Origin of the sequence: uncultured Neglectibacter sp., assembly GCA_937958185.1 — a bacterium.
Taxonomy (GTDB): Bacteria; Bacillota; Clostridia; order Oscillospirales; family Acutalibacteraceae; genus Acutalibacter.
The window spans coordinates 57,672-115,342 of record CALFFN010000009.1 but is presented as its reverse complement, the minus strand read 5'-3'; the positions used below and the strand labels follow the sequence as shown (position 1 = coordinate 115,342).

Below are 57,671 nucleotides of genomic sequence, written 5' to 3'. Positions count from 1 at the left end.
GATAAAGCTGTTGTCATAGGTGACGTAGGGGTCGTCCATATCCGCCCAGAAGCCGACGGATTTGGAAAAATCCTCCCACATGCCCTTGTATTCCCACACGCTTTCCTTGCATTTCTCGATGAACGGGGCAATGCCGTAGCTTTCTATCTGTTCCTTGCCGTTGATGCCCAAAAGCTTTTCCACGCCCAGCTCCACCGGGAGCCCGTGGGTATCCCAGCCGGCTTTGCGGGGCACCAGGTTCCCCTTCATGGTCTGGAACCGGGGGAACAAATCCTTGAACGCCCTGGTTTGCAGATGACCGATGTGGGGTCTGCCGTTGGCGGTGGGAGGACCGTCATAGAACACATAGGAGGAATCTCCCTTACGGTTCTCCATGCTCTTTTCAAAGATGTGATTTTCCTGCCAGAATTTTTCCGTTTCCCGCTCCCGCTCCACAAAATTCAAGTTGGTGGAGACCTCTTTGTACTTGCTCATATGCTGCCGCCTTTCTCAAATTTTCCGAAATCGGACAAAAGAAAAAGCCCTGCCCCGCCGGGACAAAGCTCCGCTTTGCTGTACCACCCATTTCGGTTCATCACCCGGGGCGAAACGCGCCCACTGAATGCCGCCCCGATAACGGCGGGGCGCCGGCTTCCCCTACTGAGCGGTCAAAAGACCGCCTTTCAGCTTGCAACTTGGGAGGGATAACGGGAAAAGCAAATTCTTTTCGCCCTTTTTTCGCAGCTACTCGCACCGGCTCGCACCACGGCGAATCTCTCCGCCCGCCGGCTCTCTGAAGCTTTCCTGCGCCCCGTCCTGTCTCCGTCACAGTCTTTCCCTATTGGTTCTGCTCCCTATTATATAGCCCGAAAACAGCGGTGTCAAGGGGAAAACGGAATAGCCGGGAGAAAATTTGATCCCCTGCGCTATTTGAGAAATTTTATTTTGGCTCTTGACAAACCGCAAAACAGGGTTTATGATTTAATTGTCTTAATTAAGTATCCTAAATAACAGAGAGGGTGACGCAGTGGAGTCCATCAACCGACCGGAGCTTGTCAAGGAACACAACCTGAATCTGGTGCGGCAGCACCTGTTTCAAATGCGGACCGCCACCAGGCAGCAGCTCAGTGCCGCTACCGGGATCAGCAACGTCACCATGGGAAGTTTGCTCTCCCAGCTGCTGGAAAACGGCGAAGCGCTGGAAACGAAAAAGGTGCAGCCCGCCACCGGGAGGCCTGCCGGGGTCTACAGCTACAATGCCTGCCGGCAGTACGGTCTGCTGCTCTCCGTGGGTTTTGTGAAAACAGAATACCGCTTCCGGGCGGAGCTTGTGGACCTGTACGGCAATTCTCACTGGCAGGAGGAGCGCCCCATTGCCTGTCTCAACGAGAAAGAAACGCTGGAATATCTCCACCGGCTCACGGAAATCAAGCAGCCGGTGGGCGCTGTGGGGATCGGTCTGCCGGGCGTGGGTTTTGGCGAATACCTGTACAAAAACAGGGGCAAGCAGGCAGAATACCTCTCCCTTGCCGCGCTGGAGGATTTTCAGCAGCAGGAGGGCATTCCCATTCAGGTGGAAAATGATGTGAACCTCGCCGCCGTGGGCTACGCGAAACGCCACGGGATCGGAAAAGGCGAATGCCTTGTCTATCTGTATCTGATGCAGGGAAGCTTCGGCGGGTCCGCCGTTTTTCTGGACGGTCGGCTCCATTTGGGAAAAGGGCGGTTTGCCGGAGAACTGCTGCCGCTTCCCTATGGCTCTGCATGGTTCCGCATGAAGCCGGAGGAGCCTGAGGTGCTGATAAACGCGCTGTTTACCACCATTCTTCCCTATCTCACCATTTTAGCCCCGCACCATCTGGTGGTCGCCAGCGATTACATTCAGGAGGAGCACCTGCGGGCGGCGGAAAAACGGCTCTCCGAGCTGCTGGAGGAACACTGCCCCGAATTTTCCCTGACAACGGATTTCTGGTCGGATTACCAAAAAGGCTTGGAGCAGATCGCGCTGGAACAGCTTCCTTTCCCGGTAGGACATGGAACGCCGGAGGGACAGGAGCTCTGACAGGAAAACACATTTTGAATTTCTATTTGGTTCAGGAGGAATTTTTTATGAGCAGAAATGGCACTGTAAAGCAGAAAAACATTGACATGACCCAGGGCAACCCCACCAGGCTGCTGGTGCTGTTCGCCATTCCCATGTGGATCGGCGGCATTTTCCAGCTGCTGTACAACATGGTGGACACCTGGGTGGTGGGCAGGTACGTCAGTCTGGACGCGCTGGCTGCGATAGGCGCTTCCGCTTCCACCACCTTTTTCCTGATGATGATGGGTCAGGGCGTGACCAACGCGGTATCTGTTCTCATTTCTCAGGCAGAGGGCGCCCATCAGGAGGGCGTCATTAAAAAGGCGGTTGCCCACGCCTTCTATTTGACGGCTGCCGCCGGCACGATCCTGGGGCTGGTTTCCCTGTTTGGCGCAAGGCTTCTCATGCAGCTGTTACAGGCGCCGCCGGAGATCATCGACCAGTCCGTGCTGTACATTCAGATCGTGGGCGGGCTTTGCATTGGACAGACCGCCTATAACTGCGTCACCTCGATCCTGCGGGCGATCGGCGATTCCAAAACGCCCCTGTATTTCCTGATCTTCTCCTCTCTTTTGAACGTGGTGCTGGACCTGGCGTTTGTGCTGGGGTTGAATGCCGGGGTCGCGGGCGTTGCCTGGGCGACGGTGATCTCCCAGACCCTTTCCGCCCTGCTCAGCGGCATTTATATGCTGAAAAAGTATCCCAAGCTCTGCCCCGACCGGGAGGCGTGGAAATTTGACATGGCAATTATCAAGGAATACCTGCGCCTCGGTCTGCCCATGTGCGTACAGAGCGCTGTTCTCTGTGTAGGCGATATGATCATTACCGCCGTTATCAATTCCCACGGCGCGGACATTGTAGCCGCCTACACCATCGGCAGCAAGGTGCAGCAGCTTGCCACGGTTTCCTTCTCCAATCTGGCTTTCTCCTTCTCTGTGTACTCCGGGCAGAATTTCGGCGCAAAGCTGTATGACCGCATCAAAGAAGGCTTGAAAAAGGGCTTGCAGCTGATCTGCGGGCTGGCGATCATTTCCACCGTTATCATGCTGATTTTTGCGCCCTACCTTGCCCGCTTCTTCATGGAGGAGGAAAACAGCTATGTACTGAACGCCGCTGTTTCCCTGATCCGCATTCAGGCTGTTTTATTTATGGCCCTGGGCTCCATCTGGGCGGTCAATTCCACCCTGCGCGGCGTGGGGCAGGTGAAGATCACGCTGGTTTCCAGCATTGTGGAGCTGGCGTCAAAAATCGGGCTTTCCGTGCTGCTGCCGCTTTTCATGGGCTATATCGGCATTTGGCTGGCGGCGCCCATCGGCTGGGTGCTGGGACTGGTCCCCTCTGCCATCTACCTGCTCCACTGGTTCAAAAATCCCGAAAAAACCGCAAAGGAACAGCCGGAATCATCTCTTGAGTAAAAGGGAAACTCCCAACAAATAAAAAAGGGAACGGACTGTCTGACCGAGCTTCGGCAGGCAGTCCGTTCCTGTTTGAACGCGGAATTGTTGTTTTCAGGCAACCTTTTCGCAATATCTCTGAATCATAGCGGCGGCTTCCGCTCTGGTGCAGCGCCCTTTGGGGTCTAAGGTCCCGTTTCCTTTCCCGGACAGCACCCCTGTCTCCGCAGCCCAGCACAAAGCCCGCTCTGCATATCCGCTTGCCTGCTCCCTATCTGAAAATTCGGAAAGGCTCCCATCAGTTTCCGGGCTTCCGGCATAACGGTACAGGATCGTCGCCAGATCCTGACGGGTGATCGGGTCGTCCGGCGCAAAGGTCGTTTCCGAATATCCGAGCACGACCTCCTGCTCCGCCGCCCAGCGCACCGCTTCATAGCAGTAAGCGCCCTGCTTCACATCGGCAAATGTCATTTCCGCAATGCCCTCCGGCTTTTTCTCCTGCCGCCAGAGGATCGTTACGATCATTCCCCGGGTAGTGCTGTCCCACGGGGAGAACAGCGTTTCTGAGGTGCCCATCATCAGCCCGTTGAAATAGACATGGCGCACCGCGTCTTCATACCACGCCCGCTCCTGCACATCGGTGAATGGCAGCTTTTCCGGCACGGACGGAGAAGGGTCGGCAGGTCCGGGCGGCGTTACGGGAGAAGTTTCCCAGGGGATCGGCTCCGTTTTCAGTACGCTTTGGCAAACTGTGCACTTCTTTTGCTTCAAGCCCTCTTCCGTCTCAGTAGCGGGCTTTATGATCTGCCAATTGCCCGGCGTGTGGGGCAGCTTTTCCAGAACTACCTGAGTAAGGGTGGTTTCTACCGTTCCCTCCCCGTCTGCGAAAATGCTTTCACATTTTGAACAGGTCCAGTATGCCCTGTTTCCTTCCTCGGTACAGGAAGCGGGCTTTGCTTCCGTTTTGGTCAGATCGTGAATGTGCGGCGGGGGTTCCATAGTAATGGTGATTGGGAACTCCGTCTGCACGAAATTCTTTGTATCCCAATACACTACCGTGACTGTGTTCTCGCCTTCAGCGAGCTCTCCGTCCGGCGCTTTCCAGGACCAGCCGACCGGCAGCGGAACGGAGAGCAGCTCTGTTCCGTTTGATACGCTGACATTTTCCGGCTGCTTTTCCGGGCGAGCCGCTTTCGCGATCGTCACTGTCAGAGGCGCCGGAGATAAGTCTGTGTGCATTTCATCTCCCTGTACCTTATACCACACCGTGTGAGGACCGGCGTCGGTGTCCGCGGGAAGCTGCGTGCTGTATTCCCCGGTCTCGCTCAGGCTGTACAGAAGCGTACCGCCCTCCGCTTCCCCGGGCTCTATCAGTATTTGCGCTTTTCCAGTATAGGTAAGCCCCGGTTTCGCCTTTGGCGCTTTTGTGAGGACCGCAGGAGTGGGATTTCCGGCATAACCCGGATTTTCTCTGATCGTGACCCCCTTGTACATGCCATTATAAGAGTAATTGGGCCAATCAGGGTAACTGCTGGGGGAACGCACGGAATTGACAAGCTTGGAGGTAGCGAGCACGATCACGCTGCCAGGCATTTTCCCGGTGACCACACCGTTTTCATCGATTTCAGCGCATTCGGACCTGATCAAGCTGCTGGGCTGCATCTTGCGCCAGAAGAACCCTGTGTTCGCATTGGCAGGGGTTATTTCCGCAGTCATCTGTCCCTCTTCCCCAACCAATACCGTACCGGGTCCCGAAACCTTGATGCTTTCTATGGGAATCAGATCGTCCTCGTCATAGTAGTAGCTGATATCCGCTATCTTGAAGCCGTAGACGGGATCCGTCCCTTCGGGCCAATAGGCGCCGCAGTTGATCTGGAAGGTATTTCCCTCTATGTAAATTGTCTGCCCTGCCAGCTCCGTCCCATAGAAAATGGTGGGATCATAGCCCAAAAAGCCCTCCACATCAGGGAAGACCTCCAGCTCCAGCGCATAGGGAGAGCCTTCTTCGCCCAAAAAGGTCTTTTCGTCAAAAGTGATCGCGATGTACTTCACGTTCGGCGGGGCTTCCCAAACCCAGTTGTCGATGAAATAATACTCTCTCTTCACACTATGCAGGCTTTCCGGGTACTTGGAGGAATAGTAGGTCTCCGATACCGCCGCGCTTTCCGTATATCCGCTCTTAAACGCCTTTGCCCGTATCCTTTTCGGTTCGTCCAAAAGGATAGGGCCGGTATACTTCAAAGAATCCCGGGTGGGGATGGAGCCGTCCAGCGTATAGTAAATATCGGCGCCCTCCGCGCTGCGCAGTGTGACGGTCTTGTTCTCCTTGTAGTCAAGCTCAGAGGGACCCATGATCATAACGTCATCAAATTCATTCCAGGGCCAATAGGAATTCCCGCTGGGAGTCACAAATTCCGGCGGGGAGAGCTGCTCTTCATACAGCGGCTCTACGCTTTTGATCTTAAATCCATAATCACTGCTGGTCAGGGGAAAATTCAATTTTACGGAAAAACTGTTTCCGGGAATGATAACGCTTTTCCCCCGCAGTTCATCGTGAATAAAATGGGTCCGGTCGACATCGGCAAACTCGTTGTAAACCGGCTGCTTCTCCTCATCGTACAAATACAAGCCGTATTTCCAGAGCCGGGCGTCAAAATAAGGGCCGGAACGAAGCTTGCTTTCCGGCGGAGCCGGAAACGGCAGGTAGGTTTCCTCGTCAAATGTGACCTTCAGGCATTTCGCGTTTTCATCGGGATATGTATAGGTCCAGGTATCGTAATAAGTATGATCCTTGTAATGAAAGCTCTCTGGATACTGGGAAACATAATAGATTTCCTCCGCTTTGTAGCTGTCCATACACCCGGGCTTAAACGCCTGCATCCTGATCCAGGCAGAACCCTGCAAAAGCAGCGGACCCGTATAAACGATCCCCGTGTCAGCCGGGTCGGAGCCGTCCAAGGTATAGCGGATCACAGCGTCCGGGGTGGCGCAGGTGAGCGACAGGGTCAATTCCTCCTGATACTGTCCGCCCGCCTGGCTGGCAACAGGAGTTTCTACTGCCTCTGTGATCATATCTTTTTCCAGAGCGCACAGGGAAGCCGCGGACAACACCCTGGAGGTCCCGTCGTGATATGGTTCCCCGATGTCCCGCTCTACGGCATATTCCTTCAGAATGCCTTCTACCTGCCGTGGGACAAGGGTCTTGTCATAGGTTTTCAGCATTGCGGCGACCGCGGCAACATGGGGCGCCGCCATGGAGGTACCGCTCTTTTCCGTATACTTGTTTCCCGGAACGCTGCTGAGGATATTGCTGCCGGGCGCCCAAATATCGACGATCTCGCCATAATTGGAATAGTTCGCATAAAGCCCCTTCTTATCCAGCGCGCCCACAGTGATCGCTTCCGAAAGCCGTGCAGGCGACGTCAAGCCTGCGTCCATGCTCTCATTTCCCGCCGCTACCACTACGGAAATATCCTGTGAGACCGCCTCCTTCACCGCCTCCTGTTCCAGTTCACGCTTTCCATATCCGCCCAAACTCATATTGATGACGTCGCAGTCCTGCTCTATGGCAAAAAGCAAGCCGTTATAAACCGAAAGCTCCGTGCCATAGCCATTCATATCCAGCACCTTGACCGGCAGGATCTTTACGTTAGATGGGGTACAGTCCACAATGATGCCGGAAACATGGGTGCCATGACCGTGCAGATCGTTGGAGGTGGGCCAGCCCTCGATAAAGCTTTTATCCGTCGGAATGAGCCTGTCCTGCAAAAACTCATGCTTCGAGTTTGCTCCTGTATCCACCACTGCCACGACCACTTCGTCCAGAGCCGTGTTCGCCTGCAGATGGTCGCAGTAAGCGTCTGCCCCGATATAGTCCGCTCCCCATGATTTGTGCTCTGCTACGGAAACCACCGTATCCGGCTCCGCATACCGCACGCCTTCCGTAAGCAGCAGCTTTTCCTGCGCCGCTCTTGCCTGCGCCTCCGTTTCATACTGCAATATATGCAGGTCTCTAAAGCCGGATATTTCCTTCACCGCACCGTAAGTTTCCAGCTTCTCCTCCCCGCTTTTCACGATCAGGCGCTTTGTCTGATAGGGTTTTGTCAGCAGCACCTTATTTTCCTCGATGGCAGCCTCATATCCCAAAAAGCCCGCCACAGTATCCAGCGGAACATACATGGTGCCGTCGATCAGCTCCGGCTCAGTGCTCATCGCGCAAAGAGCTTCCTCCTCCCCATCGCTGACCACCGCTTCCGCTTCCCCTGGGGTAAAGGCGATCTCCCCTTCCTCAGTCTGCACGGTAGCTGTGTTTGTATGGGGGTCAAAGAACACCTCCGCGCCTTCCTGCTCCGCCAAGGAACGCACCGGCAGCAGGATCTCTTCGTCCTTTGTGACCGGCGCGACCTCACGGTCCCCCACTACCGGCTGAACCTCGCCGTTCACCGTCATTTCCGGCTTATTTACCTCCATGCTGATCCCGGCAATATAATCGTCCTCCATGGTATCTTCCAGCAGTTCGCTTACCGCTGCGGAAAATTCCTCAAATCCCGACCACGTATCATCGGCAGACGCCGAAACCGTTTTAGCGTCTGCGTTTTCCTCTTTTGCAAAAGCAGATACCGGCACAATCAGCAAAAGAAGCGTTGCTACTAGAGTAATACTTAAAATTCGCTTTTTCATTCCGTTGCCTCTCCCTTTGTAAAATCGTTTCAAAAGAGCTTTCGCCCACTCCCCCGGAGCTCTTCCCAAAAGCCCCTTTGAGGGCGCCAGCTACACTGAGTAATATATAATAAACCACTGAAAATGTCAAAAGGTTTTCCGCGTGGGTTTTCCAGGGCAGGAGCAGCGCGCACAATGCGTTTCCCGCCCGGGAAACGGGGACAGCGATCTTCCTGAACCGGCAAAAACAAATTTTTTCAAAAAAAGACTTGCAAAATGCAAGCTCCTGTGCTATCATTGATAAGCACCTGAGAGGTGCGCGCCACATCTGGGGGTGTAGCTCAGCTGGGAGAGCGCCTGAATGGCATTCAGGAGGTCAACGGTTCGATCCCGTCCATCTCCACCAACAGAAAAAGGACTACCTTTCGGTAGTCCTTTTTCTGTTGGTTAAGTGGGCGGCGCGAGAAACGTTGCGGTTCACACACAAGGCGCAGACGCTTTGCGGCTGCTTCTGCGAAAAATGGCAGCATTGATTAAAAGATAAATTGAAAGTAATTGATTTGTGTGGTATAATTCATCTTGCAGACAATTTCAATTTGTACTAATTCGGAAGAGAGCTATAATGATGAAAAAGAACAATGAAAAAACCAATGTTATGCGGATTTTGGAGCAGAACAAAGTAGATTATCTCAGCCATTATTACTATGATACAGTTGCAATCAGCGGCACGGAGGTTGCTGATGTGTTAAATCAAAATCCGGGGCAGGTTTTTAAGACATTGGTCACAATAGGAAACAGTAACGATCATTATGTATTTTTAGTTCCAGTCAATAAAAACTTAAATCTGAAGAAAGCAGCAAAAGCAGTCAATGAAAAAAGTATAGAAATGATTAAGTCAAAAGATTTATTGCCATTGACCGGTTATATTCACGGAGGGTGTTCGCCGATTGGAATGAAAAAACAATTCAAAACGGTAATTGACAGCTCTGCACAAGATTTTGACACGATTATTTTCAGCGGCGGTAAAATCGGTTATCAAGTAGAAATCACAATAAATGAATTAAAAAAGGTACTACTATTCGAGATGGACGATATCAGCGATTAGCTTGATAAATTTCAAAGTGCCGCAGTTCGCGCCGAAGTGTTTTGTTTTAGGCAGGGTTATAATAAAAACTCCAGAAGTCATGCGGCTTTCTGGAGTTTTTATTTTTCGTAAGGGTAGTAATTTTGATAGGTGTAGGACAGATTGTTATTCTCACACATAAAATAGCACTACCATGTAACCGGAAAGTATGGTAAAATATATCTATTGACAGATTAGCTTTCCGGAGGTAATGGCATGAAAGCAAAAAAGTCAATCGTTATAACAGTCATGTGTATTGCGATTCTGATTTTGATTTGCCTTGTTGCGGCATTTTTCGTTCAATTCAACGGCAATCACCTTGACAGCCTGATAAGCACAGATACCCTGGGTGAAGCGCTTTTCGACGGCGGCGCAGTCAGCCGTAAAATAGATTGTGATGTCGTAGAGAAAAATGGGATCATGGTATCCAGGGTATGTCAAAATGAAATGCCAGGCTTGGAAACACAGCTCCGCTTTCGCCTTATGAGCACCGCTTTCTTTGACCGCAGTCGTGTCAGCAAATTGAAGCTGACAAACACAGACGGGAAGGATATGACCCATTATATCACCACATTCTCCAATGAGATAATGAGCATGGATTGTATGGAGATCGTCATTTCGATCCCGCACAATGAGATCAATGAATTTGCAAACGGCTTGCTATTTGAGGCGTCTTTGAAAAACACAGACGATAAAACCGATAGGAATTGTAAGTTAGCGATTCCAGTTGAGATACGCCGCCATGATTCTACAAACGAATGAGTTCCATTCTTCTTCCAATCAGAAGAATCCGGCTAAAAATAAAAACTCCAGAAGTCATGCGGCTTTCTGGAGTTTTATTTTTTGTCTATCGAAAATTAAAATTGGGCTTTGCCTACTCCCTGCGGTTTCGAGTCAGCAGGGCGCGGACCTCCGGCTCGGTTCTGAGAGTGAGCGCCTGCTCTGCCAAACTGACCGCGTCCGGCAGGGACCAGAGGGAAAGATTCTTCCGCACAGGCAGGAGAAAAGAGGGCTGCACGTTCAGCTCTTCCGCCCCCAAGCCCAGCAGCAGCGGCAGGTACAGCGGGTCGGCGGCAGCCTGCCCGCAAATGCTGACCGGGATATCCGCCGCCTTTCCCTGACGGAGCACGTGGGAAACAAAGCGGAGCAGGGACGGGTCATAATAGGAATACAGGTGGGAGACCGTGGCGTTGTCCCTGTCCACGGCAAGGGTATACTGGGTCAGGTCGTTCAGCCCGATACTGAAAAAGTCAGCTTCCTCCGCCAGCAGGTCGGAAACCAGCGCCGCCGCGGCGGTCTCCACCATGACGCCCAGGGGCATTTTCTCCCGGTATGGCTCTCCCCTGCTCTGAAGCTCCTCTTCACATTCCCTGACCACCGATTTCACCCAGCGCAGCTCCTCCACGCCGGTGACCATGGGCAGCAGCAGGCGCACGTCCCCGAAGCTCCCTGCACGGAGGACCGCCCGGACCTGCGTGCGGAACAGCCCCTCTTTTTCCCGGTACAGCCGGACGCCCCGGCAGCCCAGATAAGGGTTCTGCTCCTGTTCCCAGGACAGACCGGGCAGGAGCTTGTCTCCGCCGATGTCCAGCGTGCGAATGATCAGGGGCTTTTCCGAGCGCTGCGCCATGCCGCGGTACGCCTGGAATTGCTCCTCCTCCCCCGGCAGGGTGGGACGGTTCAAATACAAAAATTCGGAGCGCAGCAGACCGATACCGTCACAGCCATACTTTTCCGCCGCCCGGGCTTCCTGCTCGCTGCCAACTCCGGCAGTGAGGCGAATGATCTTGTCGTCCGCTGTTTTGGCGGGGCGGTGCATGTAGATATTTAAGGCTTCTCTCTCCTGCCGGTACTGCGCTTGTTTTGTCTTCCCGGCAGTGAGCTGTTCCTTTGACGGAGTAAACAGCACCGTGCCCTCTGTGCCGTCCACCACTACCCATTCGCCGTCGCAGATCCACGCGGCGGCGTTTTTCGCGCCTACCACGGTGGGAATTTCCATGGCGCGGGCCAAGATCACGCTGTGGGAGGCTTTTCCCTCCTTGCAGAGGACGATGCCCGACACCGGGTGGGCAGCCAGCGCCGTCATGACGGAAGGCGGCAGGGAATCCGCCACCAGAACCGTTTCCGGCGACAGGTTGGAAAGGTCCGCTTCCGGCAAGCCAAGCAAAATGCGGAGCAGCCTGTCCCGCAGGTCCTGCAGGTCGATCGCCCGCTGCCGGAGCATTTCGCTCTGTGACGCGGAAAAGCCGCGGATAAAAGCGGCGCACACGGTATCCACCGCAGCCTCCGCTGACTGGAACGCGGCAATGCACTGCTTGATCTGCTCCTCAAAATAGACGTCCTGCACCATGGCAGCCTGGCTCAGCAGGATATCTGCCTGCTCCTGCCCTGCCACCGGGGCAATATGCTCCGCCTTTTCCCGAAGCTGGGCGCAGAAGCGCTGGGCGGCGCTGTAGTAGCGGGAAAGCTCACTGGGTCTGTCCTGCGTTTCGCGCTTCGCGGCGCTGATCTTTGTCATCTGGTACAGCTTTGCCCTGCCCACGCCGATTCCCGGCGAGGCGGCAATGCCATGCAGCAGCTTTTCCACGGAGCTTCCCTCCTCTCTTCGCAAGAACGTGTAAAAAATCAGAATGTTTCAGACTGAGACGGGTCAATAAATATCGTCTTATAGTTCACATAGATCACCATGCCGGGTTTCGCGCCCTGGGGCTTGCTGACATTCCGCACCTGGGTGTAGTCCACAGGCACCTGGGCGGAACCCTTTGCCCTGCTGTGGGCTGCCGCCAGCGCCGCCGCTTCCTCCATGGCTTTGGGGGTGGGCTCCCTGCCGTCTGTCACCAGAATGGTGTGGGAGCCGGGAATGTTCTTCACATGGAACCAGATATCGCGATTGCTGGCAAGCTTCATGGTGAGCCTGTCATTCTGCCGGTTGTTCCTGCCCACCAGCACGGTAAAGCCGTCTGCAACGGTAAATTTCATGGGCTCGCTCACCCCGGCGGGCTTGTGCTTTTTATCCCGGAGGACGCGGACGTATCCCTGTTCTCCCAGCTCCGCGCGGATCTCGGACAAATCCCGTTCCGTTTCCGCACGGCTCAGGGCATCCAGCACGGTGTCCAGATATTCCAGCTCCCTTCCGGCAAGCTCTATCTGCTCGGTGAGTTTTTCCTCCGCGGTTTTGGATTTTCGGTATTCCTTATAATATTTCTGGGCGTTTTGGGACGGGGTCAGCGCCGGGTCCAGCTTGATGTGGACAAGGGGCTGGTCCTCCTCGTAATAATTGGGCAGGTCCGCGCTTTCCGCACCTTTTGGCAGGGCGTATAAATTGGCGCTGATCAAATCCCCCGCAATGCGCAGGGCGTCCCGCTGGGCGCACTGCTCCAGCTCCGCCCGCTGGGCGTTGATTTTCCGGGAAAGCCGCTCGGAATGGGTGGACAGCAGCCGGAGCAGGTCCTGCTCCCGCACCCGCATACGCTCCTGCCTGTCCCGTTCCCGGTAGAAATTATCCAGCAGCCCGGAGAAGGTCTCCTCCTGCCGGACCACCGCCCCCGTGCCATACTGGTGGATATCCAGAAAGGAAAAATCCATGGGCTTGCGCTGGGCGTTCACGGCTGAAAACGGCTTGCCGGATACAGTCTCCGCCGTATCCTTCAATTGCTGGAAAAAGAAACCTGTCCGAAAATACTGCTCGTCCGTCATGGTTTTTACGGTCAGCTCTGCCCCCCTGCCCACCTGGAAAGCAAGCTCCCGGCACACGATGGGAGAAACTCCCTGCAGCACGGAAAGCAGGGCTTTGGAAAGCTCCGCGTCTCCCGGCAGGGCTTTCAGGGCGGAAACGACGTCCTGCGAGGTCGCGTCCAGCACGCTTTTCTTCTCCTGGGGCGGCGGCAGATGGTAGGTTAGCCCAGGCAGCACCAGCCGCTGGGAGGACATTTCCGCGTCTACCCGTTTCAGGGCGTCAATGATCTTTCCATCGCCGTCTGTCAGGATCACGTTGCTGTACCGCCCCATGATCTCCATGGTCAGGGTCAGGGTGATGTGGTCGCCCAGCTCGCTGATGGCGTCAAAATCAAAATGCAGCAGGCGCTCCAGCCCCGGCTGGCGAATGGCGACAAGCTTTGCCCCCAGCAGCTTTTTCCGCAGCAGCATACACAGCATGGGCGGCTGCTGGGGATTTTCCAGAGGAATGGAGGTCAGATGTACTCTGGCGCTGTTTGCCCGGGCGGAAAACAGCACCTTATAGGCAGCCTCCCTTGTGCGGAACGCCACCAGAAGCTCCTCCCGGTTGGGCTGGTGGATTTTGTCCACCCTGCCCCCCAAAAGGGCGTTTTCCAATTCCTGTTTGATATGTCGCAAAAAGATGCCGTCCAGTGCCATGGTCTTTCCTCTCTATGTTCGTAAAATGTTACAGTATCTGCAGGGGCGCGGTCTCCCGCTGGGACAGCAGGAACGATGTGTCGGGGATCCGCTTTTTCAGATAGGAGGCGAGAAATTCCCCAAAGGGCTTTTCCGTTTCATAATGCCCCGCCGCCACACAGGTAAGACCTGTGCGGGCAGCCTCCAGCGCCTCGTGATGGTGCATTTCCCCGGTCAGGTACGCGTCCGCGCCGCGGCAGGCGGCAAAATGGACGTACTCTCCCCCCGCGCCGCTGCACAGGAACACCTTCTTCACCGGGTGTTCCCCGGGAATGATTCCCACCGCCCCGGCGTGCAGGCTGCTTTTGACGTGAGCCGCAAATTCCTGGGGGGACATGGGCTGCTCCAGCTCTCCGGCAAACAGCACGCATTCCTCGCCGAACACGTCCTCCGCGTGAATGCTCCGCAGCCCCAGCCTGCCTGCCAGCGCCACATTGACCCCGCAGACCGGGGAAGCGTCCAGATTGGTGTGGCAGCACAGCGCGTGAATGCCGTGCTTTGCCAGCAGGTAGGGAATATCCCGCCCGCCCAGCGATTTTACCGGGTGGAAGATCACCGGGTGGTGGCTGATGATAAGGTTCGCGTTCATAGACGCCGCTTCTTCCACCACGGCTTCCGTGATGTCCAGCGCGATCAGCGCCCGGGTGACCTCCGCGTTGCCCTCGCCCACCAGAATGCCCACATTGTCAAAGCTCATGGCGGCGTCAAAGGGCGCGACGGCGTTGATGATATCATAAATATCCTGTACTCGTGCCATAAAAATCCCTTTCTGTGCGGATATTTCCAGCTCTATAAATATTTGTCCTCTATTTTTGCAATGATGCTGCGCAGCTCCTCCGGGGGCTGCTCCGCTCTGCCCCGCTCTGCGCCCTTCAGGCGGCTGTACAGCTCCCGCAGAACCTTTTCCGCGTAGGGCTTCACAGCGGGCTCGCCCGGTTGGAGCATGCCCAAATAGGGGTACAGCTCCTCTGCGGCAGGCGTTTTTCCTATGTATTGGGCGGAAAAGGCGGAATCGACCTTTCCCGCGTCTTCCACCGCCTGTTCGGTCAAAACGGCAAATTGCAGCTCCCGCAAGCCGATCCGCAGCTCCTGCACGGAGCTCATGGGCTGCAGGATCAGGCGCTTTCCCGGCTGCCGCAGCCAGGGCGTTTCCGCGATGATACGGAGCATCAACTCCCCGCCCATGCCGGCAATGACGACATCGTCCGCCTCCTCCGGGCGGATATTCCGCAGCCCGTCGGACAGACGGAGGGTCAGGCGCTCTGCTTCCCCGTATTTTTCCGCGTTGCTTTTCGCCGCCGCCAGGGGTCCTTCGTTGATATCCGCCGCCAAAGCGCGGGAAATTTTCCCGCTTTTCAAAAGCCAGATAGGCAGATAGGCATGGTCCGTCCCAATATCGCAGAGCGCGGCGCCTTCCCGCACAAGCTGGGCGCACAGCGCCAATCTTGGACTGAGCTGAAACAGAGGTCTTGCCATCGTACCACACCGCCTTTCCGTTCCCCAAAAAACTGACTGCCGCCCGGCAAACGTCGGCGGCAGCAGAAATGTGACTTCTTCTTACTTGCTCTGGAGGTGCTTATTCAGCTTCTCCACCAGTTCGTCTGCGCTTACGCCGTGCACTGCACACGCCTGCTCCAACGTCTCTCCACGAGAGGAAGGGCAGCCCAGACAATGCATTCCCATTTCCAGGAAGAAAGGAGCGGTCGTGCCGTCCAGGTCCAAAATATCGCCGATGATAGTATCTTTGGTGATGGTTGCCATAGTTTTCAGTTTCCCTCCTTTTTTCAACGTTACACCCATTATAATACCCTTTTCGCCGCTCTGCAATACCGCAGGCAAAAAAGATATTTTTTCACAATGCTTTTACTTTGCTGCGCACCCGGAACATGGCGTTATCGTATGTGCGCAGGGGCATGCCGGAACGCTCCTCGATCTCCGAGCGCTTGCAGCCGCTGAGATAGAGGGTCAGCGCTTTCCGCTCCAGCGGCGTCAGCGCCATCTCCAGCTTATGGAGCAGCCCCTGGAACTGCTCCCGCAGCTCCACCGTATCCTCCGGCGTGGTTTCCGTGGAAAGGGTATGCGCCGCTTCGCTGTCCAGAGACAGGGATTCGTTCAGCAGCCTGTTTTTCTCGCTGCCATGTCGCCGGGCGGCGTCCACCATGCGCCGGGAAATGCACAGCCCCGCGTAGGTGCGGAAAGAGGTTCCCTTCGTTTCGTCAAAGGAGACCGCCGCCGCGTAAAGCCCCACAAAGCCCTCCTGCAGCAGGTCCTCCCGCTCGGGGGCGTCCGCGCCCTGAAATTCTGCGGCTCTCACACGGATCAGCCACAGGTAGCGGGCGCTCAGCTCGCCAAACGCGTCAGGTCTGTTTTCCCGCACCAGTGCCGCCAGCTCGTTGTCGCCGTATACGCTGTAGTCCTCCGCCATGCTGCCGCCTCCTCCCGGTGAAAAGTCTGCCTGAACATATAAAACCCGAAAACCACTCTACTATAGAAAATCGGGTCCTGTCAGGGGATCCTTTTGCTTCAAATGTCCTTCTGCCAATATTTTCGGTCCAGCGTGCGGTACTGCACCGCTTCCGCCACATGGGCAGCGCCGATGGCTTCGCTGCCGTCCATATCGGCAATGGTCCTTGCCACCTTCAGCACACGGCGGTACGCGCGCCCGGAAAGACCGAATTTCTCAAAGGTGCGCTTCAGCATTCTGGTGGCTTCCTCGGTGGGCTGGCAGAAATCCTGGAACACGGAATCCGGGATATGGGCGTTGCAGGAAAAGCCCAGCCCCGCGTAACGCTTCGCCTGCAGCGCTCTCACAGCGGAAACGCGCCTGCGAATGACCGCGGAGGGTTCCCCGTCGCCGCTGCCGGAAAGCTGGTCGAACTCCACCGGCGGCACTTCGATATGCAGGTCTATCCTGTCCAGCAGAGGACCTGAAATTTTTTCCAGATACCTGTCCACCGCGTGGGGCGGGCAGGTGCAGGGACGGGTGGGGTGACCGAAATAGCCGCAGGGACAGGGATTCATAGCGGCGACCAGCATAAACCTGCTGGGGAAGCTGGCGGAACCGATGGCGCGCACCACCTCTACCGTGCCGTTTTCCAAAGGCTGGCGCAATGCTTCCAGCGCCGCGTGGGGAAATTCCGGCAGCTCGTCCAGGAACAGCACGCCGTTGTGGGCAAGGGAAATCTCCCCGGGACGGGGCACTGTGCCGCCGCCTGTCAGTCCCGTAGTGGACGTGGTGTGATGGGGCGCCCGGAAAGGACGCTCCCGCAAAAGGGAAACTCCCTCCGGCAGCCCGCCGGAGATGGAGTAAATTTTCGTAGTTTCCAGTGCTTCCTCAAAGGACATTTCCGGCAGAATGGTGGGCAGCCGCTTTGCCAGCATACTTTTGCCGGAGCCGGGAGACCCTAAAAGCAGAATGTTGTGACCGCCGCTGGCGGCGATCTCCATGGCGCGCTTGACCTCCGGCTGTCCCTTCACATCGGAAAAATCCAAGGGCGGAGCCAGCTCCGGCGGCGTGGCTGCGGGACGGGCAGGGACGATCAGCTCCTCGCCCCGCAAATGCGCCAGCAGCTGGGGCACGTCCCGGACAGGATAGACGGACAGCCCCTCCACCACGGCGGCTTCCGCGGCGCAGCGCTCCGGCACGAAAAGCCGGGAAAAGCCCGCGTCTCTGGCGGCGCATGCCATGACCAGCACACCGTGCACCGGGCGCACCTCGCCCGAAAGGGAAAGCTCGCCCAAAAATACGGCGTCGTCGGTTTGGCAGGCGATCTGCCGGGAAGCGGTAAGCAGGGACACCAGCAGGGGCAGGTCGTACAGCGGACCCGCCTTTTTGCGGTCAGCCGGGGCAAGGTTCATGGTGATCCTTCCCACAGGGAACTGGTAGCCGCAGTTTTTGATCGCCGACCGCACCCTGTCCTTGGATTCCTTGACCGCGGCGTCCGGCAGCCCCACCAACTCAAATGCCGGAAGCCCGGTGGAAAGGTCTGTCTCTACCTCCACTGAAAAAGCTTCCATGCCGAATATTCCCATGCTGTGTGTTTTCGCTACCATACCTTTACTCCCTGCCCTGCCGATCATTTTATGGAATTTCTTAAAATACAGTGAAAAAAACCGTGCGACCCGACCCCAGCAATTCTTCTGCCCTTACGCCCTTTCTAGCATCCAGAATCTAACATCCAGTATCTAGTATATCATAAAAGCTCGAAAAAAGGAATAAAATTTGAAGCGCCCGGGAATTTTCAAAAAGACGCAAAAAGAACCGGCTCTTTTCGAGCCGGTTCTTTTGAAACACTCAATTGTTTTCGTACCGCTTACAGCAATCCGGGAACACAAAGCCGTAAGTATTTTTTTCGTAATTGGGGCTGGGGGAATACTGCATTCCCTCGCCGAAGTCCACATAATTGTGGAACGCGTCCAAATAATTCCCGAAGAAGAACACCTTGCATTCCGCCAGACGGCGGGTCAGCAGACCGTACACGCAGCCGCCGGATTTGTGCCACTGCATGAAATTATCGGACAGAGTGCCGGCGTCTGCATAGGCAAGGTCACGGGTCAGCCCGGTGGCGCTGAGGGTCACTTTTCCGGCAGGCATCCAGCCGGTGTAGTTTCCATATTTCACTTTGTACCATACCTGGTGGCTGCTGGAAATGCCTTTAGCGCCGGTCACACTGACGGTAGAACCGTCCTTCACGGTGGTCAGAACGCCGCTCGTACGGCTGGCTTCCTTATAAATGGGCGAGGAACCTACCCGCAGCGTGCCGCTGTAGGGTCTGCTTTCCGACAGGTCGGAGGGCGGCACCACGGCGTTCAGCATGACCTTGGGGGTGTCGTATTCGCTGGCGTCCAGCGTTCCCGTGCCGCAGTTCCAGACGAAGCTCAGAAGCGCGTCAAACTGCGCCTGGCTCATTTTTACGTTGTTATTCTGCCGGAAGCGGTTCACCCCGGCGGAGTAGCCGCCGTTATTCGCCTTGTCCACCAGCATGGCAAAGGCTTCCGCTTTGGTCAGATTGTTGTAGAAGGAGGTGTTCACCGGCACCACGTAACCATAGCCCACGGTGGGGTTGCCGGATGCGATCACATCGTCCTCAATTTCCTCTACCAGACCCTCAAAATTGGCGATCAGGCACAGCCCCTGGGTAGTCGCACGGCGTTCCCCGGCGGCAGTTGTATTGGCGCTTTCCTCATTGGCGCGGACGAACACGGTAAAATCCTTATAATCGGAAGCGCCGTTCGCCACCGCCCGGACCGTATAGGTGCCCGCCGTCGAAAATGCCACGGATTTTTTGAACACCCGCACCGTGTTGGTGGGCAGACCGTATTCAGACTTTCTGGATTCTGTCGTAGAGCTGGTGGTGCTGTAGGTCCCCTTGGCAGGACCGGCTGTGATCGTAAAGGTCACGGAGGTGCGTCCGGCGTCTGTTACGGCGACCAGGTCAAAGTTCTTGCCGCGGATCGCGGAATTTTCTCCAGCATAGGCATACCGCACCGATTCCGGCGCAGCGACCGTCACCTTGCAGGTGACCTTGTTCTTTCCTGCCGCATCGGAGAAGGTCAGGGTGGTGGTGCCGGGCTTCTTGCCGTACACCATTGCCCCCTGCTTCCTGCTGCCATAGCTGACGCTGTAGCCCACCACCGCCACAGAGGGATCGGAGCTCGTCCAGCTCATGGAAGCCATACCGGAATCGACAGAAGCGTCCAGACGGGCGGTCTGATACTGCCGCAGGGACAGGGTCGTGGCGGAGAGCTTCGCGCCGGAAGCCGCGCCGGGAGTATAGTGCTCTACATACTCGGCAGAGACATATCCCGCAGTGCCGTTAGAGGTCTTCACACCCAGCCAGCCCTCGGAAGGAACGCCGGTGACCGTAAGGATCGTTCCCGTTCCCAAAACCGTAAGAACCGCGCAATCCGTATTGGGCTGCTCCCGCAGGTTCAGCCCGCCGTTTGCCGTGACCCGCACAAGCTGCCCCGCCTTATATTCCCCGTCCACGGGGTCGTCTATCGGGGGATCGGGAACATATGGCTCAATGGGCTGCGCCGCTTCCGCGATTTCCAGATACGCCCAATGGCTCTTGGGAACATCGCGGAATTTCTGGGTACCGCTGTCCTTGGCAAAATTCTCGTCCTTTCGGTTCAATGCCGTATTCACTACCTTTACCGCTTCGCACCGCTGAATGCCGCGGTTGGGCTGGAACTGCCCGGTGTTTCCCACACCGTTGACCCAGCCTGCCGTAGCGGCGGCGGAAATGGCGTCATACGCCCAATAATTTTCAGACACATCGGAGAAGGTCGCCGTGCCCTCCGGCATATGGAAGCACCGGGTCATCACCGTGACAAATTCCGCGCGGGAAATGGCTTTGTTCGGCGCAAACGTACCGTCGGTATAGCCGGTCAGCACCTTTGCCTTTGCCAGGGTATTGACCGCGACGCCGTACCAGCTGGTGAGGTTCACATCGCTGAACTGGGACTCCGTGACAGCGGGCTTTTCCACCAGCAGCGCATAGAGCATCTGCGCCACCTCCGCCCGTGTCATGGCGTTGCCGGGCTTGAACATCGCATTGTCGCAGCCCTTCATATAGGTTTCGTGCCCGCCCAGGACCAGCAGGGAATCAGCGGCGAAGGTGGTCTCCTTATTTTCCTGAGCGCCTGTTCCCTCGCTCTCCTGTTCGCTTTCCACAGGAGCTTCCGCGGGAGCGGAGGACGCTTCGTCCTCCGGGCTGGGGTCGGATCCCTCCGGCTCCTCTTCCGGCAGCGCGGAAGCCGTTTCCCCCGGCTCGACAGTATCGCTTTCCGGCACGGAAGAAGACACTTCCCCAGACACGTCCTCCTCCGCCAAAACGCCCATCGGCGCGGCGAAGCAGAGCAGAGCCATCAGCAGCAGAGCCAGCGCTCGTTTTCCCAATTTTTTCAGCAAGTGTCTCACGTTGTAACCTCCAAAAAATCTCTGGTGTTTACATAAAACATACTTATTATACAGGAAAGGTTTCAAAATTGCAATCTTTTCTGAGAATTTCACAGAAAAAGGAAAAGCTCCGCTTATCGGATAAACGCCGATCGCCGGAGCTTTTTCAAAATCAAAGGAAGTCTTTTTTCGCTTTACTGGTTTTCGACCAGCGCCTTGGTATCCCGGGCGATGACCAGCTCCTCGTTGGTGGGGATCACATAGACCTCAATGGAGGAATCGGGAGTGGATATCTTTCCTTCTTTCCCGTGGATCATCTCCTCGTTCAGCTTTTCGTCGATCTTCACGCCCAAAAAGCCCAGCGCCTTGCCGACTGCAGCGCGGTGGCGGGGCTGGTTCTCGCCAATGCCCGCGGTAAACACGATAGCGTCGCAACCGCCCAAGGTGACCATATAGCCGCCCACGAATTTGGAGATCTGATATTCCAGGATATCCTGCGCAAGCTTCGCGCGCTCGTTGCCCTCATCGGCAGCGGCGGTGACGTCGCGGTCATCACTGGAAACGCCGGAAATACCCAGCAGACCGGATTTTTTGTTGAGCACCTGATCCATCTCCACAGGGCTGAGATGCTCCTTGTCCATCAGGAAGGTGACCACGGAGGGGTCCAGCGTGCCGGTGCGGGTGCCCATCATGAAGCCGTCCAGCGGGGTAAGACCCATGCTGGTGTCCACGCATTTGCCGTGATCCACAGCGGAAATGGAGGAGCCGTTGCCCAAATGGCAGGTGATAAGCTTCAAGTCCTCCGGCTTCTTTCCCATCAGCTCCGCGCAGCGGGCAGTGACATAGCGGTGGGAGGTGCCGTGAGCGCCATAGCGGCGCACGGCGTATTTCTCGTAATACTCATAAGGAATGGGGAACATATATGCCTTGGGGGGCATGGTGGAATGGAAGGAGGTATCGAACACCACGGCTTCCGGCACCTTGTCACCGAACAGATTGCGGCAGGCGCGAATGCCCTGCACGTGCGCCTTGTTGTGCAGCGGCGCCAGCGGGATCAGGCTTTCGATGCCCTCGATCACCTTGTCGTCCACCAGCACGGATTTGCTGAACAGCGAGCCGCCCTGCACCACGCGGTGACCGATGGCGGACACCTCGTCCAGGCTTTTCAGCACGCCGTACTCAGGGTCGATCAAAGCGTCCTTGACCTGGGTAAAGGCAGCGGTGTGGTCAGCCATGGCGACGTCCTTGTGCAGCTCTCTGCCGTCTGCCGTCTTGTGGGTAAAAACGCCCATCTCCATACCGATCCGTTCACAGTTGCCCTTGCACAGCATTTCCTCCGTGTCCATGTCGATCAGCTGGTACTTCAGGGACGAGCTGCCTGCATTGATAACGAGAATTTTCATGTTCTGTTTCTTCCTTTCCAAATTTGTGACCGAACGGAGCCCGCTCGGGAAAATCTACTTTTACGCCCGGTCGCGCTTGCCATTTGCGACCGATTGCGGTAAGATAAAGTTGGGTTCCGACGGCGCCGCCGGGACATATCGTTTTTATTTTAGTACATTTTGCAGCCAAATTCAAGGAGTTTTGGGGAAAAATGCCGGAGAAAGTGACACAAAATAAAAAAAACGCGGCGATCATCTGCGAACTGAACCCCCTGCACAAAGGGCATGAAGCGCTGTTCCGGCAGGTAAAGCAGCGGGCGGAGGGGCTTGTCTGCGTGATGAGCGGGAATTTTGTCCAGCGGGGCGAGCCTGCCATTCTGGACAAATGGGCGCGCTGCCGCCTTGCGCTGGAAGCCGGAGCGGACCTGGTGCTGGAGCTGCCCCTCCCCTGGGCGTGCGCGGGGGCAGAGCGCTTTGCCGCCGGGGGCGTGCATCTGCTGTCCGCTTTGGGAACTGTGGACTATCTGGCGTTCGGCAGCGAATTTCCCTGGCAGGAACAGCTTTCGCGCATTGCCCAAGCCCTGCTGTCTGAGGACTTTTCCCGCGCCCTTGCCGCCCTGCCCGACCACGGCGAGCCCTTTGCCCAGCGGCGGGAGCAGGCGCTTATCGCTCTGCTGGGAGAAGATATCCTGCCGCTGCTGCGCTCTCCAAACGCCATTCTTGGCATTGAATATGAAAAAGCGCTGCTGCGGGAACAGAGCAGTATCCAGCCGCTGGTATTCCCCCGGGTAGGCGCGGGACATGACAAAGCGGCAGCGGACGATGAGAACCGCTCCGCCGGAGAGCTGCGGGAGCTGCTGCGGGCTGGAAAGGCTTTGGACGGTCTCGTGCCGGACTATACCGTCGGGCCCCTGGCGGAAGAAATAAAGGCGGGGCGCTGCCCCGCAGACACCGCCTTGCTGGAGCGTGCAATATTATGTAAACTTCGCACCATGACCCTGCCGGAGTTTGCCGCTTTGCCGGACGTCAGCGAGGGGCTGGAGCACCGGCTGCTGGCGGCTGCCGGAAAATCGGGAACGCTGGAAGAATTTCTGGCGCTTGTGAAATCCAAGCGGTATTCTCACGCCCGGCTCCGGCGGCTGGTGCTCTACGCCTTTTTGGGCGTGACAAAGGACCTGCCCGCTCTCCCGCCCTATCTCCGGGTACTGGGCATGACGGACAGCGGAGAAAGGCTGCTGAAAAAAGCCTCCCCTGCCCTGCCCATTGCCGCCCGGGCGGCGGATTTTCAAAGGCTGGGCGGCGACGCGCTCCGCCTGTTCCAGCTGGAAGCAGCAGCCGACGACCTGTACGCCTTGATGACCCCTGTCCCTGTTCCCTGCGGGCGGGATTATACGGAAAAACTGATAAAAGAGCATTTGTCAAGAGGGGCTTCACCCAAGTGAATCCCCCCCGACTAGCTGAAAGCTGTTACTTTTTCCTGATCAGTTTCAATTCTATATTTCTTCTGCCGGCAATCCTTTGAAACACCTCTACCACATACGAAGACCGTTCCTTGAATGACAGTGAGGGCAATTCGTCATTGGACTGTATTTCCTTTATCGCCTCCTGTATCTCTGAAAGCTCTAACAGATTGACTGCCACACAAAAGAAATTCTTCCTGCGCCCGTCATTATAGTTAGACAGTAAGCAGGAAAGAATCTGTGCTTTTTCCTGCTGTTCAAGATTATATTGCGCAATGCCTATGCGTTGCGCTTTTTCTAAATCTGCCCTTCGCCGCCTGTGTGTAATAAAAGAATCATATTCATCAATATTTTCATATTTTTCGCATGGATATTGTTTGCACTCATAGCAATATCCTATTTTTTCATGTTCAAGACTGCATTTCGCAATCCTGCAGGATTGATTGCCATTGCCGCAACCGCCACAGTAATTTCCCAAAAGCATAGGGCACAGTCCGCAATTTAACCCACAAAGAGAAAAGTATTGATTATCCCGCTCAAACCCTTTCATGATATCAGCCTCACAAATACAGCCAGTAATTTTTCCATCTACCCGAAATTCCGCAGGCCCTTGGGGTAGCGGTTCTTCAGGCGGCCGCCGGAAGCCTTGCCAAAGCCGGTGACCACGCCGTTTACACAGACGGCGGTATAGCCCGCGGTACCGCTGTCGATCTCCTCTCCCCGCAGAAAAGCCGCAAGCGCCGGGCTGTCGGGGGAAAAGTCCAGGCTATTGCGGCACTGGACTTTTTTCCTGCTCATGAACAGACCGTGAGCCGGCTCAATACGATTGCCCCGCTGCTCGCCCAGCTCTACCCCTGCCCGCAGAACGCCCAGTCCGGACAGCTGGGGCAGCTTCTCCGGCAGCAAAAGGACTTTATCGCCAAATTGCGCGATGGGGGCGGTCAGAGGGTCGAAAAACAGGCTGTCAAACAGCTCCCGCGCCATGCGGGCGGTTTCCTTCCGCGCCTGCCCGGAAAGGGTCAAGATACGGCAGGGGTTTTCCCCGGTTCGCAGAAGCTTAGCCACAAAATGCCCCTCGCCGCCGTCCATGGGAAAAATGCGGCGGGCGGCGGGCAGATCGAAAGCCGGTCTGCCAAAGCTTTCCTCAATGGGCAGCAGAGTAAATTCCGGGTGGCGTTGCAAAAAGGACTTTACCGTACCCTCGTTTTCCTCCACGGAAAAGGTGCAGGTGGAATACACCAGCACGCCGCCCTCCCTGACTGCCAGCGCGGCGGAATCCAAAATGGACTGCTGGCGCTGGGCGCAGGCGGCAGGGCTTTCCGGCGTCCACTCCCGGACGGCGGTCTCGTCCCGCCGGAACATTCCCTCGCCGGAGCAGGGAGCGTCCACCAGCACCCGGTCAAAATACCCCCGCAGGCTTTCGCAGAGCTTTTGGGGGTGGCAGGAAGACACCACGGCATTTTCAGCACCCATGCGTTCCAGATTGGACAGCAGCGCAGCAGCCCGGCTGCGAACGATCTCATTTGCCCAGAGAAGCCCCCTGCCCTGCAGCAGCCCGGCGATCTGGGTGGACTTCCCGCCGGGGGCGGCGCAGAGGTCGAGGATATTTTCTCCGGGCTGAGGGGCAAGGACGGTCACGGCGGAGGACGCGGAGGGCTCCTGAGAATAGAACATTCCCGCGTGATGGGCAGGCAGCAGACCGGGCTTGTCCAAATGCTCCGCAGTGCGGCACAGCGGGGAAAAAGGCGTGGGAGAAAGGGCAAAGGGAACGCTTTTTTCCAAAGTTTCCCAATCACATTTCAGCGGATTGAGCCGCACGCCCTTTTTCGGCGGCTGCTCCATACAGGCAAGGTAATCTGAAAATTCCCCGCCCAGCAAAGCTTTCATTCTATCCAGGAAAACCTTTGGCAGCTCCATAATGGCGACCTCTTCCCTTTCCCTGCCCGGCAGAATGCCCCTTGCTTTTTTCCGATCCCGACCCATGGTCAAAAAGCAGCTTTCTGCCCGGCAAATTTTTTTGCATAATCCCATTCATTCCGCCCACACTAAAGAACGGAAAGGAGCGATATGCTTATGTGTAACAATCAGAACAACCAGAACAACAACCAGCAGAATCAGAACCAGAACCAGAATTCCAAGAATTCTCAGAACAAGAAGAACCAGAATTCTCAGAATTCCAAGAACAACAAGAACCAGCAGCAGGAGCAGTTCTAAGGTTCTCGCTGGCAGAAAAAGACGTTCGGAAACCCCGGAGGCTTATTTCGTAAGCTTTCGGGGTTTCGCTTTTCAGGAATCCTTTTTGCTTTTTAAGCTTTGCAGAATTTCTTTCAAGGGCTTGTCGTCGGAGCGCACCGGGCGGAAGCCCTCGCCGGTGATCTCCCCGGCGTCGCCGACGATCACAAAGGCATCCCGGTCCTCTTCCCGGATGATCATTTGAATGTGGTACACCTCGAACCGGCGGACAGCACAGATCATGGTCTCCCCCGGCTCCCTGGTATAGCCGCCGTGGGAATCCAGATAAGTCACGGTGCGGTCCAGCTCCTTGATGATGCGGTCGCCCATGGCGCGAACCTTCGGCGACATGACGAAAAACAGCTTGCCCGTGCCGGAATCCGTGCCGTAAAGAATGGAATCGATCAGCTTTGTGGACACAAAAATGACGATGCAGGCGTACATGGCGTTCTCAATGCTGCCGTACACAAAGGCAGAGATCACCACGATCACGCCGTCAATGGCAAGCATCAGCTTACCCATGGACATATGGGGCAGCCTGCGCCCCAGAAGGCGCGCCAGCATATCCGTGCCGCCGGTGGTCGCGCCGCGAATGAAGGTCAGGGACAGCCCAACGCCCTCGCAGAGCCCGGCGAACAGCGCCACCAGGATCATATCCCCCCGGTACGCCGGAATGAAATAGGAAAACACGTCTATCATCGTGGAAGACAGCACAATAGCTATCATGGTCCTCAGCACCAGCTTGTAGCCGATCTCAACGATCGCCCAGATGATGATGGGGATATTGATAAGAAACGCCATGAGACCAATGGGCGTGCCGAACACATAGTTGATCAGGGTGGAAAGACCCGTCACGCCGCCGGGCGCAATGTGGTTGGGCGAGGTAAAGGCATTGACGGAAAGCCCGTAGATCATGGAACCCACCAGAATAAACAGCATATCCAGCAGGAAATTTTTTACTTTCTTCCGCTTCTCCAAAGAATCACCCTATCCCTTCCAGAACTGCGGTGAACAGCTCCCGCAGGCGTTCCGTTTCTCCCTTTAAGTACAGATAACCAAACAGCGTTTCCAAAGCCGTTGCGCCGTGGTAATCCGCCACCTGGGCGTTTTTCGGCACATGGCCCACGTGGGCGTTGCGCCCCCGGAGAGTCACCGCCCGCTCCTCCTCGGTAAGCATTTCCCAGAGGGTTTCGGTCAGCGCTTTGCTTTGCGCTTCACAGCGCACCAGCTCCACTGCCCGGCTGTGCAGTTTTTTCACAGGGCAGCTGCCCTTATCCACCAGATATTCCCGGACAAACAGCTCGTAAACGCCGTCTCCCAGAAACGCCAGCGTCAGGGGGCTCATTTCGTTCAGCGGCGGAGCGCCGCCGTCCAATAGCTTTTCCAAAGCCGCCCCTCCTTACTCGATAAAGTCAAATTCCAGATCGTACATATCTACTGTATCCCCCTCTTTCACTCCGGCTTCCCGGAGCGCGTCGATGACCCCTGTCTGGATCAGCACCCGCTGAAAATACTGGAGAGAGTCGGTCTCGTCGAAATTCACGTTGTTCATGATCTTCAAGAGCCACGGCGCGCGGACGAAATACACGCCGTCCTCACAGGTGATATCCACCTTGCCGCGCTGCAGCGCTTCCACAGGCTGAAGCTCCGGCTGCTCCGCTTCATACCGCAAAATAGGCGGAAGCTGGGAAAGCCGGGCAAGCACCGCGTTCATCAGTTCGTCTACGCCCTGCCGGATCGGCGCCATGATGGGAAAGAAGGCATAGCCCTGCTCCTCTACGAATTGGCGGAAGTCTTCGATCTGCCCGTCTGTGGCAAGGTCGCATTTATTGCCGGCAACCAGCATGGGGCGCTCCGCCAGCTCGGCGTTGAATTTCCGCAGCTCCTCGTTGATGACCCGGAAATCCTCTTTCGGATTTCTCCCCTCGCTGCCCGCTATATCCACAATATGCACCAGCAGCCGGCAGCGCTCCACGTGGCGCAAGAACTGGTGCCCCAGCCCAACGCCCTGCCACGCGCCCTCGATGAGACCCGGGATATCCGCCATGACAAAGGATTTCCCGTCCTGCATATGCACCACGCCCAGCACCGGGGTCAGGGTGGTGAAATGGTAATTGGCAATATTGGGCTTTGCTTCGCTGACCACCGACACCAGCGTGGATTTTCCCACATTGGGAAAGCCCACCAGCCCCACGTCTGCCAGAAGCTTTAATTCCAGCTGGATCTCCAGCTCCTCCCCGGGAGTTCCGGGCTTGGCAAAACGGGGGGTCTGCCGGGTGGGGGTGGCAAAATGGGAATTGCCCCAGCCGCCCCTGCCGCCCCTGGCGATGACCTGGGGCTCGTCCCCCGACATATCCGCCAGCACGCGCCCTGTCTCGGCGTCTTTGATCAGCGTCCCCCTGGGGACCTTTACCACCAGGTCGGGCGCGCTTTTTCCGAAGCAGCGGTTCCCCCTGCCGTTTTCGCCCCGCTGCGCCACATATTTGCGCTTGTAGCGGAAATCCGCCAAAGTGGACAGATTGTCGTCCACCTGGAAGACCACGTTGCCGCCTCTGCCGCCGTCACCGCCGTCAGGACCGCCGGACGCCACATATTTTTCCCGGTGGAACGCCACCGCTCCGTCGCCGCCGTCGCCGGCTTTGATCTTAATTTTCGCAATGTCAATGAACATAGCGTCACTTCCTTTTTACTCAAAAGAAAAAACTTCCTCAGGCATGACCCGAAGAAGTTTTCGTTTCGCTTTCTATTTCGGGACAGCGGGGAGAACAACTGCCGCAATAGGCAGCGTTTCCTTAAAGTATCCCCATTTTTTGAAAAATTACTGCTCGATGGCGTACACGCTGACCTTCTTGCGGTCGGCGCCCATGCGCTCAAACTTTACGTGACCGTCCACCAGAGCGAACAGGGTATCGTCAGAGCCGCGCCCCACATTGGTGCCGGGGTGGATCTTGGTGCCGCGCTGCTTGACCAGGATATTGCCAGCCAGCACGAACTGACCGTCCGCACGCTTTACGCCCAGACGCTTGGACTCGGAATCACGACCGTTCTTGGTGGAGCCCATTCCTTTTTTGTGAGCGAAAAGCTGGATATTTACTTTCAGCATGAAAATCTCTCCCTTTCAGTAAATGTGAATCAAATTTCCAGATATTCCACCTTCAGGTAGCCGGAATACTGTTCTTCCAGCTGCACCAGGTGGAGCTTGAGCCCTGCCAGTAAATCCCGGCAGGCGGGTTCGTCCTTCTGCTCGATTCGGAAAAACATTTCCCCATCGCCCACCCGCAGAGAAAGGGGCGTGACGTGGAGGACGTCGGTGACGGTGTTCACCGTCAGGTAGGCGGCGGAAGAAACAGCCGCGCAGACGATATCGGTATTTTCCTCGCCGTAGCCGGAATGCCCCTGCATGGAAAAGCCCATGAGAGCGCCGGAGGGCGTCGTGAGAAAGGCGGTGTGAATCATGCGCTCAGCCCTTGATGGCTTCTATCCGCACCTTGGTGTAGGGCTGACGGTGCCCCAGCTTGCGCTTGGAATTTTTCTTGGGCTTGTAGGTAAACACGGTGATCTTCTTGCCCTTGCCGGACTTCACTACCTTGCCGGTAACGGTCGCGCCCTTTACATAAGGGTCGCCCACCTTGGTCTCCCCCTCGTCGAAGAGAGCGACCACCGGGAACTCCACGGTCTCATCGTCGGCGGCGTTCAGCTTTTCCACGTAAATTTCGTCGTTAAACTGAACCTTGTACTGCTTTCCGCCTGTTTCAATGACTGCAAACATTTCTTTTCCTGCCTTTTCTTTAGTCTCGCTACGCTCAGGTGAAGCGGACCCTCCGGGAAATCTCCCGAAAACCCCGCCTGCTTTCTGCAAAATGGGCATACTGCCCCGCAACCTGCCATATGCGGCTTGTATACTATAGCACAGGGGCGGGAGGAAAGTCAAGAAAAATTTCAGTTTTCCGGCTTTCTTGCCACCAGCACCACGGTGGAATCCTCCTGCCAGACCTGCTCCACCTGGGAAAACCCGGCGTTTCGGAGCATTTTCTTCTGGTTCTCCACGGTACAGGGCGTGTCGTAATGGTATTCCTTTCCCTGCTCCAAGCCCTGCTCCCGCTTTAAGCGCTCATACTCGGCGAAGAAGAAATCCTCCGTTGCCTGGGGGTCCTCCGTCGCGCCCTCTGGGATCATATAATCGCTTTCGATATAGACGCCGCCGGGCTTGAGGGCTTTCAGGATACGGCGGTACAGGTCTGTTTTCACCTCGTGGGTATAGTGGTGCAGGGTCATCACGGTGAGGGCGGCGTCGAAGCGCCCCTCCCCCATGTCGTAATCAAAATAGCTCATCTGGTGCAGGTCCAGTGCCTTGCCGGGATACTTTTTCCGCAGCAGCCGGAGCATCTCCCCGGATAAGTCAACGCCTGTCACGGTGAGGTTCGGGAACCGCGCGAAAATGCTTTCCAGCTCCAGCCCGGTGCCGATGCCCAGATCAAGCAGGGTGGCGCATTGCTCCGGCAGATACCGTGCCGGGACGCGCTTGCTTTCCAAGCCGCCAATGTGCCCTGGGTGCACCACGTCGTAATCTTCACTGCGGGCGTCAAAAAACGCCCCCATCTCTTCCAGTTTCTGTTCCATAAATTTTATCCTCATTTTCTGCTGTTAAACTGCCATGATCCATTGTTGCGCATATCATTTTCTTTGTCAAGCCCAATCTTTTTTCTGGAAAGCCTCTCTTTCCTTGACCCAGCCGGAAAGAACGGATATAATAAGTGAAACGGGAACCAAAGTATTCAGGAAAGTGTTTGGGGATTTTATGAAGGTACTTCATTTGATTGGCGGCGGAGATTCCGGCGGGGCGAAGACCCACGTGCTGAATCTGCTGCGGGAACTGAACCACTCTATCGACGCAAAGCTGGTCTGCTTCCGGCGGGGCGAATTTTCCGAGGACGCGGAACGTATGGGCATTCCCATCGACGTGATAGAATCCGGCAATCCCGTGGTGGGGCTGCGGGAGCTGAAAAAGCTGATCGGCAGCGGGAAAATAGACATCATTCACTGTCACGGCGCAAGGGGCAACCTGATGGGAAATCTCATCAAGAAGCACCTTCACGCGCCGGTGATCACCACGGTGCACAGCGACTATCGGCTGGATTATCTGGGGCGCCCGGTGGCGCGGCTTTCCTACGGCACCACCAATATGCTGGCGCTGCGGCGGGTCAATTATTACATTGGCGTGTCCGACCCCATGACAGACATTCTCATCGAGCGGGATTTTCCCGCCGAGCGCATTTACACCATCTATAACGGCATCGACTTCAAAACTCCCATCACCACCGTGCCAAGGGAGGAATACCTGCGCTCGCTGGGGGTGGACTGCCAGGCCGGCGACGTGGTGGCAGGCATTGCCGCCCGGCTGAACCCGGTGAAGGATTATCCCACCCTGCTGAAAGCCATGAAGCTGGCGATAGAAAAAAATCCCCACCTGCGGCTGGTGGCTGCCGGGGACGGCGAGGATTTAGAAGCGCTGCAGAATCTGGCAAAGTCTTTGGGGATCGCCGACCGGGTGTGCTTTGCCGGGTGGGTCAAGGACATGAATTCCTTCTACAACGCCATCGACATCAACCTTTTGACCTCTCTTTCCGAGACCTTCCCCTACGCGCTGACCGAGGGCGCCAGAATGCACCGGGCGACCATTGCTTCCCGGGTGGGCGGCGTACCCGTACTGATAGACGACGGCAAAAACGGCTTGATCTTCACCCCGGGGGACGAACACCAGCTGGCAGAGCATTTGGTCACGCTGGCAAACGACGAAGCTCTGCGGAATGAAATGGGCGAGCTGCTGTACCAGAAGGCTTCCACCGAATTTTCCATCGACCGCATGGTGGAGCACCAGCTGGAGATCTATCGGAGCGTTTTAGAGCGGGAGGAACGGAAACGGAACCGCCAGGGCAAGCGGGACGGGGTCATCATCTGCGGCGCGTACGGGCACGGAAACGCCGGGGACGACGCCATTTTGAAGTCCATTATCCAGTCCGTGCAGAAGCTGGACAGGCACGTGCCCATCACGGTGCTGGCAAAGAACACCCTGAGCATTAAAAAGCGCTACCGGGTGGATTCCATCTATACCCTGAACGTGCCGAAAATGCTGCTTGCCATGCGGAAATCCACCCTGTATATCAACGGCGGCGGCACATTGATCCAAAACGCCACCAGCCACCGCAGCCTATGGTACTACCTCTTTACCCTGCGGGCGGCAAAGCTGCTGGGCAACAAGGTGGATATGTACGGCTGCGGCATTGGTCCCGTCACGGGGAAGCGGGATATCCGCATGGTGAAAAAGGTGCTGGAACGCTCGGCGGACATCATCACCCTGCGGGAGCAGGATTCCATGAAGGAGCTGGAAAGCTTCGGCGTGCAGAAGCCGGAGGTGCTGCTAAGCTCCGACCCGGCGCTGGCGCTGGAACGCTGCTCTCCGGCGGACACGGAAATCTATTTGAAAAATCACGGGCTGACCCCCGGGAAAAAATATCTCTGCTTCATGCTGCGCACCTGGTACGGCTTTGCGGAAAAAGCTGAGGATTTTGCAAAATGCGCCCAATACGCCTACGACCTCTATGACCTGACCCCGGTGTTCCTCTCCCTGAACGTGTACCACGACACCACTGCCGCCATGCAGGTCATTGAGCATTTGGACTGCCCCTATCATATTCTGGACGACAGCACCGAGCCGGAAATGCTCATCTCCGCCCTGTCCTATATGGACGTGGTGGTTTCCATGCGGCTGCACGGGCTGATCCTGTCCTCGCTCAGCGGCGTACCGCTGGTGGGCGTTTCCTACGACCCGAAGATCGGCTCTTTCCTGCGCTATCTGGGCTACGGCACCTGTCTGGACCTTAAAGAAGTGACCGCGGAAAAGCTGATCGCCGACCTTGACAGGGCGGTGGCACAGATCCCCGACCGGGAGACCCTGCGGCAGCACGCGGAGCGCCTGCTGGCAGTGGAAAAACGCAACAGCGAGGCTGTCAGGAAGCTGCTGAAGCAGGACTGACATATTTTATCGCAACGATAAACGGCAGAACGCCCAAAAAGGACGCTCTGCCGTTTTCTTATGCTTATTCGGCGCCAGGTTTCGGCGCGCCCTTTTTCCGGGCTGCCAGCTTTCTGACCGCCAGCAGGCACAGGGGCGGCAGGGCGCTGACCGCGGTGGTGAGCAGGAACACGGCAAGGGGAATGAAGTGGTACAGCCCAAAGCCGTACTGCCACGGAAAATGGGCGTAATACGCGCCCCGCACCCAATCCAGAAAGAAAATGTGCAAAAGGTAGATCAGCAGGCTGGTGTGCTGTCCCAGCCATGCCGCCAGCGCCGCCGGAGCAGGGCAGCTTTGCAGCGGGTGGTTCACGGCAAGGTGGGAAAGCAGCAAAGTCATGCCAATGGAGCTGAGATACAGCTCCCAAGCCCCGGTAAAATGGTATTCCAGCAGGGCGGTCAGGCACAGCGCGGGGATCCCGAGCAGATAAGCGGGCAGCGGCAGGGGCTTGTGCCAGCGGTCGCTGTCCCGCAAAAGCTTCCCTGTAAGGAAGAAGGGCAAGCCAAAAAACAGATAGTTGCGGTAGCAGTACAGGGGGAACCCCGCAGAAGGGGCGGCGGTGCGAACATGGTACAGCACCAGCCCGCCGAACAGCAGGAGACCCGTCACACACCACAGCGCCGGGCGGCGGTGCTTCCATTTGGAAAGCAGCAATGAAAAAACCAAATCCAGAAGCAGCACGTACAGCAGGGCGGAAAGGAACCACAAATGCCCGGACAATGGCGATTCATTCCATAAAAGAAAGGTTTTCCGCGCCGCGGGTGTGAAAATTTCCCGGAACCGACCGATCCAAAAATATCTGTTCTTGATGGGCAGCAGCTCCCGGGCAAGGTAAAGGAGGTTTCCTGCCGCGCCCAGCAGGAAAATCTTCAAAATCTGCCGCAGCTTCCGCTTTACGGTAAAGTGGGCGGCAAAATAGCCGGAAAACAGGAAAAACAGGGGCACAGCAAATCGGGTGACCGCCACGATATCCTCCGCTGCCCACACGCCGCTGGCGCTGAAATTGTGCAGGCAGATCACCGCAAACGCCCCAACGAGCCGCAAAATATCAACAGAGTGGTTCCGCCCCTGTTTCATTGTGTTTCCCTCATTTCAAAAAAATTATGTAAACTAATATTTCCCGTCACCGTTTCTTCCCGATAATAAGGAAGCGGTGCTCTTCTGTTTCCAGAAAATCGTGGGAAGCAAAATATTTTTCCAGCCCCGGTCGGAGAGCTTCCTCCTTCCCCGGGAAATACGCCAGCGCTTCTTCCACATCGGAAAAGCGCAGGGTGGGATAGGCTTGGTTCCGATACATGATGCGGAAGCCCGCATTTTGGAACCTGGGCAGCTCGTTTTCCAGATTGTAGTCCCGCCGCTCCGGCACGCTCAGGGAAAGGAGACGGCGCAGCGAAAACATATGCTCGCTGCCAAACTGCTGGACAAGGAAAAAACCGCCGGGCTTGCACACGCGGTGCACCTCCGGCAAGCTGTACCTGCCGCCGTTATTCAGCACAATGTCAAAGCTGTTGTCTTCGAAGGGCAGAGGGTCTTCCGGCTGCGGAAGGGTGCAGCAAAGCTCCCCGGGGTGGCGAAGGGACAGGAGGAACGTCCCGTCCCCGGGGGATAAATCCAGCACCCGGCTGTCCGATTTCAGGAAATCCAGCACCTTCTCCCGCCAGTTCCAGGGGCAGCTTTTTTCGTTCATGTGTTTTTGTCCGTCTGGTGAAAAGTTTTCAAATTTCCCTGCTTCCGGTGCCTGCGGGCAAGCTCCTCTTCCACCTTCTCATAGGGGATACCCTCGTTGACCATCAGCACCGTCAGGTGGTACAGCAGGTCGCTGATCTCCCCTACGGTTTCCTCCATTTTTCCGTTTTTGGCGGCAATGATCGTCTCGCTGCACTCCTCGCCGCATTTTTTCAAAATCTTATCCAGCCCCTGCTCAAACAGGTAGCAGGTGTACGAGCCCTCCGCTTTTTCGGCTTTCCGCGAAAGGACGGTTTCATACAGCTCCTGCAAAATATCCATCGTTATCCCTCTTTCTTTTCCGAATCGGTGGTCAGCTGCCGGAAAAAGCAGCTGTGGTTCCCGGTGTGGCATGCCGCGCCGGTCTGCTTGACGCGGAGCAGCAGGGTGTCGTCATCGCAGTCGGTAAAGGCGCTGACGATTTTTTGAATGTGCCCGGAGGTCTCCCCCTTGTGCCACAGAGTTTTCCGGCTGCGGCTGTAGAACCAGGTTTCCCCGGTCTCAAAGGTCTTTTTCATGGACTCCCGGTTCATGTACGCCAGCATCAGCACTTCCTCCGTGTCATCGTCCTGAATGATGGTGGGAAGCAGGTCGGATTTCTGGAAATAGCGGTCGATCTCATCGTCCACGGCTGCGGCGGTTTTCGGGCGCTTCTGGGAAATCTTGTGGCAGGCAATGAGGGCAGCCCGCAGATCCAGCGCGCCGTTATAGACCGAACGCCCGGCGATGGCGCCGTACAGCCCCAGATCGTACAGGGCGACCAGGTCCAGCAGGCTGCTGACGCCGCCGCTGGCGATGATGTTGCAGCTTACCGCCTGGTTCAGCTTATCCAGCATGACAAGGTTGGGTCCGTTCATCATGCCGTCGTGGGAAATGTCGGTAAAAATGATGTAGTGGACGCCCAGCTCCTCCATGCGGCGGGCGAGGTCAAGATAGCCTATTTCGCTCTGTTCCGTCCAGCCCTCGGCGGCGGCCTTTCCGTCCAGCGCGTCAATGCCCACGGCGATCTCTTTGCCGTAGGCTTTCACCGCTTCCCGGACAAAACCGGGGTCTCGCAGGGCGGCAGAGCCTAAAATCACCCGGCTGACGCCCCTGGAAAGGTAGTAGTCCACCGTTTTCATATTGCGAATGCCTCCGCCCACCTCGATGTGAGCGTCAGTATTTTGAAGCACGTCAAAAATCAATTGGGCGTTTTTCGGCTCGCCGTCCTTGGCGCCGTCCAGGTCCACCATATGGATCCAGTGCGCCCCCTGCTCCTGAAACCAGCGGGCGGTGGAGACCGGGTCTGGCGCTACCACCTCGGCGGTGCTGTAGTCCCCCTGGTACAGCCGGACGCACCTGCCGCCCTGCAGATCAATAGCCGGTAAAACGATCATGCTCTTTCCTCTCCATTCGTCGGGATATCATATTTGCACCCAGCAGCGCAAACGCGCCGCAACTCATTTTCTACAGCGTTCCCTTGGAGGACAGCACGGCGCTTTCGTCTTCGGAAAGGGAAACGGCGTCCTTCAGGGCATGGGCAGCCGCCTTAAAGAGGGCTTCTATCATATGATGGGAATTTTTCCCGTATTTACAGTCCAAATGCAAAGTCAGCCCGGCATTCACGGCAAAGGCGCGGAAAAATTCCTCCGTCATGCACGTGTCAAAATCGCCCACACGCTCCTGGGGAAACTCCCCGTGGAACACCAGGAAGGGTCTGCTGCTGACGTCTACGGCGGCGAAGCCCAGCGCTTCGTCCATGGGAATGAAAGCGCTGCCGTAGCGGCGAATGCCCTGCTTTGTGCCCAGCGCCTTCGCAAACGCCTGTCCCAGCACGATGCCGGTATCCTCAATGGTATGGTGGCAGTCCACCGCCCAGTCCCCCACTGTTTTAACCGTCAGCCCGAACCCGCTGTGAACGGCAAGCGCGGTGAGCATATGGTCGAAAAAGCCGACCCCGGTGGAAATCTTCACCTCGCCGCCCTCTAAAGACAGCGCCACGGAGACCTCCGTTTCCTTTGTTTCTCTGTGCAGTTCGGCGTACCGTTCCATACTCATTCCTCATTTCTCTGTTTGGTTCAGATATTCCCGAAACACTTCAAAAACCCGCCTGTTTTCCTCCGGCTTGCCGCAGGTGATGCGGAGCAGCCCGCCGGTATAGCGCAGGGCGACGCCCCGCTCCCAAAAATAACGGTAGGCGGCTTCTCCGTCCGGCAGGACCAGCGCCGCAAAATTTGTTTCGCCGGGCAGCAGGCGGAAGCGCCCCGGAACGTCTTTCCCGATGGCTTCCAGCCCGGAAACGAGCTGGGCTTTCGACTGCAAGATCGTCTCCCGGGCGGCGGCAAGCTCCTCTTTCCTGCGAAGGACGGCAGCGCCCACAGTTTGGGAAAGGGAATTCACATTATAGGGGGACTTTGCCGCCCGGACAGCGTCCGACAGCTCCCTTCGCGCCACGGCGAAGCCCAGGCGCAGCGCCGCCATGCCCACTGCCTTGGAGCAGGTGCGCAGGATCACCAGATTGTCATGGTCCTGGAACTCCGGCAGCAGGCTCTGGTCGGAGAAATCCATATAGGCTTCGTCCAGCACCACCAGAGCGCTGACATTGCGCAAAAGCCGCCGAATGTCCTCTCTGGGACAGACCACGGAGGTGGGGTTGCAGGGATTGCTGAAAATCAACAGCCTGATATGTTCATTGTTGCAGGTTTCGATCAGCTTGTCAATATCCAGCCGGAAATCATTTTTGCTGTCTTTTTGCAGCTTTACATGGCGGGCTTCCTGCAGGAAGCCGTTCACCGCGTACATGGAAAAATCCGGCTCTACGGTGGCAAAAGCTTCCCCTTTCTGCAAAAAGGCGGAAAACAGCACGGTGATCAGTTCATCGGAGCCGTTGCCAGCCACCACATTTTCCGCCGGAACGCCGTAAAAATCCCCAAAGGCAGCGCAAAGCTCCTTTGCCGCCGGGTCGGGATAGCGGTTAAATTCCGGCAGGCTTCGGAGGGCTTCCTCCACCGCGCCCTCGGGCAGGGGGAGAAAGGATTCGTTTGCGTCCAGCCGGAGCCTTCCAGCCGGGTCCGCCGGGTCATAGGGCTTGAGCTGCTTTAATTTTTCGCTGAAAATATACATATTGGAATATCCCCGCTGTCACTGCTTCGCCTTCAGGCGCACCTGAATGGAATTGGCATGGGCGGTCAGCTCCTCTGTTTCCGCCAGCCGGATAATGTGGGGCGCGGCGTTCCAAAGCGCTTCCTTTGGATAGTAGATAAAGCTGGATTTCTTGATGAAATCGTCCACGGACAGGGGCGAGAAGAACCGGGCGGTGCCCCCTGTGGGGAGCACGTGGTTTGCCCCGGCAAAATAATCTCCCAAAGGCTCCGGGGAATAATTTCCCAAAAAGACCGATCCGGCGTTGTCCAGCCTGCCCAGGTACGGGAAGGGATTTTCACAGCAGACCTCCAAATGCTCCGGGGCAAGGTCGTTGGCAAATTCCACCGCTTCGTCCATGGTATCGCAGACGATCACCGCGCCGAACCTGTCCAGAGACTGTTCGATGATCTCCCTGCGGGACAGGGTTTCCAGCTGCCGAGTGAGGGCGGTCACGGTGCTTTCCGCCAGTGACGCGTCGTCGGTAATCAAAATAGCCGACGCCATGGGGTCGTGCTCCGCCTGGCTCATCAGATCGGCGGCGAGGAATTCCGGGTCGGCGGAGCTGTCCGCCAGGATCAGTATTTCGCTGGGTCCGGCGATCATGTCGATATCCACCACGCCGTAAAGCTGCTTCTTGGCGGTGGCGACAAAGATATTGCCGGGTCCTACGATCTTATCCACCTTGGGCACGGTTTCCGTGCCGAATGCCAGCGCCGCCACCGCCTGGGCGCCGCCCATGAGGAACACGCGGTCCACCCCGGCAATAAGCGCCGCGGCAATGATGTTGGCGTCCGGCTTTCCGGCTCTGCCTGGTGGGGTCGCCATGATAATTTCTCCCACCTCGGCGACCTTGGCAGGGATCACGTTCATCAGCACGGAGGAAGGATAACCCGCCGTGCCGCCGGGGACATAGACCCCCACCCGGTGCAGTCCGCGAACGCGCTGCCCGGTGATGACGCCGTTTGCCATGGGGTCAATGCGGCTCTGCTGCTTCTGCCGCCGGTGAAAGGCGCGGATATTTTCCGCCGCCAGCTGTAGAGATTCCAAAAAGGCGGGGTCGCAGGCTTTTGCCAGCTCTTCCATTTCCGGGCGGGTCAATTCCAGCGTATCCGGTGTCCAGCCGTCAAATTTCCGGGAATAGCTCTTGACCGCTTCCTCTCCCCCCTGCCGGACGGTTTCGATGATCTCGGCAACGGTGCGCTCAATTTCCGGGCTTGTCTGCCCCACTCTGGCTTTCAGGTCCTTGAGAAAGGAGCGGCAGGTCTCCCTGCTTCCTGTCACTGTTTTTATCATATGCTTTCCTCCTGTTTTCTCTGCGCTTCCAATCGCGCCGCAAGGTCTTCAATCTCCCGCTTCCGCAGCTTCATGGCGGCAGGGTTCACGATGAGCCGCGCCGACACCCCGGCGACCTGCTCCACTACCTCCAACCCGTTTTCCCGGAGGGTCGCCCCGGTCTCCACGATGTCCACGATGCCGTCCGCCAGCCCCAGCAGGGGGGCAAGCTCTACCGAGCCTTCGATTTTGATGATGCGCACGTCCATTGCCTTGCTTTCAAAGTACCGCCTTGCCACATTGGGATATTTGGTGGCGATGGTCTTGCTTTCGTAGCCGTGGAAAAAGTCGGTGTTCTTCGGGCACGCCAGCGCAAAGCCGCATTTGCCGAACTGCAGGTCCAGAATTTCAAAGAACCTGCCGCCGTGCTCCATGATGACGTCCTTGCCCACGATGCCAAGCTCACAGACGCCGTGCTCCACATAGGTAATGACGTCCGGCGCCTTCGCCAGCACCACCTGCAGGGAGGTATTTTCCCCTTTCACCGGGAGGATCAGCCGCCTGCCCTTGTCGTGGAGCGCGGAGCAGTCCATGCCGGACTGTTCCAGCAGCGCTACGGTAGATTTTTCCAGCCTGCCCTTTGTCAGGGCGATCCGTAAGGGATTCACAGCCTTTCCCCCTTTCCCGTGTTCCATGTTTCCGTGGTTTCCATTACCCGGAAAACCTTTGGGATATTCCGTTCCCCGGCATAGCTGAGGGTTTCCTCCAGCGTGTCAAATATGGAAACTTCACAGCGTTTCCCCTCTGCGGTCAGCTTGGCGGCAAGCTTCTGCGCCCGTATCTCAAAGCCCGGCTCGCCGTAGATCAGGGCTTCGGGAGCTTCCGCAGTCACCAGCGGGTCGTGAAGCAGGGCGGCAGCGGCGTCTAAGTCCATGGCAAAGCCCACGGCGGGCATGGGCGCCCCGAATTTGCCGCAGAGGTCATCGTACCGTCCGCCGGAAAGTATGGCGTCTCCGTGGTTCTCCACGTAAGCGCTGAATACCGCGCCGGTGTAGTAATCGTTGGGCTGCACCAGCCCCAAATCCACCATCAGGCGGTCGCCCAGACCGAGCTGCTTCAGGGCGCTGTACAGCCGCTTCAAATAGGCGAGCATTTCCCGGCTGTCTTCATCGGTGCACCAGTGCTCCGCTTCCTGCAAGACCTCCTCCCCGCCGAAAAGACGGGGCAGGCGCTTCATGGCTTCCACCTCCGGGCTGATGCCCAGAGGGTCCAGCAGCTCGCTGAGCACGCCGTAATTTTTCGATTCGATGGCAAGCCGCAGCTCTTCCCGCCGCTCCGGGGACAGAGAAAGGCGGTTCGCCAGCGCGGGGAACAGCCTGGCGTGACCGATCTCCACCCGGAAATCCTCCACGCAGGCGGAAAGCGCTTCCACGGCAAGGGAGATGACCTCCAGATCTGCCCGCAGCCCCGCGGCGCCCAGCAGCTCAATGCCCATCTGGGCACATTCGTCGCTGCGCCCGGACAGGTCGGGGCGGTTGCGGTAAATGTGCTGGTCATAGAACAGCCGGAGCGGACGGGGGCTGTCCTGCAGCCGGGAAGCCGCCATGCGGGCAATGGGCAGGGTGGAATCGGGGCGGACTACCAGCAGCCTGCCGTGGTTATCGGTGGTCTTATACATTTCCTGCTGGGGCAGCGCCGCCCCGGGCAGGCTGAACACGTCATAATATTCCAATCCGGGGGTCAGCACCTCATGGTAGCCCCGCAGCGAAAAAATGCGGGACAGCCTCCTTTGTGCTTCCCGCTGGGCAAGGCATTCCTCAAACAGAATGTCCCGGGTCCCCTCCGGGGTGATCTTGCTGTAGTTTTTCATAAGAACAGCCCTTTCACTTTAGCGTGCTACTATAATAAACTATCAAACGGCGTTTGTCAAGAAAAAGCTCTGCTTTCCCTGAAACAGCAGAGATTCCCTGCCGTTTTGTCAGGCAGGGAATCCTTCTGTCAACTCAGAACAGCGTTGTCTGGCTGCTTTCCGGCATTCCGGCAAGAGCGCCCACGCCGCGCAGGGTCTCGATCACGGCGCTGGAAACCTTGGCGCGGGACTGCAGGTCGTCAATAGAGATGTATTCGCCCCCGGTCTGCCGCGCTTCCATCAGGCTGATGGCGGCTGAGCCGCCCACGCCGCCCAAAGAGGAAAAGGGCAGGCGTATCTTCCCGTCCTCCACCAGGAATTTGGTGGCGTCGGACTGATATAAGTCCACCGGCAGCAGCTCGATTTTCCGCGCCAGCATTTCATTGATGATCTGCAGGGTGGAAAATTCGGATTCTTCCTTGGCGCTGGCTTCCCGGTTCTTGATCTTCGTGTCCAGCTCCTGCATTTTCCGGGCAACGGCGTCCTTGCCCGCGATGGCGGAAGCGCCGTCAAAATCATCGCTGCGCACGGTAAAATATGCCGCGTAAAATTCCAGCGGGCGGTGCACCTTGTACCAGCCCAGCCGCAGGGCGGAGATCATATATGCGGCGGCGTGCGCCTTGGGGAACATATACTGAATCTTGAAGCAGGAGTCGATGTACCACTGGGGCACACCATGCTCCTTCATGGCGGCGATATGTTCTTCGGTCAGCAGCTTGGAAGCTTTGCCCTTTCGGGTGATCTCCATGATCTTGAACGCCATTTTCGGAGCCAGGCCCTTGTTCAGCAGATAGGTCATAATGCTGTCGCGGGTACCGATGACCTCGGAAATGGTGCAGGTTTTATTCTGGATCAGCTCCTGGGCGTTGCCCAGCCACACGGCGGTGCCGTGGGACAAGCCGGATATCTGCAGCAGGTCGGAGAAGGTTTTCGGGTGGGATTCCTCCAGCATACCACGGACAAAATTGGTGCCCAGCTCCGGCAGGGACAGGGTGCCCGTTTTCACGCCGCCCAAATCCTCCGGGGTCACGCCCAGAGCTGCAGGGGACTCGAACAGGCTCATGACCTCCGGGTCGCTCATGGAGACCTTCATCACGGGAATGCCGGTATAGTCCTCCAGATAGCGGTAAATGGTGGGCACATCGTGCCCCAGCTCGTCCAGCTTGCACACGTTGTCATGAATGGAATGGAAGTCGAAGTGGGTGGTGATATTGTCGGACTTCTGATCGTTTGCCGGGTGCTGCACCGGGCAGAAATCGTAGACCTCCATGCCCCGGGGAATGACGATCATGCCGCCGGGGTGCTGCCCGGTGGTGCGCTTGATGCCCGTACAGCCCAGCGCCAGCCGCTTTTCCTCGGCTTTGTGGAAGGTCATGCCCCGTTCCTCAGCGTATTTCCGCACATAGCCGATGGCGGTCTTATCCGCTACGGTGGCAATGGTGCCGGCTTTGAACACGTTGTCCCTGCCGAACAGCTCCTCGGTATAGCGGTGGGCGCCGCTCTGGTACTCGCCGGAGAAGTTCAGGTCGATATCGGGGACCTTGTCGCCGTCGAAGCCCAGGAAGGTCTCAAAGGGAATGGTGTGCCCGTCCCTGTCCATCAGGGTGCCGCAGTGGGGACAGTCCTTGGGGGGCAGGTCAAAGCCGGAATCATAGCTGCCGTCGGTAATAAATTCGCTGTACTTACACTTGGAGCAGACATAGTGGGGCTCCAAAGGGTTCACCTCGGAAATGCCGGACATGCTCGCCACAAAGGAAGACCCCACCGAACCACGAGAGCCTACCAGATAGCCGTGCTCCTCGGAGTTCGCCACCAGCTTCTGCGCCGTCATGTACAGCACGGAGAAGCCGTGCTTATTGATGGAGCCAAGCTCCTTTTCCAGCCGCTTTTCCACGATATCCGGCAGAGGGTCCCCATAGCGCTCCTTTGCCCGCTGCCATGTAATGGAGTTCAGCTGTTCCTCCGCGCCATCGATAAAGGGAGGGAAATTCCCCATGGGGACAGGGCGGATATAGTCTATCATATCCGCGATCTTGTTGGGGTTCGTCACCACCACCTCATATGCCTTTTCCTTGCCCAGATAGGAAAATTCCTGTAACATTTCCGCAGTGGTGCGCATATACAGGGGTGCCTGCTCCTCCGCGTCGGTAAAGCCGCGCCCCGCCATGATGATTTTTCGGAAATCCGCGTCCTTGGGGTCCTTGAAATGCACGTCGCAGGTGGCGACCACAGGCTTATTCAGCTTCTCGCCGATCTTCACCACGGTGCGGTTATATTCCCGCAAGCCCTCGATGTCCGTCTTGCCCTCCCGCACCATGAACATATTGTTGCCGATGGGCTGGATCTCCAGATAGTCGTAATATTCCGCGATCCTGCAGAGGTTCTCAAAGGAATCTCCCCGGACGATGGCACGGAACAGCTCTCCCGCTTCACAGGCGCTGCCGATCAGCAGCCCCTCCCGGTACTGGTCCAGCAAACTTTTGGGCGTGCGGGGGTGGCGGTAGAAATGCTCCAGATGCCCGGCGGAGATCAGGCGGTACAGGTTCTTCAGACCTGTGTGGTTCTTCACCAGAATGATCTGATGGTAGGAGGGCAGCTTTTTGGAATCGCCGCCAGCCAGGGCGGAATTGATATCCGCCACGGTTTTGGCATTCTGGTCTTCCTTCAGCCTTCCTAACAGGTTCAGGAAAATTTCCCCCAGGGTGGCGGCGTCGTCGTCCGCCCGATGGTGCTGGAAAGGCTTCAGCTTCAAATAAGCCGCCACGGTGTCCAGCTTGCAGTTTTTGATATCTGTCAGCAGGGAACGGCAGATGGGAATGGAATCTATGTAGGTATACTCAAAGGGTATCCCCGTTCTCTCCCCTGCCGCCCGCAGGAAAGAGGTATCGAACCCGGCGTTGTGGGCAACCAGCACGATATTGCCGTCGCCGCAGAAATCGTAAAAGGCTCGGAGCGCTTCCGCTTCTTTCGGCGCGCCCTGCACCATTTCATCGGTAATGCCGGTCAGCTCCGTGATATTGGGGGGAATGGGGCGCTCCGGGTCCACAAAGGTGTCGAAACGGTCGGTCACCTCGCCGTTGTGCAGCCGGACGGCGCCGATTTCCGTAATGCGCTCCTTGGCGGCGGAAAGCCCTGTAGTTTCCAAATCAAAGCAGATAAAATCGTCGTCCAGGGAGCGGTCGCTGCTTCCTGTGACGGCAGGGACAAGGTCGTTGACAAAATAGGCTTCCGTGCCGTAGATGACCTTGAAATCCGAGCCGTCCTTCCGAATGGCTTCCACGGTGTTCATGGCTTCCGGGAACGCCTGCGCCACGCCGTGGTCGGTAATGGCAACCGCCTTTTGCCCCCATTTGTGCGCCTGCCGGATCAGCTCCGCCGGAGGGGTCATGCCGTCCATATCGGACATACTGGTATGTAAATGCAGCTCCACCCGCTTTGTGAGAGCGTCGTCCACCACCTCTACCTGATCCACGGTGGCGATGGCTCTGGGGCGCATAACGTTTTCCCTGTCGTATTTATCATATTCCAGCCCGCCCCGCACCAGCAGGGACTGCCCGGCTTTCAGCTTGTCCAGCTCCTTGCACTCGTTGGCGTTCTGCAGCAGCTTCAAAGTGACCGAGCCGGTATAATCGGTGATGTCAATGCTGTAGATTTTCCGTGCTTTGTCCCGGGTCTCCTTGGATTCGACCGAGAAAATCTCTCCCCAGACCACGATATTGCCAAGGTCGATGGCGGCGTCCTTCAGCGGGGTCAGCTTCCCTTTCGGCACGGCGCCCAGCACGGGCTTTGCCGTTTCCGGGATAATGGTGGGCAGCAGGGTGCGCTCGTCGCGGACGCTGATCTTCCGGCGGCTTGCCTGCTCCTCCATGGCTTCCTCGTACTCTTCCATTTCCTGAATGGCTGCTTCCCGGCGGCGCTTTACCTCCTCGGTGCGCACCTGCTCCAGCAGAGTGCCCTCGCCCTCTTTTACCTCCAGCTTCCCCTCAAACTTTACCGAGCACTCCACGCCGAACCAGGAGCGGACCAGCTCCTTCAGCTTTACATCGGTGTTGTGGGCTGCCAGCAGGTCGTACCCGCCGTGGGCAAGGCGAATGCGCAGAACGCCGTCCTGATACTCCGCCTCCGCCTGCTTGAAGGTGCCGTTCAGCATGGCGTCCATTTCCTTCAGCGCCAGCACCAGAGAGGTGGCGCATTTGGCGGAAAAGCTTTCCGCCGGGAACCGGGGCAGTATTTTCACCGTGCTCAGCCCAAAGGCGGGTCCTGTCAGGGCGTCGGAAAAATCCAGCAGCTCTTCATACTCCACAAACTCCGAAAACCGGGCGGATATCTTCACCGCCCGGTCGTCCCGGTTCACCGAAAAGCTGAGTATTTCGCCGTTCTGCAAGACCTCTGGAAAGGTTTTGCCCGCCAGCTCTTTTTGAAAAAATTTCCCCAATGTATTCAATGCGACTGTACTCCTCACCACTTTTTCTCTGTCTGTTACAGCTTGTCCACCTCTGCCAGAAGCTCCGGCAGCAGCCGTTCCTCCGGCACCTTGCGCAGGATTTTCCCTTTTCGGAACAGCAGCCCGTCTCCCTTGCCGCCGGCAATGCCCAAATCGGCTTCCCTGGCTTCTCCCGGTCCGTTTACCGCACAGCCCATGACCGCCACTGTGATATCCTTCTTGCAGGACGACAGGGCTTCTTCCACCTGATTGGCAAGCGGGATCAAATTGATTCTGGTTCTGCCGCAGGTGGGGCAGGCGACGACCTTTACCCCGCCGCGAAGGTCCAGCGCTTTCAAAATATCTATGCCCGTGCGCACTTCCTCTGCCGGGTCGTCTGTCAGGGACACCCGCAGGGTATCCCCAATGCCGCGCTGCAGCAGCCCGCCGATACCAATGGCGGATTTTATCAGCCCCATGCGCGCCGTTCCCGCGTGGGTGATCCCCAAATGCAGCGGGTACCGGCACCGCTGAGCCGCCAACTCGTAAGCTTCTATGCTGCGCTCCACGGAGGAAGCCTTCATGGAAATAACGATATCCGTAAAATCAAATTTTTCCAGCAGAGAGGCATGGTAAAGGGCGCTTTCACACAGCGCCTCCGCCGTGGGGTGCCCATATTTTGCCAGAATGTGCTTTTCCAGCGAGCCGTCGTTCACCCCCACGCGAATGGGGATTTTCCGGCTGCGGCAGGCGTCCGCCACGGCCTTGACGCGATCGTCCGACCCGATATTGCCGGGGTTGATCCGAATTTTATCGATTCCGGCGGCGGCAGCTTCCAGCGCCAGCTTATAGTCGAAATGAATATCCGCCACCAGCGGAATGGAAATTTTCTCCTTGATCGCCGGGATCAGCCGGACAGCCTCCCGGTCAGGGACCGCCACCCGCAGGATCTGGCAGCCCGCTTGTTCCAGGCGCACCGCCTGCGCCACGTTCCCCTGCACATCGTCGGAGGGCACGCTGAGCATGGACTGCACCGAAACTGGCGCGCCGCCGCCCACCGGGACATTCCCCACCATGACCTGCAACGCATTCCTTCTCATTTCCATTCCTCTTTTCCTACTGATAACTCTTTGCCAGGTATCGGATACCGATAAGCAGCGCCGGGGAATATTTTCCCGTCCATGCGCTGCCAGGCACGCTACCCGCGGAACAGCCGCAGGATATCGCTGAATGTGATGACCACCATCAGCACCATCAGCAGAATAAAGCCCACCGCGTGGACATAGCCCTCGTATTTCTGCGGGACCGGCTTTCTGGTGATCCCCTCCCAGATCAGGAACAGCAGCCTGCCGCCGTCCAGAGCAGGCAGGGGCAGAAGGTTCACCACGCCCAGATTCACGGTAATCAGAATAATCATCATGACGATATTGTTCACCGCCTGACCAAAGCCCTCCGCCAGCCCGGCGCTTGCCGCCTGGGAGATGACCTGCGCCGTGCCCACGGGACCGGCAATGTCATTTAATCCAAACCTGCCGGAAACAATGCCCTTTAAGGATTCCAGCACCATTCTTGCCATGGAAAACGTATCCACGGCGGAACGGCGCACCAGCCCCCAGAAGGTCCGCGCTTCCGGCTGCACCCAGAAATCCATGGAGATGACGGGCTTGCCGTCCTCCCCCACTTCTCCGGCAAGAGAAAAGGTGCCCAAATCCACCTTTTTTCCATCGCGCCGCACCTTCATGGAAACCTCGGTGGGGTCCGCCAGCGCCAGCGCAAAGGAAAGATCCCTGTCCGTGTAGACGGCGTAGCCGTCTATCTCCAAAATCTGGTCTCCTACCTGCGCCCCGGCAATTTCCAGCCGGGAATCCTCGGCAAATTTCGCGATGGTGGTAGTGGCGTAGGTATCCTGCTGCCCCAGCACGATGAGCATGAGGAAAAAGCCCAGAATGATATTGAACACGCCGCCGGCGATAATTACCAAAATGCGCCGCCAAACAGGCTTATTGGAAAACGCCCGCTCATCGGTGCTTTCCTCGTCCTCGCCCATGGCGCAGTAGCCGCCGATGGGAAACAGCCGCAGGGTGTACTGGGTATCCCCCTTCTTAAATTGGAACAGCTTGGGACCCATGCCGATGGAAAACTCGTAGACCAGTATCCCGCCTGCCTTTGCTAAAAGAAAATGCCCCAGCTCGTGGAAAAAAATGACAAAGCCAAAGAGCAAAACACCAATTACGATCAATCCGGCAATCATCAAAGCGTGCAAAAAATCATCTCCTTACGGCTGCGCCGGGCAATCGAGAAGCTTCCTTGTGCAAACCACAGGGGAAGCACCCGACCACGGGCTTTTGACCTTTCTAACATCTAGTATCCAGAATCCAGCGTCTATCCTGTCAGCGACTGCACATAGCGCCGGGCGCTTTCGTCAGCCGCCAGCACGGCGTCCAGAGAATCCGCGGGAACGTCCGGCTGGTGCCGCACCGCGGCGGCGACCAGTTCTCCAATTTCCAAGAAAGAAATTTTTTTCTGTAAGAACAGCTCCACCGCCGCCTCGTTGGCGCCGTTGGCAGCGGCAGGGGCAAGCCCGCCCCGTTTCAGTGTCGCGATACACACGGGCAGGCAGCGGAAAGTCTCCCCGTCCGGCTCAAAGAAGGTCAGGCTCCCCTGCTTCCACAGCTCCAGTTCCTGCACCGGGGAAGGGAACCGCCGGGGGTAAGTCAAAGCATATTGAATGGGAATCCGCATATCCGGCACGCCCATCTGGGCAAGGACGGAATGGTCCCGATATTCGATGAGGGAATGGACGATGCTTTCCCGGTGCACCACCACGTCGATACGCTCCGGCGGCATATGGAACAGCCACGAGGCTTCGATGACCTCCAGCCCCTTGTTCATCATGGTAGCAGAATCTATGGTCACTTTTGCGCCCATGTCCCAATTGGGGTGGCGCAGCGCCTGCTCCGGGGTGATCTCTTTTAATTCTTCCCGCGTTTTCCCGAAAAAAGGACCGCCGGAAGCGGTGAGGATCAGTTTTTTCAAATCTTTTTCCGACCGGCAGCCCTGCAAACACTGGAAAATGGCGGAATGCTCGCTGTCCACCGGCAGAATTTTCACGTTATTTTTCCGCGCCGCTTCCATCACAAGGCTGCCGCCGGCAACCAGTGTTTCCTTGTTTGCAAGCGCCAGCGTCTTTTTTGCGGCGATTGCGGAAAGGGTGGGGCGCAAGCCCACCATGCCCACAACGGCGTTCAAGACGATGTCCGCCGGTTCCCACGCAGCCGCCTGACAAAGCCCCTCCATGCCTTCCAGCACGGTCAAATCCAAGTCCCGGGTCCTGTCCCGCAGCTCTTTGGCGGCGGCAGGGTCAAACAAAACCGCGGCGGCAGGGCGAAATTCCCGCACCTGCTCTTCCAGCAGCCTTGCGTTGGAGTGCGCCGCCAGCACCGCTATCTGTATGGGGCTATCCGTATGGGCAAGCCCGCGGACCACGTCCAGGGTCTGCGTGCCGATGGAGCCTGTAGACCCCAGCAAGACCAGATGCTTCAATGCCATACCCTCCCCTGTTCCGCAAAATTATCCCGTCACCAGCGGCAGCCAGCTCACCAGCAAATAAACGAAAGGCGCTGTAAAGATCACGCTGTCGAAGCGGTCCAAAATACCGCCGTGTCCGGGAATCAATGAGCCGAAATCCTTGATATTGCAGCTGCGCTTGATGAGCGAAAAGCTCAGATCGCCCAAAATGGAAATGGGAGAGCCGAAAAGCCCCACCAAAACCAGGGGCAGATAGTGCGCCTGCACCGTGCCGTGGTACATTCCCTGCGACAGCACCACGCCGCTGAGCACCATGAACAGCACATTCACCAGCATTCCGCCGATGGCGCCCTCCACTGTCTTTTTGGGGCTGATCTCCGGGCAAAGCTTGTGCTTGCCGAAAAACGTGCCGGCAAAATAGGCGCCGGCGTCCGCCACCCAGGCGGAGAACACGGCGATCAGCACATAATACATTCCGTGGGCGGGGTTCAGGTCCCGCAGGGCGACCAGGCATTGCAGCGCCGATGGGATCAGCACCACCATGCTGTACAGCACGCCCACCTCCTTAAAAGAGGTCTCCTTGTGATAGAGGAGCATGGCAGTGAACACCAGCGCCGTGAAAATGGCATAAACGAGAAGCTGCAGGTCCCCCTCGCAAAAGGGGACCGCAGCGGCTGCCGCCAGAGACGGCAGGCACAGGAACCATTTCTTTTCCAACCCCATAGCTTTCACGATTTCGTGCATGGCAATAAGGGAAATCAGAGCCACCGCGATATTGAGCGCCAGTGGGAACGAGGTATTGAACACGATGATAGCCACACAGAACAGGACCAGAACAGCCCCTGACAGAACGCGCTGCTTCATTTCCATACTTCCTTTGTTTGTGGTTCTCCCGCAGGAGCAATGCTCCAGCGGGGCTATACGCCGCCGAACCTCCGCTGGCGGTGGGAATAGATACGAATGGCTTCGTCAAAATCCTCGGGCTTGAAGTCCGGCCAAAGGATATCGAAATAGACAAATTCCGCATAGGCGCTCTGCCACAGCAGAAAATTGGACTGCCGTTGCTCCCCGCTGGGGCGAATAATTAAATCCGGGTCCGGCTGCCCGGCGGTGTAGAGGTACTGGGACAGCTGCTCCGGGGTCAGATCCCCCGGCTGCTTTTTTCCCGCCTTTACGTCTTCGGCGAAAAGCTTCGCCGCGCGCACCAGCTCGTCTCTGCCGCCGTAATTCATCGCCAGGTTCAGCACCATGCCGGTTTTGGGGGCGGAAGCCTCCTCCACCTCGTGGATCAGCGCCTGCAGCTCCGGCGAAAAGGCGGAAACATCGCCGATAAAGCGCACCCGGATATTCTCGTCCATGAAATCCCGGAGGGCTTCTTCCAGATAATCCTTGAAAAGCCCCATCAGGGCGCTGACCTCTTCCGGCGGGCGGGACCAGTTTTCCGTGGAAAAGGCATATACCGTCAGATATTTGATGCCGATTTTAGAAGCATAGCGCGTAATGGTGCGGAAATTCTGCGCTCCTGCCCTGTGCCCGGCAGAACGGGGCAGGCGGCGCTGCTTTGCCCACCTGCCGTTGCCGTCCATAATGATCCCCACATGGGTGGGAAGCTTTTGTTCCTCTTCCTGCCTGGAAGCGTGCTTTTTACGAAACCACATAGCTGTTTCCTTTCGGGGTTCCCTGCCAAAGACCCGGGAGCGCTAAATCTCCATGATCTCCTTTTCCTTGCGCTGGAAGCAGGCGTCCGCATTTTTCACATACTTGTCGGTCAGGTCCTGGACCTTCTTCTCGCCCTGCTTCTGGTCGTCCTCGGTCAGGTCGCCGTTTTTCTTCATGTCCTTCAGCTTTTCGATGGCGTCTCGGCGAATGGCGCGGATCGCCACCTTGGCTTCCTCCGCCATTTTGCTGATCTCCTTCGCCAGCTCCCGGCGGCGCTCCTCATTGAGGGGCGGGAACACCAGACGGATGATCTTGCCGTCATTCTGCGGGTTCACGCCAAGATCGGAGGTCTGGATCGCCTTTTCAATGTTCCGCAGCACGGAAATGTCCCAGGGCTGGATCGTCAGCACGCGGGCTTCGGACACCGCCACCGCCGCCAGCTGATTGATGGGCGTGGGAGTGTCGTAGTAGTCCACGGTGATCCTGTCCAGCACGGCGGGGTTGGCGCGCCCCGCGCGGACAGCGGCGTATTCCTCCTCCAGATGTTCAATGGACTTGGTCATTTTGGTTTCCGTCCGCTCAAAAACTTCCTTCATTTCTGCCATGTAAAGTTCTTCCTTTCTTTGATAAAATCAGGTCCCAGTTTGAACAACGATCAACGGCTCACCACCAGAGTGCCCACCGCTTCGCCGGAAACGGCACGGACGATATTCTGAGGGTCTCCGATACTGAACACGAGGAAGGGAATCTCCCTGTCCTTGCAGAAGGACGCCGCCGTCATATCCATCACGCCCAGATTACGGTTCAGCACGTCCATATAGGACAGGGAATCATACTTCACGGCGTTGGGGTTTTTCCTGGGGTCGCTGTCGTACACGCCGTCCACCATAGTGGCTTTCAGGATCACGTCTGCGTCGATCTCCGCCGCCCGCAGCGCCGCGCCCGTATCCGTGGAGAAAAAGGGATTGCCTGTGCCGCAGCCAAATACCACCACCCTGCCCTTTTCCAGATGGCGCACCGCGCGGTTGCGGATATAAGGCTCCGCCACCTCCTGCATGGCGATGGCGGTTTGCACCCGCACATCAAGCCCCAGCTGCTCCAAGGCGTCCGCCACGCCCAGGGCGTTGATCACCGTGGCGAGCATTCCCATATGGTCGGCTCTGGTGCGGTCCATTTTGCCGCTGCTGCGCCCGCGCCAGAAGTTTCCGCCGCCTACTACGATCGCCATTTCCACGCCCATGTCCACACACTGCTTCACCGGCTTGCAGATGTCCAGCACGGTGTCAAAATCAATGCCGTGTCCCTGATTTCCCGCCAGGGATTCTCCGCTGAGCTTCAATAAAACTCTCTTATATTTCGGTGTCATAGTATCGCTCCGTTTCTGGGAATTATATTCGTTTCCATTTTACATGATATCCCAGTCTTTGTAAAGTCCAAACTCAGGGTATAGGGTGGGAAGAAGGAAAAGTTTTTCAGATTTTGACGGGTTTCGCGGAGATAAAAAACTTTTTGCCCTGCGAAGGGGATCAAAAAAACGAAAGGGGACTATCCAAGCCCCCTTTTACAAAACTCCTCCGTTTTCTGTTTCGATATCCCATTCAAAAAATATTTTTCCGCCAGCTTTTCGGTATCTTCAGGCAAGCTACGATTTTGTCCCGACATGGGTCTCTCCCCTGTCGAGCCCTGATTTTTTGTTTTTGGGGGCGTGGCGGCGGCTGCCCCGCCATGCCAGCAGGGAACATATCCCCACTGTCAGCGCCACATAGGCTCCCAGTATTGCAAGGTACATCGGCAATCCTTCCTCAAGCATCATATGGTTTCCTCACATCAGATTGTATTCCAGGAGAATCTGTCCCTATTCCCGGGGGGCTTTTGGGGGGACAAGCGTAAAATCGGCTTTGGCGGATTTCCTTTGGGGGCTTACGGTGTCGTCCCGCTCCCAAACGCCCAGGCGGCAGGTCTGTACCGCTTCCGCGCAGGAAAATTCTCCCGCTTCCGGGAAGACCGTGTACACGCCGTAAGGCAGATTTGTGGCTTCTCCCTCCAGAAAAAGCCTGCCGCTTTCCGGGTCGGCTTCCAGCTTCGCGGTGCAGCGGCGCAAAATGCCGTTGTTCCCCTCCAGGCGGAATTTCATGGAGGAGTTTCCGTCCAGCTCTACCCCCGCCCCGGTCTTCGCCCGGATCCGCAGGCTGCCGGAAACTAATTTGATCCGATACAGGGCAGAGCGCTCGGTCACGGGCACCGGCTCCCCCACCCCCAGAAGACCCGGAGAATCCGGGCGGTAGGTCACCCGAAGGCGATAGTTTATATCGTGCTGGGGCTGCAGTTGATTCAGCTGTCGCAGGGAGCCGATCGAACCGCCTGATTCCGTTTCCCAAAAATAGGAGAAGTCCCCGGTTTTGCCCCTGCCGAACCACTCCGGCACAGGGGTGGCAAGCAGCAGCTCCTCCACGCTTTTCTTTTGGTAGCTGGTTTTTACCCTTTCTCCTAAAAACAGCTCCGCGTCATAGTCTGCCAATTCCAAAGACAGCGGCACATTGGCATAGACGGGGGAAAAGGACAAAAATTCCTTTCCTGCGCGGTACAGCCCGCTGCCCTCCCTGCTGAGGGGCACGTCATTTCCCCCGGAAAAGCTTTCCCGGGGAAGAACGGTCACCCCCGCTTCCCAAGGGGAGCTTTCCCGGCGGGGCAGGGAGACCTGCCAGGAAATCTTCCACGCGCCCTCCTCTGCTAAATGCGCCCCCGCCCGGCTCAATCGGAGCTGCTCGCTTTTGCTGAGGGTGAACCGCGGGTCCAGCTGCTCCATGACCTCTACCGTCAGCACGGCGGCAATGTCCCGCTGGATCTGGCTCAGGCAGTTTTCCGGCTCATCGCCGCAAAGATAGTGATGGGTGGACAGGGGCACGGAGGACAGGGACTGCCAAAATTCTTCCTCCTCCTGCCCCGGATCGCTGAAAAGGGAAACGGTGTAGCTCCTCACTCCCAAGCTCCGCAGGACCTGCAGCTCCGTCAGGGCGCTGTCGCCCTCCTCCAGCCAGTCCCCGGCGGTGAGGGTGACAAGGGAGACCGGGATGGTTCCAGGCGAACCTGCTTCTGCCGTTCCGCTCTGCTTCAGCAGCTCCTGCGCCTTTTGCAGCGCTTTGGAATAGGTTTTTTCCTCCCCTTGCCCGGAAGCAATGCTTTCCACCGCTTCCTTTAAAGTTTTCACGCCCTCGTCGCTCAATCCCGTAAGCGGCACGGCGGTGCAGGCTTTTCCGAACACCACAATGCCTATCTGGGATTGTGGCGAAAGCTCCCGGAAGCTTTCCAGAAAATTTTCAATGCCGCTTTTCACGCTGTCTTTCCGGCAGGCGGCTTCCTCCAGCAGCAGGATCACCCGGCTGGGCTGCGCCTTTTCGCAGACCCAATCCTCGCTCCACACGCGGTAGCTCAGCTGAAAGCTGCGCTGGGCTTCGTTCCGCACCGCGACTGTCCTGCTGCCCCGCACCCCGGCTTCGTAATCCGGCGACACTGCCCGCACGGGCTGGCTCAAACAAGCCGCTGCCAGCAGCAGGCAAAAGAAAAACCGACTGATTCCGGATTTCATGGCAATCCCCCCTGTTTCCGATTCAGCATACCACTGAAAAAGCAGGAAATCTGTCAAAGCAGGGCATTCGGCAGAATTTTTCCGGGGAGAAACGGGAACTGGGAAATTATTCCGCCTACTCTCCGGCTTCCCGCCCGGAAAGTCTTGCTAAAACAGGGAAAGCATAGTATACTATTTGGGTATGTGCATCATTACCTTTTGGAAGGACTGAACGGCTTTGGCTGATTATAAAAATGAAATCGAGCGGCGGCGGACCTTTGCCATCATCTCCCACCCAGACGCCGGTAAAACCACGCTGACGGAAAAATTCCTGCTGTACGGCGGAGCCATTTCCCTAGCGGGCATGGTAAAGGGAAAACGCAATTCCCGCCACGCCGTATCGGACTGGATGGAAATTGAAAAGCAGAGAGGTATTTCCGTGACCTCCTCCGCCATGCAATTTGAATATGACGGATATTGCATCAATATTCTGGACACCCCCGGGCACCAGGACTTTTCCGAGGATACCTACCGCACCCTGATGGCGGCGGACTGTGCCGTAATGGTCATCGACGCCGGCAAAGGCGTAGAAGCCCAGACCAGGAAGCTGTTTAAGGTCTGCGTCATGCGGGACATTCCCATTTTCACCTTCATCAACAAGATGGACCGGGAATCCCGCAGCCCTTACGATCTGCTGGACGAGATCGAAAAGGAGCTGGGCATCGGCACCTATCCCATGAACTGGCCTATTGGCTCCGGCAGGGATTTCAAGGGCGTGTACGACCGGGAAAAGCAGGAAGTGCTCATGTTTGAGTCGGAAACGGAAAACGTGGGGCGCAGAGAGGTCAAGGAAACGGAATACACGCTGGATTCCCCCGCGCTGCGGCAGGAGATCGGCGACATTCTGTTTGGCACATTGCAGGACGATGTGGAGCTGCTGGACGGCGCAGGCTATGAATTTGATTTGGATAAGGTGCGCCACGGCAGGCTGTCCCCCGTATTCTTCGGCTCTGCCCTGACGAATTTCGGCGTGGAACCGTTTTTGGAAAACTTCCTGCGGCTGACGCCCCCGCCCCTGCCCCGGAACACGGCGCAGGGCACAGTGGACCCTTTCGATCAGGATTTCTCCGCCTTTGTGTTCAAAATTCAGGCAAACATGAACAAAGCCCACCGGGACAGGATCGCTTTCCTGCGTATCTGCAGCGGGAAATTTGAAAAAGGCATGGAAGTGGACCATGTGCAGGGCGGCAGGAAAATAAAGCTTTCCCAGCCCCAGCAGCTGATGGCGCAGAGCCGGGAGATCATCGAGGAAGCCTACGCGGGAGACATCATCGGCGTGTTTGACCCCGGCGTGTTCTCCATCGGCGACACGCTGTGCGCCCCGGGGAAAAAGCTGGAATTTGAGGGTATCCCCACCTTCGCGCCGGAGCTGTTCAATCTGGTGCGCCAAAAGGACACCATGAAGCGGAAGCAGTTCGTCAAGGGCGCTACCCAGATCGCACAGGAGGGCGCGATCCAGATCTTTCAGGAAATCGCCTCCGGCATGGAGGAGATCATCGTGGGCGTGGTGGGCACCCTGCAGTTCGACGTCTTCCAATACCGCATGGAAAACGAGTACAATGTGGAAATCATGATGAGCGGTCTGCCCTATTCCCATATCCGCTGGATCGACAATCAGTTTGACGAAACCGACCTGAAAAAGCTGAACCTGACCTCCGACACCAGAAAGGTGCAGGACATGAAGGGCAGGTACCTGCTGCTGTTCTCGAACCAGTGGAGCATCAACTGGGCGCTGGAGCACAATGAAGGATTATTGCTTTCAGAGTTCTCCCGCGGCTAGTAAGTTATGCTCCTGAGCATGAACGAAGGGCTGCGGTTTTCTCATTTTTTGCCCTTGTGTGCAATGAAACTTCCACGGCGGGGCTCCATAGGAAAATTTGATTCAGCTTTCTGCATAGAACCGCCCGGGCTTCTGAGAAGCCCGGGCGGTTTTTTTATGCTCTTGAGGAATCCCTGGCTTTCCGCACATCGTCCATGGTGCAGGGCAGCCCGCTGTATCTGGCTTTTTCATAGAGGCGGTGCAGGTCTTCGTTGGAAATCCCCGCGGCGGCTTCCAGCTCCGCCGGGGTGTGCCACTGTTTTGGTCTTTCCTTTGCGGCTTGCAGCACCCGTTTGCGGTAGTGCCGGCGGATCAGGGCATTGGGGGAGCGGTCAAACAGCCGGGTGCGTTCCCGCTTCTTTCGCTTCTCCCCGGGAGAATCCTCGGCAACGTCCCTGTCCAAATGCTGCACCACGTCCTGGTTGTCCCGGTAGGACGAACGGAACCGCCGGGAAATGCAGTACACGACATAGACTGCCGCCGCTGTTACAACGATCACCGCCAAGCCGGACAGGATGTGGTAGATCCATTGGGGAAGCTGGAACGGCGTGCTGTACATCTGATCCATGGCTTCCGCCACGCCGGCGGGATCAGTCACCTCAATTTCCGGCGCAACGTATCCCGCGGAATGCTGCTTGCCGGAAACGTCGATTCGGATATCGCCGGACATGCCAAACGCCGGCGGCAGCAGCAGTACCGCCACCAGCGCGACCATCACCAGCACCGCGCCGGTCGCCGCCCGCTCAATCCGGCGGGTGGGCAGGTTGGAGATGGAATGGTTCAGGCGCAGATAGCCGTCCACCCGCTGAATGCCGGAATACAAAATCGACATCAGCAGGCTGAACACAGCAGAAATGACGGACGCTCTCTGAAGCACGGGCATACCCCCGGCGGCGCTGATAAAAAAGGCTATGCCGAAGAAAATGAGACAGGCAAAATGAGCCTTGTCAAATACGGTGACGGAAACGTCCTCGTCCTCGGCAGCAACCTGGATCATCAGCCGGAAAAAGCAGAGGATAAACGCCAGCACCGCGCCGCCGATGTTCCCCAGCAGGAAATACGACAGCGCCACGATCCCCGCCGTTGCCAGAAGGTACCGCCACAGGGCGGGAAGCTTCGTTTTCGCAAGATAGCTGAGCCCGGCAGGGACCGCAAACAGCAAGCCCCGCAGATACACGGTATCAGGCGGCAGAGAGGTCAGCTCCAGAGAGGCCATCAGCTCCGTAAGCCCTGCCAGCAGCACGGCTGCCATCAGGGCGCAGTTGCACCAGCCGAGGATACGCAGAAGCATTTCCCGGCGGCTTCGTTTCAGCTTTTGCAGGAACGCGCCCATGCTACACCTCCAGCCAGATCAGGTCCACATTTTTCGGAGCGGACAGCGGCTTGTGCTCCACCTGATAAGGGATCACCAGTATGCCCCGCTCCTTCCCTGTCTTTTCGGCAAAAGCGTCTACCGTCTCCTGCCGCTGGCTGCGGGAAACCAGCACCAGCAGGTTTTCCTCCCACTGCCCCGCCGTCCTGTCGGGCAGGAAATCGAAAACGGGCGGCAGGTCGTTATCCGATTGCACACAGGCAAATTTTTTCTTCATCGCCAGCAGGCTGCCCCAGCCGGACACCGCTTCCAGCTTCCAGTCGCCGCCGTCCAGCACATCGCGACCGTTGCTGTAGAGCCCCAGCTCCACACCCTCATGGAGCAGCCTTTCCGCCAGGGTACAGGCAATGCGCACGGAAAACTCATTTAAGAAGTCTGCGTGCTGAATGCCCCTGCCCTCCATATCCAGCAAAATCAGAACCCGCTGGGACAGGGTGGATTCGTGCAGGTTCGTCAGCATTTTCCCGGTGTGGGCGGTAGCCTTCCAGTTAATGTATTTCATGGGGTCGCTGCGGGT

General features: G+C 57.1%; 49 protein-coding genes and 1 tRNA gene (2 of these 50 cut by a window edge). 9 read left to right on the top strand and 41 right to left on the bottom strand.

Going from position 1 to position 57,671, the window contains the following annotated elements; translation table 11 throughout:
- Nucleotides 1–474, bottom strand: partial view of an isoleucine--tRNA ligase gene (ileS, locus tag AB8996_RS02895; protein ID WP_369297473.1) — the 5' portion only. 2,646 nt of this gene lie to the left of the window's left edge; only the first 474 of its 3,120 coding nucleotides appear in the window; the start codon lies at nt 472–474; the stop codon falls past the left edge of the window.
- Between the two features lie 532 nt (nt 475–1,006).
- On the opposite strand from ileS, the gene AB8996_RS02890 reads away from it, so the two are divergent.
- Both AB8996_RS02890 and AB8996_RS02885 read left to right on the top strand, forming a co-directional pair.
- Nucleotides 1,007–2,041, top strand: coding sequence for an ROK family protein (locus AB8996_RS02890; RefSeq protein WP_369297472.1), 1,035 nt, complete (start codon nt 1,007–1,009; stop codon nt 2,039–2,041).
- 47 nt (nt 2,042–2,088) lie between these two features.
- Nucleotides 2,089–3,477, top strand: coding sequence for an MATE family efflux transporter (locus tag AB8996_RS02885; RefSeq protein ID WP_369297471.1), 1,389 nt, complete (start codon nt 2,089–2,091; stop codon nt 3,475–3,477).
- Nucleotides 3,478–3,570: 93 nt separating this feature from the next.
- Here the strand turns inward: AB8996_RS02885 and AB8996_RS02880 are convergent, their stop codons facing one another.
- Nucleotides 3,571–8,136 carry a S8 family serine peptidase gene (locus AB8996_RS02880; RefSeq protein WP_369297470.1) on the bottom strand — a complete coding sequence of 1,522 codons (4,566 nt, stop codon included), beginning with the start codon at nt 8,134–8,136 and terminating at the stop codon, nt 3,571–3,573.
- A 309-nt stretch (nt 8,137–8,445) separates the two neighbouring features.
- On the opposite strand from AB8996_RS02880, the gene AB8996_RS02875 reads away from it, so the two are divergent.
- From AB8996_RS02875 to AB8996_RS02865, 3 genes are all read left to right on the top strand, one after another.
- Nucleotides 8,446–8,521, top strand: a tRNA-Ala gene (locus tag AB8996_RS02875).
- Between the two features lie 219 nt (nt 8,522–8,740).
- A complete protein-coding gene (gene ybaK, locus AB8996_RS02870) occupies nt 8,741–9,220 on the top strand; it encodes a Cys-tRNA(Pro) deacylase (protein ID WP_369297469.1) in 480 nt (159 codons plus the stop codon).
- Between the two features lie 234 nt (nt 9,221–9,454).
- Nucleotides 9,455–10,000, top strand: a complete 546-nt coding sequence (locus tag AB8996_RS02865; RefSeq protein WP_369297468.1) for a hypothetical protein — start codon at nt 9,455–9,457, stop codon at nt 9,998–10,000.
- 112 nt (nt 10,001–10,112) lie between these two features.
- Here AB8996_RS02865 and ptsP read toward each other — a convergent pair whose 3' ends face one another.
- The 9 genes from ptsP to AB8996_RS02820 all read right to left on the bottom strand — a co-directional run bounded on the left by ptsP (nt 10,113) and on the right by AB8996_RS02820 (nt 21,955).
- Nucleotides 10,113–11,825 (bottom strand): phosphoenolpyruvate--protein phosphotransferase, encoded by a 1,713-nt coding sequence (ptsP, locus tag AB8996_RS02860; protein WP_369297467.1) that lies wholly within the window; start codon nt 11,823–11,825, stop codon nt 10,113–10,115.
- A gap of 38 nt (nt 11,826–11,863) precedes the next feature.
- Nucleotides 11,864–13,612 (bottom strand): NFACT family protein, encoded by a 1,749-nt coding sequence (locus tag AB8996_RS02855; RefSeq protein ID WP_369297466.1) that lies wholly within the window; start codon nt 13,610–13,612, stop codon nt 11,864–11,866.
- 28 nt (nt 13,613–13,640) lie between these two features.
- On the bottom strand, nt 13,641–14,408 hold the full coding sequence (locus AB8996_RS02850) for a Nif3-like dinuclear metal center hexameric protein (RefSeq protein WP_369297465.1): 768 nt from the start codon (nt 14,406–14,408) through the stop codon (nt 13,641–13,643).
- Nucleotides 14,409–14,440: 32 nt separating this feature from the next.
- Nucleotides 14,441–15,127: a class I SAM-dependent methyltransferase gene (locus AB8996_RS02845; protein WP_369297464.1), complete on the bottom strand. Its 687-nt coding sequence runs from the start codon at nt 15,125–15,127 to the stop codon at nt 14,441–14,443.
- An 81-nt stretch (nt 15,128–15,208) separates the two neighbouring features.
- The gene (locus tag AB8996_RS02840; protein WP_369297463.1) at nt 15,209–15,412 is read right to left on the bottom strand and encodes a DUF1858 domain-containing protein; all 204 of its coding nucleotides are present in this window, start codon (nt 15,410–15,412) and stop codon (nt 15,209–15,211) included.
- Between the two features lie 91 nt (nt 15,413–15,503).
- Nucleotides 15,504–16,076: a sigma-70 family RNA polymerase sigma factor gene (locus AB8996_RS02835; protein WP_369297462.1), complete on the bottom strand. Its 573-nt coding sequence runs from the start codon at nt 16,074–16,076 to the stop codon at nt 15,504–15,506.
- Between the two features lie 98 nt (nt 16,077–16,174).
- Nucleotides 16,175–17,704, bottom strand: coding sequence for a YifB family Mg chelatase-like AAA ATPase (locus tag AB8996_RS02830; protein WP_369297461.1), 1,530 nt, complete (start codon nt 17,702–17,704; stop codon nt 16,175–16,177).
- 241 nt (nt 17,705–17,945) lie between these two features.
- Nucleotides 17,946–20,573 carry an S-layer homology domain-containing protein gene (locus AB8996_RS02825; RefSeq protein WP_369297460.1) on the bottom strand — a complete coding sequence of 876 codons (2,628 nt, stop codon included), beginning with the start codon at nt 20,571–20,573 and terminating at the stop codon, nt 17,946–17,948.
- Between the two features lie 173 nt (nt 20,574–20,746).
- Nucleotides 20,747–21,955: an acetate/propionate family kinase gene (locus AB8996_RS02820; protein WP_369297459.1), complete on the bottom strand. Its 1,209-nt coding sequence runs from the start codon at nt 21,953–21,955 to the stop codon at nt 20,747–20,749.
- A 191-nt stretch (nt 21,956–22,146) separates the two neighbouring features.
- On the opposite strand from AB8996_RS02820, the gene AB8996_RS02815 reads away from it, so the two are divergent.
- Nucleotides 22,147–23,376 (top strand): nucleotidyltransferase family protein, encoded by a 1,230-nt coding sequence (locus AB8996_RS02815; RefSeq protein ID WP_369297458.1) that lies wholly within the window; start codon nt 22,147–22,149, stop codon nt 23,374–23,376.
- Between the two features lie 25 nt (nt 23,377–23,401).
- Here the strand turns inward: AB8996_RS02815 and AB8996_RS02810 are convergent, their stop codons facing one another.
- Entirely contained in the window at nt 23,402–23,944 is a 543-nt protein-coding gene (locus AB8996_RS02810; RefSeq protein WP_369297457.1) for a DUF3795 domain-containing protein, read from the bottom strand.
- A 38-nt stretch (nt 23,945–23,982) separates the two neighbouring features.
- A complete protein-coding gene (locus tag AB8996_RS02805) occupies nt 23,983–25,377 on the bottom strand; it encodes an RsmB/NOP family class I SAM-dependent RNA methyltransferase (protein ID WP_369297456.1) in 1,395 nt (464 codons plus the stop codon).
- A 90-nt stretch (nt 25,378–25,467) separates the two neighbouring features.
- On the opposite strand from AB8996_RS02805, the gene AB8996_RS02800 reads away from it, so the two are divergent.
- A complete protein-coding gene (locus AB8996_RS02800; RefSeq protein ID WP_369297455.1) occupies nt 25,468–25,608 on the top strand; it encodes a hypothetical protein in 141 nt (46 codons plus the stop codon).
- A 72-nt stretch (nt 25,609–25,680) separates the two neighbouring features.
- Here AB8996_RS02800 and AB8996_RS02795 read toward each other — a convergent pair whose 3' ends face one another.
- From AB8996_RS02795 to AB8996_RS02765, 7 genes are all read right to left on the bottom strand, one after another.
- Entirely contained in the window at nt 25,681–26,565 is an 885-nt protein-coding gene (locus AB8996_RS02795) for a YitT family protein (RefSeq protein WP_369297454.1), read from the bottom strand.
- 43 nt (nt 26,566–26,608) lie between these two features.
- On the bottom strand, nt 26,609–27,013 hold the full coding sequence (locus AB8996_RS02790; protein ID WP_369297453.1) for a Mini-ribonuclease 3: 405 nt from the start codon (nt 27,011–27,013) through the stop codon (nt 26,609–26,611).
- 12 nt (nt 27,014–27,025) lie between these two features.
- Complete coding sequence (gene obgE, locus AB8996_RS02785; protein ID WP_369297452.1) at nt 27,026–28,297, bottom strand: GTPase ObgE; 1,272 nt, start codon at nt 28,295–28,297, stop codon at nt 27,026–27,028.
- Nucleotides 28,298–28,444: 147 nt separating this feature from the next.
- Nucleotides 28,445–28,729 carry a 50S ribosomal protein L27 gene (rpmA, locus tag AB8996_RS02780; protein ID WP_369297451.1) on the bottom strand — a complete coding sequence of 95 codons (285 nt, stop codon included), beginning with the start codon at nt 28,727–28,729 and terminating at the stop codon, nt 28,445–28,447.
- A gap of 29 nt (nt 28,730–28,758) precedes the next feature.
- Nucleotides 28,759–29,082: a ribosomal-processing cysteine protease Prp gene (locus tag AB8996_RS02775; protein ID WP_369297450.1), complete on the bottom strand. Its 324-nt coding sequence runs from the start codon at nt 29,080–29,082 to the stop codon at nt 28,759–28,761.
- Between the two features lie 4 nt (nt 29,083–29,086).
- Nucleotides 29,087–29,395, bottom strand: coding sequence for a 50S ribosomal protein L21 (gene rplU, locus AB8996_RS02770; RefSeq protein ID WP_369297449.1), 309 nt, complete (start codon nt 29,393–29,395; stop codon nt 29,087–29,089).
- Nucleotides 29,396–29,565: 170 nt separating this feature from the next.
- Nucleotides 29,566–30,246 (bottom strand): methyltransferase domain-containing protein, encoded by a 681-nt coding sequence (locus tag AB8996_RS02765; RefSeq protein WP_369297448.1) that lies wholly within the window; start codon nt 30,244–30,246, stop codon nt 29,566–29,568.
- Nucleotides 30,247–30,424: 178 nt separating this feature from the next.
- Between AB8996_RS02765 and AB8996_RS02760 the strand changes: the two genes are divergently transcribed.
- Nucleotides 30,425–32,659: a polysaccharide pyruvyl transferase family protein gene (locus tag AB8996_RS02760; protein WP_369297447.1), complete on the top strand. Its 2,235-nt coding sequence runs from the start codon at nt 30,425–30,427 to the stop codon at nt 32,657–32,659.
- Between the two features lie 64 nt (nt 32,660–32,723).
- Here AB8996_RS02760 and AB8996_RS02755 read toward each other — a convergent pair whose 3' ends face one another.
- From AB8996_RS02755 to AB8996_RS02665, 19 genes are all read right to left on the bottom strand, one after another.
- Entirely contained in the window at nt 32,724–33,776 is a 1,053-nt protein-coding gene (locus AB8996_RS02755) for an acyltransferase family protein (RefSeq protein WP_369297446.1), read from the bottom strand.
- 46 nt (nt 33,777–33,822) lie between these two features.
- Nucleotides 33,823–34,386, bottom strand: a complete 564-nt coding sequence (locus tag AB8996_RS02750) for a class I SAM-dependent methyltransferase (protein WP_369297445.1) — start codon at nt 34,384–34,386, stop codon at nt 33,823–33,825.
- A complete protein-coding gene (gene hisE, locus AB8996_RS02745; RefSeq protein WP_369297444.1) occupies nt 34,383–34,706 on the bottom strand; it encodes a phosphoribosyl-ATP diphosphatase in 324 nt (107 codons plus the stop codon). The genes AB8996_RS02750 and hisE overlap by 4 nt, the downstream gene beginning before the upstream one ends.
- A gap of 2 nt (nt 34,707–34,708) precedes the next feature.
- Entirely contained in the window at nt 34,709–35,800 is a 1,092-nt protein-coding gene (gene hisA / locus AB8996_RS02740; RefSeq protein ID WP_369297443.1) for a 1-(5-phosphoribosyl)-5-[(5-phosphoribosylamino)methylideneamino]imidazole-4-carboxamide isomerase, read from the bottom strand.
- 70 nt (nt 35,801–35,870) lie between these two features.
- The gene (gene hisB, locus AB8996_RS02735) at nt 35,871–36,455 is read right to left on the bottom strand and encodes an imidazoleglycerol-phosphate dehydratase HisB (RefSeq protein WP_369297442.1); all 585 of its coding nucleotides are present in this window, start codon (nt 36,453–36,455) and stop codon (nt 35,871–35,873) included.
- Between the two features lie 9 nt (nt 36,456–36,464).
- Nucleotides 36,465–37,526: a histidinol-phosphate transaminase gene (locus tag AB8996_RS02730; protein ID WP_369297441.1), complete on the bottom strand. Its 1,062-nt coding sequence runs from the start codon at nt 37,524–37,526 to the stop codon at nt 36,465–36,467.
- 18 nt (nt 37,527–37,544) lie between these two features.
- A complete protein-coding gene (hisD, locus tag AB8996_RS02725; RefSeq protein ID WP_369297440.1) occupies nt 37,545–38,840 on the bottom strand; it encodes a histidinol dehydrogenase in 1,296 nt (431 codons plus the stop codon).
- Nucleotides 38,837–39,487, bottom strand: a complete 651-nt coding sequence (gene hisG / locus AB8996_RS02720; protein WP_369297439.1) for an ATP phosphoribosyltransferase — start codon at nt 39,485–39,487, stop codon at nt 38,837–38,839. The genes hisD and hisG overlap by 4 nt, the downstream gene beginning before the upstream one ends.
- Nucleotides 39,484–40,689: an ATP phosphoribosyltransferase regulatory subunit gene (gene hisZ, locus AB8996_RS02715; protein WP_369297438.1), complete on the bottom strand. Its 1,206-nt coding sequence runs from the start codon at nt 40,687–40,689 to the stop codon at nt 39,484–39,486. Before hisZ ends, hisG begins: the two co-directional genes overlap by 4 nt.
- Before the next feature lie 133 nt (nt 40,690–40,822).
- Nucleotides 40,823–45,172 carry a PolC-type DNA polymerase III gene (locus tag AB8996_RS02710; RefSeq protein WP_369297437.1) on the bottom strand — a complete coding sequence of 1,450 codons (4,350 nt, stop codon included), beginning with the start codon at nt 45,170–45,172 and terminating at the stop codon, nt 40,823–40,825.
- 35 nt (nt 45,173–45,207) lie between these two features.
- Nucleotides 45,208–46,251, bottom strand: coding sequence for a flavodoxin-dependent (E)-4-hydroxy-3-methylbut-2-enyl-diphosphate synthase (gene ispG, locus AB8996_RS02705; RefSeq protein WP_369297436.1), 1,044 nt, complete (start codon nt 46,249–46,251; stop codon nt 45,208–45,210).
- 98 nt (nt 46,252–46,349) lie between these two features.
- Nucleotides 46,350–47,414 (bottom strand): RIP metalloprotease, encoded by a 1,065-nt coding sequence (locus AB8996_RS02700; protein ID WP_369297435.1) that lies wholly within the window; start codon nt 47,412–47,414, stop codon nt 46,350–46,352.
- Between the two features lie 119 nt (nt 47,415–47,533).
- On the bottom strand, nt 47,534–48,700 hold the full coding sequence (locus AB8996_RS02695; protein WP_369297434.1) for a 1-deoxy-D-xylulose-5-phosphate reductoisomerase: 1,167 nt from the start codon (nt 48,698–48,700) through the stop codon (nt 47,534–47,536).
- 21 nt (nt 48,701–48,721) lie between these two features.
- Nucleotides 48,722–49,543, bottom strand: coding sequence for a phosphatidate cytidylyltransferase (locus tag AB8996_RS02690; protein ID WP_369297433.1), 822 nt, complete (start codon nt 49,541–49,543; stop codon nt 48,722–48,724).
- A 53-nt stretch (nt 49,544–49,596) separates the two neighbouring features.
- On the bottom strand, nt 49,597–50,337 hold the full coding sequence (locus AB8996_RS02685; protein WP_369297432.1) for an isoprenyl transferase: 741 nt from the start codon (nt 50,335–50,337) through the stop codon (nt 49,597–49,599).
- Nucleotides 50,338–50,379: 42 nt separating this feature from the next.
- The gene (gene frr, locus AB8996_RS02680; protein WP_369297486.1) at nt 50,380–50,934 is read right to left on the bottom strand and encodes a ribosome recycling factor; all 555 of its coding nucleotides are present in this window, start codon (nt 50,932–50,934) and stop codon (nt 50,380–50,382) included.
- A 59-nt stretch (nt 50,935–50,993) separates the two neighbouring features.
- Complete coding sequence (gene pyrH, locus AB8996_RS02675) at nt 50,994–51,704, bottom strand: UMP kinase (protein ID WP_369297431.1); 711 nt, start codon at nt 51,702–51,704, stop codon at nt 50,994–50,996.
- A gap of 276 nt (nt 51,705–51,980) precedes the next feature.
- Nucleotides 51,981–52,127, bottom strand: coding sequence for a hypothetical protein (locus AB8996_RS02670; protein ID WP_369297430.1), 147 nt, complete (start codon nt 52,125–52,127; stop codon nt 51,981–51,983).
- Between the two features lie 66 nt (nt 52,128–52,193).
- Complete coding sequence (locus tag AB8996_RS02665) at nt 52,194–53,924, bottom strand: vWA domain-containing protein (RefSeq protein WP_369297429.1); 1,731 nt, start codon at nt 53,922–53,924, stop codon at nt 52,194–52,196.
- Nucleotides 53,925–54,141: 217 nt separating this feature from the next.
- Here AB8996_RS02665 and AB8996_RS02660 point away from each other — a divergent pair, with 217 nt between their 5' ends.
- On the top strand, nt 54,142–55,743 hold the full coding sequence (locus tag AB8996_RS02660; RefSeq protein WP_369297428.1) for a peptide chain release factor 3: 1,602 nt from the start codon (nt 54,142–54,144) through the stop codon (nt 55,741–55,743).
- 154 nt (nt 55,744–55,897) lie between these two features.
- Here AB8996_RS02660 and AB8996_RS02655 read toward each other — a convergent pair whose 3' ends face one another.
- Both AB8996_RS02655 and AB8996_RS02650 read right to left on the bottom strand, forming a co-directional pair.
- Nucleotides 55,898–57,115 (bottom strand): hypothetical protein, encoded by a 1,218-nt coding sequence (locus AB8996_RS02655; RefSeq protein WP_369297427.1) that lies wholly within the window; start codon nt 57,113–57,115, stop codon nt 55,898–55,900.
- A gap of 1 nt (nt 57,116) precedes the next feature.
- On the bottom strand, nt 57,117–57,671 hold the end of the coding sequence (locus AB8996_RS02650) for a DUF58 domain-containing protein (protein WP_369297426.1). Its footprint extends 555 nt past the window's final position; 555 of the gene's 1,110 nt are visible here — the last part of the coding sequence; the start codon falls outside the window, past its right edge; it ends in the stop codon at nt 57,117–57,119.

What these genes read in the sequence shown, in the direction of transcription:
- obgE (WP_369297452.1), bottom strand. Translation starts at nt 28,297, where the DNA reads ATGTTCATTGACATTGCGAAAATTAAGATCAAAGCCGGCGACGGCGGC.
- AB8996_RS02830 (WP_369297461.1), bottom strand. Translation starts at nt 17,704, where the DNA reads ATGGTAGCGAAAACACACAGCATGGGAATATTCGGCATGGAAGCTTTT.
- AB8996_RS02775 (WP_369297450.1), bottom strand. Translation starts at nt 29,082, where the DNA reads ATGATTCACACCGCCTTTCTCACGACGCCCTCCGGCGCTCTCATGGGC.
- pyrH (WP_369297431.1), bottom strand. Translation starts at nt 51,704, where the DNA reads ATGACACCGAAATATAAGAGAGTTTTATTGAAGCTCAGCGGAGAATCC.
- AB8996_RS02835 (WP_369297462.1), bottom strand. Translation starts at nt 16,076, where the DNA reads ATGGCGGAGGACTACAGCGTATACGGCGACAACGAGCTGGCGGCACTG.
- AB8996_RS02840 (WP_369297463.1), bottom strand. Translation starts at nt 15,412, where the DNA reads ATGGCAACCATCACCAAAGATACTATCATCGGCGATATTTTGGACCTG.
- AB8996_RS02755 (WP_369297446.1), bottom strand. Translation starts at nt 33,776, where the DNA reads ATGAAACAGGGGCGGAACCACTCTGTTGATATTTTGCGGCTCGTTGGG.
- AB8996_RS02810 (WP_369297457.1), bottom strand. Translation starts at nt 23,944, where the DNA reads ATGAAAGGGTTTGAGCGGGATAATCAATACTTTTCTCTTTGTGGGTTA.
- AB8996_RS02865 (WP_369297468.1), top strand. Translation starts at nt 9,455, where the DNA reads ATGAAAGCAAAAAAGTCAATCGTTATAACAGTCATGTGTATTGCGATT.
- AB8996_RS02850 (WP_369297465.1), bottom strand. Translation starts at nt 14,408, where the DNA reads ATGGCACGAGTACAGGATATTTATGATATCATCAACGCCGTCGCGCCC.
- hisE (WP_369297444.1), bottom strand. Translation starts at nt 34,706, where the DNA reads ATGGATATTTTGCAGGAGCTGTATGAAACCGTCCTTTCGCGGAAAGCC.
- AB8996_RS02760 (WP_369297447.1), top strand. Translation starts at nt 30,425, where the DNA reads ATGAAGGTACTTCATTTGATTGGCGGCGGAGATTCCGGCGGGGCGAAG.
- hisA (WP_369297443.1), bottom strand. Translation starts at nt 35,800, where the DNA reads ATGATCGTTTTACCGGCTATTGATCTGCAGGGCGGCAGGTGCGTCCGG.
- AB8996_RS02800 (WP_369297455.1), top strand. Translation starts at nt 25,468, where the DNA reads ATGTGTAACAATCAGAACAACCAGAACAACAACCAGCAGAATCAGAAC.
- rplU (WP_369297449.1), bottom strand. Translation starts at nt 29,395, where the DNA reads ATGTTTGCAGTCATTGAAACAGGCGGAAAGCAGTACAAGGTTCAGTTT.
- AB8996_RS02765 (WP_369297448.1), bottom strand. Translation starts at nt 30,246, where the DNA reads ATGGAACAGAAACTGGAAGAGATGGGGGCGTTTTTTGACGCCCGCAGT.
- AB8996_RS02750 (WP_369297445.1), bottom strand. Translation starts at nt 34,386, where the DNA reads ATGAACGAAAAAAGCTGCCCCTGGAACTGGCGGGAGAAGGTGCTGGAT.
- hisZ (WP_369297438.1), bottom strand. Translation starts at nt 40,689, where the DNA reads ATGAAAAACTACAGCAAGATCACCCCGGAGGGGACCCGGGACATTCTG.
- frr (WP_369297486.1), bottom strand. Translation starts at nt 50,934, where the DNA reads ATGAAGGAAGTTTTTGAGCGGACGGAAACCAAAATGACCAAGTCCATT.
- AB8996_RS02730 (WP_369297441.1), bottom strand. Translation starts at nt 37,526, where the DNA reads ATGTATATTTTCAGCGAAAAATTAAAGCAGCTCAAGCCCTATGACCCG.
- AB8996_RS02845 (WP_369297464.1), bottom strand. Translation starts at nt 15,127, where the DNA reads ATGGCAAGACCTCTGTTTCAGCTCAGTCCAAGATTGGCGCTGTGCGCC.
- AB8996_RS02805 (WP_369297456.1), bottom strand. Translation starts at nt 25,377, where the DNA reads ATGGGTCGGGATCGGAAAAAAGCAAGGGGCATTCTGCCGGGCAGGGAA.
- AB8996_RS02670 (WP_369297430.1), bottom strand. Translation starts at nt 52,127, where the DNA reads ATGTACCTTGCAATACTGGGAGCCTATGTGGCGCTGACAGTGGGGATA.
- AB8996_RS02815 (WP_369297458.1), top strand. Translation starts at nt 22,147, where the DNA reads ATGCCGGAGAAAGTGACACAAAATAAAAAAAACGCGGCGATCATCTGC.
- AB8996_RS02665 (WP_369297429.1), bottom strand. Translation starts at nt 53,924, where the DNA reads ATGAAATCCGGAATCAGTCGGTTTTTCTTTTGCCTGCTGCTGGCAGCG.
- rpmA (WP_369297451.1), bottom strand. Translation starts at nt 28,729, where the DNA reads ATGCTGAAAGTAAATATCCAGCTTTTCGCTCACAAAAAAGGAATGGGC.
- hisD (WP_369297440.1), bottom strand. Translation starts at nt 38,840, where the DNA reads ATGATAAAAACAGTGACAGGAAGCAGGGAGACCTGCCGCTCCTTTCTC.
- ispG (WP_369297436.1), bottom strand. Translation starts at nt 46,251, where the DNA reads ATGAGAAGGAATGCGTTGCAGGTCATGGTGGGGAATGTCCCGGTGGGC.
- AB8996_RS02695 (WP_369297434.1), bottom strand. Translation starts at nt 48,700, where the DNA reads ATGGCATTGAAGCATCTGGTCTTGCTGGGGTCTACAGGCTCCATCGGC.
- AB8996_RS02795 (WP_369297454.1), bottom strand. Translation starts at nt 26,565, where the DNA reads ATGCTGTTTATTCTGGTGGGTTCCATGATCTACGGGCTTTCCGTCAAT.
- AB8996_RS02820 (WP_369297459.1), bottom strand. Translation starts at nt 21,955, where the DNA reads ATGAAAATTCTCGTTATCAATGCAGGCAGCTCGTCCCTGAAGTACCAG.
- AB8996_RS02690 (WP_369297433.1), bottom strand. Translation starts at nt 49,543, where the DNA reads ATGAAGCAGCGCGTTCTGTCAGGGGCTGTTCTGGTCCTGTTCTGTGTG.
- ybaK (WP_369297469.1), top strand. Translation starts at nt 8,741, where the DNA reads ATGAAAAAGAACAATGAAAAAACCAATGTTATGCGGATTTTGGAGCAG.
- AB8996_RS02885 (WP_369297471.1), top strand. Translation starts at nt 2,089, where the DNA reads ATGAGCAGAAATGGCACTGTAAAGCAGAAAAACATTGACATGACCCAG.
- AB8996_RS02685 (WP_369297432.1), bottom strand. Translation starts at nt 50,337, where the DNA reads ATGTGGTTTCGTAAAAAGCACGCTTCCAGGCAGGAAGAGGAACAAAAG.
- AB8996_RS02880 (WP_369297470.1), bottom strand. Translation starts at nt 8,136, where the DNA reads ATGAAAAAGCGAATTTTAAGTATTACTCTAGTAGCAACGCTTCTTTTG.
- AB8996_RS02655 (WP_369297427.1), bottom strand. Translation starts at nt 57,115, where the DNA reads ATGGGCGCGTTCCTGCAAAAGCTGAAACGAAGCCGCCGGGAAATGCTT.
- AB8996_RS02855 (WP_369297466.1), bottom strand. Translation starts at nt 13,612, where the DNA reads ATGGCACTGGACGGCATCTTTTTGCGACATATCAAACAGGAATTGGAA.
- hisB (WP_369297442.1), bottom strand. Translation starts at nt 36,455, where the DNA reads ATGGAACGGTACGCCGAACTGCACAGAGAAACAAAGGAAACGGAGGTC.